Source organism: Solidesulfovibrio carbinoliphilus subsp. oakridgensis, assembly GCF_000177215.2.
Taxonomy (GTDB): domain Bacteria; phylum Desulfobacterota; class Desulfovibrionia; order Desulfovibrionales; family Desulfovibrionaceae; genus Solidesulfovibrio; species Solidesulfovibrio carbinoliphilus.
The window spans coordinates 569,625-625,157 of the sequence record NZ_CM001368.1 but is presented as its reverse complement, the minus strand read 5'-3'; the positions used below and the strand labels follow the sequence as shown (position 1 = coordinate 625,157).

Genomic DNA, 55,533 nt, shown 5'->3' with positions numbered 1-55,533 from the left:
AAAGCTTCTCAATGACGTCCTTGGAGGTGACGTCGTCGCAGACCATATACCGTTTCTGGTCCTTGGTCTCGAACGCCAGGCAGATGGTTTCGGTCTTGGGGTACTGGAACACGCCCGTGGTCCGGCCGGTCAGGGCCACGCTCTCGGCGGCCTGGGCCGGGACGACGCCCAAAAAAACAAAAAGGGCCAGGGCCTGGAAAAGACTTCGCATCAAATAAACCTCCTGACGCGCCACGGCGGCGGGCCGTCACCGGGGGGAAGGGTCGGAGTTGCCGGCGCCTGAGGCCCCGCCCAATAGGGTCATGCCCCAAAGGGCCAGGGCAACGGCCGCCACGTAATAAAGCACGTCCTGGCCGAGCAGCCAGGCCAGGACCGTGCGGGCCGCCGCGTCCGGCCGGACGAACACCCAGCGCACCACGGCATCGGGCACGAAGTTGCCAAGGGGCCAGTCGAGCCACAGGCCCTCCCGGATGGCCACGAAAAGCTTCATGCCGAGCAGGATGTAAAGCGCCGCCAGGCTGGCCCAGAGGCAGCCCCGGCCAAGGACGTCTCGTCGGGTTGTCATGAAACCGCCCGTTTTCCGTCCGCAGATGCGCGGTGGCAAGCGTTATACTGGGGGCAGGGCGGACTGTAAACGTTCCGCAAGCTCTTTCTTGCCGGCACCGGGGCCGCCTTGGCGCGCGGCCCATGGGGGACCGCCCCCTCTCAGCCGTCCCCCCGGGAGGCGAGATAGTCCAGGGCCTGCCGGCAGTCGGTAAAGCGCGGGGCCTTGGCCGTGACGCCGAACCGGTCGAGGATCCTGGCGAAATTTTCCGAAAGCCCGCACACGGCCACCGGACGGCCGGCCTCGCGGCAGTCTTCGGCCGCCTGCAGCAAAAGATCCAGGCCCGCCCCGTTGATCGATGCGTCGGGGCTGAAGGCGAAGAGGAACTTGCTTGCCCCGTCGGCCTCCTTCACGGCCCGGATCAGGTACGGTTCGGTTTCGCCGGACAGGCTGCCCCGGATGGCGATGACGCCGATCTCCCCTTCCCGCTCCACGCTGATGTCGCCGAAGCGGCCGTCCGTGGCCTCCCTGAGATCGAGCCGGGCCGTGGCCCGGCCCAGGGCCGCCTCCAGGGCCTCGCGGCGGATGGGCTTGTCGATGAAATCCGTGGCGCGCAAGGCCAGGGCGGCGAGCGCCAGCTCGGTATCCCCGTGCCCGGTGATGACGATGACCTCGGTCTCCGGCCGCTGCTCCTTGATGGCCGCCAGGACCGCCAGGCCGTTCATGCCCGGCATCTTGATGTCGGTCAGGACGATCGGCGGCTTCTGGGCGGCGAAAACCGCCAGCCCTTCCTCGCCGCTGGCCGCGGTCAGCACCGGATGGCCGTAGGCGCCGAGGTAGAGCTCGAACATCATGAGGGTTGGCCGTTCGTCGTCGATCACCAAAATCGTGCGCATGCCGTACTCCCGAGGGTCCTGATCATGGTCTTTGAGGTGTCGTGGACGCCACGTCAAGCCCCCGGCCGGTCCGCGAGGGCCGCCGGAAAGGTCAGGCGAAAGACGCTGCCGCCGCCGGGAGCGTCGCCAACCTCGATATTTCCACCATAATCCTTGATGATTCCATAGGTTATGGCGAGCCCCAGCCCCATACCCCGTCCGGTGGCCTTGGTTGTGAAAAAGGGCTCGAAAATCTTGCGGCGCTCGCCCTCGGCGATGCCGCACCCGGTGTCGGCCACGTCCACGGCCACCCGCCCGCCCTCGGTCCGAGAACGGATGGCGATGCGACGCGGCCGATCCGGCGGATTCTGGCCCGGGTCGCCGGTCAGGGCATCCCGGGCGTTGACCACGAGATTGAAAAACACCTGCTCCAGACGGTTGGCGTGGGCCTTGATGGGGGCCACCGTTTCGAGGTCAAGGACCACCTCGATGTCTTGCAGGGCCAGTTCGTGGCCGATGATGGTAAAGACCCCTTTGATGGGCTCGTTTATGTCCACGTTCTCGGGCATAGGTTCGGATTTGCGGCCGAAATCCCGCAAGTGGCCGATGATGGCCGCGGCCCGGTCGACCTGCTCGCTGACCTGGCTCGTGACTGCGGCCAAATGGCCGGCCGGCGGTGGCAGCCCCTTTTCGGCCAGTAGCCGCAGGTAGTCGCTGCCCATCTTGATGGCGTTGAGCGGCTGGTTGAGTTCATGGGCGATACCGGCCGACATTTCGCCAAGCGTCTTCATCTTGCTCGCCTGGATGAGCTGGGCGTCTTTTTCCACCAGTTCGGTGATGTCCGTGGCCGAAAAGATGACCGCGTCCCGGCCCCGGTAGGCGATGCGGCAGGCGTGGAGGTTGACATAGAGGGGTTCGCCGCCCTTTTTCACATGCCGCAGCTTGGGGAAAAACACCCGGCCCGGCCCGTCGCGGTCGCGGAGGTAGTCGGCCACGCCCCGGGAGTCGGTTTCCAGGTCGCCGACGAACCGGCCGGCCAATTCCTTGCGGGCGTAGCCGTAGACGTCCTCGGCCTGGGAATTGGCGTCCAGGATGCGCCCGGTGGCCGCGTCGGCCACGAAGACCGGGTCCGGATTGCTGTCGAAAAGCGAGCGGTATTTTTCCTCGGACTCCCGGAGCCGCCGCCGGTACAGCCGGATGCTCCAGATCATGTTGCCAAACGATTCGGCCAGTTGGGCCACTTCGTCGCCGCCGCCGCCCTTGCGGTAGAAGCGGCACTCCCGGCAGGTGGGGGTGTTGGCCTGCTGGTTTTCCGGCCCGATGTCGGTCCGGCTCTGGTCGAAGTGCCAGCAGGGCAGGTCCGTGTCGGCGTAGGCCGGACAGTCCTTGGGCGCGGTGTCGCGCAGGCCGAGCAGGGACGATGGGGCCTCGAGGCTGCCCCGGCTGACCGCGTCCGCGGCCTGGGTCAGGCGCGAGATGGGCCGGGCCACGGCGTTGGACAGACGAAGGACAATGAGGAACATGACCACGGTCACGGCTGCGATAAAGCCCAGGAAGGTGGTGCGAAGGGTTCCGACCAGGGAGTCGATGTGTTTTTTGGACAGGCCCACATGGACCGCGCCCAGGGTGGAGATGCCCTCGCGCACGGGCACGGCGATGTCGATGGCCTGGTTCCCCTCGAAATCGACCAGCCGGATGCTGTATTCCTGGTTCTCGCCCAGGGGATTGACCCGGAGGAGGGCCTTGGGGAACGGCCGGATGAAGTTGTTGGCCAGGATGTGGTTGTCGGTGTCCTCGATGAAGATGTAGGACACGAGAATCCGGCGTTCCCCGAGCTGGGCCGCGTCGAAGGCCAAGCTGACCAGATTGGCCCGGTTCTTGTCCAGAATAAACCCGCCCGCCCGCTCGGCGATGCTCTGGCCGATGGCCACGCCCCGCTGTTCGAGCTCCCGGTTGAGGCTCGTGACCAGGATCCAGCGGGCGAGCAGCGCGATGACGGCGCTGACCAGAAGCACAACGGCCATGGCGCCGCCGAACATCTTGAGCTTGAGGCTGATGTGGCGTTTGACGAACATGAGGCTCACTGCCCCGGTCCGACCGGCGGACCCGGGTCCGGCCCGTCCGCTTCCCGGCGAACGGCATCGGTTCCTGCCCGGGCGGCCAGTGCGTCCCGGATGCGGCCCCAGTCCGTGACCATGTGGAATTCTCCGTGGTCGAGGCGCGTGAAATAGACCCGCTCCAGGCCCTGGTGGCGGGTCTTGTCGAAACTGACGGGACTGGCGATGCCGACATCGAAATCGGCAATGGCCTCCACGGCGTCGAGAAAGCGTTCCCGAGTCAGGTTCCGGCCGGCCCGACGCAGGCCCTCGACCAGGACCTTGGCGTTGATAAATCCTTCCAGTCCGACCAGATTGGGGCGCTCCCCGGGAAAATACCGGCCGAGCAACTCCGCGTACTCCGTGACCCCGGGCAGGACCGGACCGGACTCGGGGCGGCCCGGCAGCGGCACCACTTGCGAGACCAGAAGCGGCGTGTCGTCCCCGGGCCCGAGGAGGCGGGCGATCTCGTCGGCCCCGACAAAGGAGACGGCGTAGAAAAGCCCCTTGTAGCCCCGGGCCCGGGCCAGCCCGATGGCCTTGGCGCAGGGGCCGTAGGTGCCGATCATGACGATGGCTTTCGGCCCGGCTTCAAGGATGCGGCCCAGGCCCTCCTCCACGTCCATGGTGCCCCGGATGTAGGAGCCCCGGGCCACCGGGGCCAGGCCGTGGGAACGCAGCGCCATTTCCGTGCCCTTGAGGCCGTCGAAGCCGTAGGCGTCGTACTGGTAGAAGACGGCCACCCGGTCGATGCCGAGATCCCGGGCCATATGGTCCACGGCGGCGGCGGTCTCCTGGTAGTAGGAGGGCCGGATGTTGACGATGGAGCGTCGAAAGGGCGAGCGCAGGGCGTCGGCGCCGGTGAAGCTGCCGACCAGCGGCACCTTGGCCTCTTCCAGGAGCGGGATGATCTTGACCGTGGTCGGCGTGCCTACATAGCTAAAGAGGCAAAAGACCCGGTCCTCGACGATCAGCTGCTGGGTGTTGGCCACGCACCGGGGCGGGTCGTAGCCGTCGTCCAGGGCCAGGACCGTGATCCGTCGGCCGGCCACCCCGCCGGCGTCATTTATCGCGTTGATATAGGCCAGGGCCCCGAAAAGCGTCTGCTTGCCGAGATAGCTGGCGTGGCCGGTCAGGGGCAGGGAGGAGCCGACGAGCACGGCGTCGTCGGTGACGCCGGGCACGCCCGCCTCCTCGGCTTCCGGAGCCGGCTCGCCGGAACAGGCCGCCAGCAGGCTGGCCAGGAGTACGGCCGCCACGACGGAAAAAACGGAAATGCGCGCACGAGAGGTGACCATGGCGGGGAAATACCAGATCAGGCCCGGCGGTCAACCGGGGTCGCGGGGCATCGGCCCGACCGTGCACCCGGTCCCGGGCACGGCCACGCGCCGGGATCGGGAACACCGGCGGCCGGAAGGCCGTGGCAGCGGCCTTCCGGACAGACCGGCGGGGACTAACCGAACGTGCGAAGCGGCCGGAACACTTTGGCCAGGAAGGCCTTGCGGCTCAAGGGACGCGGCCCGGCATCGCCGAACTGGAGATACTTGTAATAGGCGCTCGGCGGCTGCGGGCACAGGAAGATGGCCCGCACGGAATCGGCGTCCACGAGTTCGGCCTTCGGATGGACGGGTTTGAGCTTGGCCAGCCGTTCGCGGGCCATGGACAGCATCTCGTCGCGATCCCCGAAGTTCATGGTGCCGGTCGGGCAGGTCTTGACGCACGACGGGAGCATGCCGGACTGGACCCGGTCGTTGCACATGTCGCACTTGTACATGAGCTTGGTGGCCGGATCGACCCGGGGGATATCGTAGGGACAGGCCTGGCGGACCGCCTCGGCATTGAGCTGCTTGCTCTTGTCCGTGAAGACCACGGCCCCGGTCTCAGGATCCTGGATAATAGCGTCGACCACCTCGGAATCGCCGACCATCTTGCAGGGCGCGTCCAGGCAATGGCGGCACTGGTCCGGGAAAAAGAGCCAATGGAACTTCCCGTCCACAGTGGTTTCGGTAAAGCGCACGACTTTGAGCGTCTGCCAGGACAGGTCGGGCGGGTTCTGGTGGGAGCCGGTATTTTCCGTGGGTTCCACGGGTTTGTTCTTCCACTGCTTGCAGGCCACCTGACAGCCCCGGCAGCCGGTGCAGCGCGACAGGTCGATAAAAAACGTCTTTCCGTTCATGGCGGCATTTCTCCTGGTGACTGCTTCCAAAAGTCGGGGCGACTTCCGGAAACGGGGCCGGAACAGGGGGCCTGTCCCGGCCATCGCTTCGTGCGGATCCGCGCGCCGGGCCCGTTTCGGGGCCCGGCGCACGGCTCGCGTGGCCGTTGGCTAGGCCTTTTTCACGTTGACCATGAAGGCCTTGGTCTCGGGGATGCCCGTGTTGGGATCGCCGACCGACGGGCACAGGATGTTGGCCGAATCGCCGCCGTTTTTCGGCCAGGTCCAGCCGTAGTGCCAGGGGATGCCCACCTGGTGGACGGTCTGGCCGAGCACGGTGAAGGGCTTGATCCGCTCGGTGACGATGGCCTTGGCCCAAAGCGACCCGCGGGTGCTTTCCATGATGACCTTGTCGCCGTTTTTGATGCCGCGCATGGCCGCGAGCTCCTGGCTCATCTCGCAGAACATCTGCGGTTCGGCCTCGAGGAGCCAGGGGGAATTGCGGGTCATGACGCCCGTCTGCCAGTGCTCGGTCACCCTGTAGGTGGAACACACGAACGGGTAGCGCGGATCGCAGACGGCGTGCACCTCGGTCGGACCGGTAAAGGTCAGGGCCGTGGGGTTGTTGAGCTGCTTGGAGAACGGGTGGGCCCCGATCGGGCACTCGAGCGGCTCGTAGTATTCCGGCAGGGGGCCGTCGTTTCGACCCGGGCCGAAGATCTGGCCCATGCCGTCGGTGGTCATGATAAAGGGATACTTGCCCTTCTCCACATCGGCCATGGGCGGCCAGGGGCCGTCCGGCACGTCGCCCACCCACTTGCCGTCCTTCCATTCGATGACGGCCTTTTGCGGCTGGTACGGCTTGCCCTGGGGATCGACCGAAGCCCGGTTGTAGAGGATGCGGCGGTTGACCGGCCAGGCCCAGGACCAGCCCGGATAGAGGCCGATGTTGGCCTGCATCGGGGTCTGGGTCTTGTCGCGCCGGGCGGCCATGTTCTTGTCGGTATAGGACCCGCAGTAGACCCAGGTCCCGGAACTGGTGGACCCGTCGGTCTGGAGCAGGGCAAAGCCCGGCACCGGGTCGCCGGCCCTAAACGTCTTCTCCTCGTCGCCGACCTTGAGGGTCTTATCCTGGAGGAAGAAGCCGTTTATCCGCTTGGCCACCTTGTGGGGGTCAAAGACGTGGTTGGTGGCCACGTCCCAGTTGAGGTTTTTGATGGGATCGGGGAAGGCCCCACCCTCTTTGGCGTAGAGTTCACGAATCTTTTCGAACAGTTCATAGATCATGTCGCCGTCGGGCTTGCTGTCCCCGGTCGGCTTCTGGGCGGCGTAGCGCCACTGCATCCAGCGGCCGGAGTTCGAAATCGAGCCTTCCTTCTCAAAGGACACGGCGCACGGCAGGAAAAAGACCTCGGTCTTGACCTTTTTGGGGTCAAGGCCGGGCCCTTTCCAGAAGGAGCCGGTCTCGGTCTCGAACATGTTGACCGTGACCATCCAGTCGAGCTTGGTCATGGCCTCGCGGGTCTTGTTGGCATTGGCCGTGCTGGCGGCCGGGTTCTGGCCCCAGGCGAAGAAGCCCTTGAAGGCACCCTTGTGCATGACGTCGAACATGGACAGCCAGGAATAATCCTTGCCCGGCTCGAGCTTGGGCAGGTAGGCGTAGCCCGTTTCCAGATCCTGCTCGGGATAGAGGGACTTGATGAAGCTGGCCATGTATTTGGGCCGGTTGCCCCACCAGTTGATGCTTTGGGGCTCCTTGGTCACGGGCGTGGTTTTTTCCACGTATTCCTTGAGGGTGGTGAAGCTCGCCACCGGCGTCGGAAGATACCCGGGCAGGATGTGGTAGAGCAGGCCCTGGTCCGTGGAACCCTGGACGTTGGCTTCGCCGCGCAGGGCGTTGATGCCGCCGCCGGCCACGCCCATGTTGCCCAAAAGGAGCTGGACGATGGACATGGCCCGGATGTTCTGCACGCCGACCGTGTGCTGGGTCTGGCCCATGGCGTAGAGCATGGTGCCGGATTTCTCGGGTTTGCCCGTGGCGGCGTAGGTCTGGTAGACGGTCTGCAGGTCGGCCACCGGCGTGCCGGTGATGTCCGACACCGTCTTCATGTCGTAGCGCTCATAGTGCTGGCGCAAGAGCTGGAACACGCACCGGGGGTCCTTGAGGGTCAGATCCTTCTTGATGCGGCCGGCACTGTCCTTGGCGAAGTTCCAGGCACTTTTGTCGTAGATCTGCTTCTCCGCGTCAAATCCGGAGAAAAAACCTTCCTTGAAGGCATACTTGTCGCCGAGGATGAACGAGGCGTTGGTGTAGTTGGCGACGTAATCCCTGAAATAGAGATTGTTGGCCAGGATATAGCGGATCATGCCGCCCAAAAAGGCGATGTCCGAGCCGGACCGCAGCCGGGCGAACACGTCGGCATGGGCCGAGGTGCGCGTGTAGCGCGGGTCGACGTGGATGATCTTCCCGCCCTTGTCCTTGGCCCGAAGGGCCCATTTGAACGAGATGGGATGGTTCTCGGCGGCATTGCTGCCCATGATCAAAATGCAATCCGAATTCGCGATGTCGATCCAGTGGTTCGTCATCGCGCCGCGTCCGAACGACTCTGCCAGAGCCGCTACAGTGGCGCTGTGTCAGATACGGGCCTGGTGCTCGATGTAGGTAAGCCCCATGGCCCGGAGCATGGCCTGGTAGATCCAGCACTCCTCGTTGTCCAGGGCAGCCGAGCCGACCGAGGCCAGGTTCTCGCACCGGTTGACGGTGCGGCCCTTGGAATCCTTGGTGACAAAGCCCGCGTCCCGGGTTTCCTTGACGCGGCGCGCGATGCGGTCGAGAGCGAAATCCCAGCTCTTTTCCTCCCAGTTCTCGCTGTAGGGGGCCCGGTACAGGACCTTGGTGATGCGGCGGTCATTGGTGCCGAGCTGGTAGTGGGACGCGCCCTTGGGGCAAAGCGACCCTTCGCTGATCGGATGGTCGGGATCGCCCTCGATGTTGACCACCCTGCCCTGCCCATCCTTGTCGGTGCTGGCAATGAGCCCGCATCCGACCGAGCAGTAACAGCACACCGACGTGGTCTGCTTGGTGAATTTCAGTTTCGGCGCCTGGGCCTGGGCCTGGGCCTTTGCCTGGCGCAGGTCGAAGCCGAGGCCGCCGAAAGCGGCCACGGCCGTCGAGGCGCCCGCGATTTTGAGGAACTCACGCCGGTTCCATTCCATGATCCGTCTCCTTGCCGCTTGGCGTTGCTGCTTTCCCGGTCCCCGGCGGGGTATCGGGTTCGACCGTATGTTCTTATGTTATTTTTAACATAAGTTAAAAATAACATAGACTTCGAAGCACAGAGTCACCTTTTATCTAAAAAACGGGTGCCAAGGGGTCAAAGAAAAATCAATTAGTCAAGATCTGGCACAACCGCGCAAACTTTTTCAAGCAAAATAGGCAGGATATCATCCTCACGGTGATTGTAGCGGAATTCCAGCTCCTTGAGATAGAGCGGGAATTTGCGGGCCGTCACCCCATGGAACCGGACCAGGCGCTCTCGGGCGTACGGCCAGAACCCCTCCCGGCGCGGTTCCACGGCCGGCACCCGGCCCGCCACCTCCACGATCCGCCGGGCAAGCAGGTCCGAACCGCAGGTCACGAGGGTCTGGTAGCGCTGGTAGCGGTCGGAATAGACGATGGCCCCGAGCCGCGACAGGGGCAGCGAAAAACGGAGATTGAAATGGAGCAGGTCGCCTGGCGTCATGTCGGGCAGGTAGTCGACGAAGACCGTCCCTTCGCGCTCCAGGATGCCGAAGACCGGAACCGCGGCCAGGGGCGCGTCGGCGGGTTTGGGACGCAGGACGCCGCCGGCGAAGCCGAGCTCCCGGCCGAGCGGGCCGCCAAGGACGGCCAGGCCGTCGAGACTGTCGGCCAGGATGGCCAGCCGGGTGACGGTGGCGGCCTTGTAGGCGGTATTGTAGGCCACGGCCAGGGCCGCAGCCATGGCGTGGGCCGTCTCCTTGGCCGCGAAAAGGGTGAGGAGCCGCAGCCACTGGCGTGGGGACAGCCCGGCCAGACCGGCGAACCGGCCGGTCAGGGCGTGGTAGGTGTAGCGGCAGCCGGCGCAGCGCAGCCGCCCCTGGGCCAGCACATACGCCTTTGCATGGGCGCAACGCGGACACCGGGGCCGGCCGGCCGGCCAGCAGAACCGTTCGATGAGACGGCGGGCGCTTTCGTCGCTTTTGGCATGCCGCTCCAGGTCCAGGGTCATGGCCGTTGCGGCCGCCTCAGCCGCCGATGGCCGACATGTTCCTGGCTTCGGGAACCGCGCCGGGGTTTAGGACCTCGTAGCCGAGGGGCTTGGTGCGAAGGGCCAGGGCGATGACCTCCCGGACCTTGCGCAGGCCGAGTTTCGGATTGCGAAGGAGCGGCCGCAGCCGGTATTCCCGGTCGGAAAAAAGGCAGGTGCGCAGCTTCCCGTCCGAGGTGATACGCAGCCGGTTGCAGGCATCGCAGAAGTGTTCGCTCAAGGGGGAGATGACGCCGAAGCGGCCAAGGCCCCCGGCGATGCGGTACATCCTGGCCGGCCCCCCCGCGATGTGGCCGTTTTCCTCGGGCACAAGCTCGGCCGCCCGCACGGCCAGGGACAGGACGTCCTTGGCGGCGATGTAGTTTTCCGGCTTCCACAGGTTGCCGTCGCCAACGGGCATGAACTCGATGAACCGGACGTCCAGGGGAGCGTCCGTGGCGAGTCGGACAAAGGCGGGAATTTCGTCGGTGTTGACGCCGCGCAGGGCGACCGCGTTGATCTTGACCCGAAGCCCGGCCGCAAGGCTCTCGTCAATGGCCCGGCGTACGAGGTCCAGGCGGTCGCAGCCCGTGATGCGGGCGTATTTCTCCCGGTCCAGGGTGTCGCAGGAAATATTGACCGCGGTCACGCCGAGCTCGGCCAGGAGGGCGGGCTTGCCGGCGAGAAGGGTGGCGTTGGTGGTCAGGCGCAGGTCCATTTCCGGAAACCGGCGGCGGATCGACTCCACCAGCACCATGACGTCCTTGCGGGCAAAGGGCTCCCCACCGGTCAGGCGGACCTTGCTGATGCCCATTTCCCGGCCGAGCGACACCAGGTCGAGCAGCTCCTCGTAGCGCAGGATGTCGTTGTGGGGGATAAACGAGATCCGGTCCTTGGGCCGGCAGTACAGGCAGGAAAGGTTGCAGCGGTCGGTGACCGACAGGCGCAGGTAGCTGACTTCCCGGCCTCGGCCGTCGCGAAGGGCTTCTTTTGCCACAGTCATATTCGGGCCTCCATGCCACGGGCCCGGGTCAGGTCCGGCGGCGAATTGACGTTGAAAAACGCCCGCGCCGCAGCCGGATCGGCCTTGGAGTACTCGATGTGCCAGCGCAGGTCTTCGGTAAAGATGGCGGAAAGCCGCCGCTCCCCTTCCCGCAGGCGCCGCCGCAGAAGCGGCGCGCTTGCCGGGTCGTAGATCGCGACCAGGGATTCGATGAACCCGGTCTCGACGATGCGGAAGGTGGTCATAAGGGCCGTGGCCGGCCGGGCCCGCCAGGCGTCCACCAGGCGCGTGAGCGTGGCCTCGTCCAGAAACGGCAGGTCGCAGGACACGACCAGGCAGGGCCGCCCCACCGCTTCCAACACGGTCAACACGCCGCCGGCCGGCCCGAGATCCGGGGTCTCGTCCGGCAGCCAGGGAACGTTCAAGCCAAAAACCGCTGGATCGCGGCCGGAGACGAACAGTTCCCCGGTCACCTCTCCCAGGACATCGGCCACCCGGCACAGCATGGGCTGCCCGAAAAACGTGAGCCAGGCCTTGTCCCGGCCCATGCGGCTGGACTTGCCGCCGGCCAGGATCACGCCAAGAGGCGTTTGCAGGCTCGCGCTCACGCGGTGACCCTGCCGGCAGTATCGGTAAAGACCGTGAACCGGGCCTCCGCGTCCCGGGCGAAGCCGACCAGGGTCACGCCCGCGGCCACGGCCGCGTCATAGGCCGCGCCGGTCACGGCCGAGCGGCTGACCACCATGCGGATGCCGGCCCGAAGGGCCTTCTCCATCATGGACGCCGTCACCCGGCACGACAGGAAAAGGATAAGCTCCGGCGGGAGAAACGCCTGGAGAAGGCCCTGGCCGGCCAGCCTGTCCAGGCAGTTGTGGCGGCCGATGTCCTCGGCCGTGGCCACAAACGTGTCGGTCCACCCGTCGTAGAGCGCCGCCCGGTGAAAGCAGCCGGTCCCGTCCCACAGGCCCGGCGCGGCGATGAACCGGGTGACGAGGCCAAGAAGCGCGGCGGCGGACACGGGACGCGGCAGGGCCGGATTGGCCTCGCCCCGCTTGTCCGGAAAAACGTCCAGATCGAAGGAGAAGCCGTTGGCCCGGGCAACGGCCGGCACCCGGCCATCCCCCAGCATTTCGAGCAGGGCGTGGCCGAGGACCAGCGGCGTGGCGTCAAACGGTGCGGCGAGAAGCTCTTTTTCCCCGATCCCGGCCACCCGCAACCGGACCCGGATCTCGGTGGCCACGTCGTCGCCGATGTCGGCAAACCGGCCATCCTTGAAGCGGCGGCAGGGAATCTTCCGCAGCAGAGGCCGGAGCAGCGGCGCGTCCATGTCAAAATCCCCAGGCCGAAAGCACCGGCCGGCCATACCCCTGCCCCTTGGCCGCCAGATCCAGGGTCAGGGATTCGAGGTCGTCGAGGGCCGGCAGGCTCGGCCGGTCGAGTTCCCGGAAATCGACGGTCTTGATGTAGCTTTTGCAACGCAGGCAGACGTGCACGGCATAGCCCGGCTCGTCCGGAGCGGTGAAGACCTCAAGCTTCGTGTGGTCCTCTTCGCCGCAATAGGGGCACATGAGCCGCTTGGCCCGGTATTCGAGCTGGCAGAAGGAACAGGAAAGGTGCCTGGCCCCGACCTTGTCGACGAGGCGGGCCATGTAGGGCGGACTGGCGCAGACCGGACACTGGCCGAAATTCCAGACCCGGTCCTTTGGAAGGTGGGCGTAGGCGGCCTCGGCAATGGCCGAAAGCTGCGGGGTCAGCGCCGCCTGAACCAGGAAGCCGAGCAGGCGCGGGGCCTGGGGCGTCGCTTGGCCAAAGGCGGCGAAAAAGGCGTCGTCCCCGGCCAGGTGGCGGGAAAAGGCGGTGCGCACGTCCGGCTCCCCGGCGGCCAGGGCCGCGTCGATGACGGCCATGGCTTCGGCCAGGTGGGGCTCGCTGGCCCTGACCAGCCGGGAGAGGGCGGCGAAAAGGGCCTCGGCCCGGGCCGCGTCCACGGGAAAGGCTTCCCGGGAGAGCAAGGGCGCGCCGCGCAGGACCCGCTCGATGTCCGCGACCATGTCGGCGGTGATATCGGGCGTTTCCCCGGCCCGGGCCGCGAGCTGGGCCCGGGAGGTGTCGGCGACGAGGCGGAGCATGGCGGCCGGCAGGACCGGCCGGCCGGACATGGCGGCGAGCTTTTTCTCCAGAAGGCGGCTGGCCTTCGGGGCGTCAAAGGGCATGGGATCTCCTTGGCGGCCCGGGCGGACATGGAAAAAATGCCCGGGCCGTGGTGACAGTATGGTGACGCGGCCGGCAATGGCAAGAGGCGGCTGCCCCGGAAAGGCCGCCGGGACCCCGGTCTTGACGCCGGACGGCATTGTCCGCACAGTTTGGCCGGTCAAAAACGCGGCTTGGCGGCCACGGTTCGCGGGACCCGCCCCGTGGACGCCGGAAAGGGCCGGCCTGGGCGGGGTCACCGGCCTCTTTGGCCCCGCCCGGCCGGACCAACGCGCCGGTGCGCGTCACCCCGCCGAGGGAGGCTTTTGGCATGAACTGGCTGACGCCGCTTTTTTTCTCCCCTTCCACCCTCCAGGCCGTCGTGGTTCTCGGGCTCACCGTCACGGTGGGCCTTGGCATCGGCCATATCCGCATTGGCGGCATCCGGCTCGGCGTTGGCGGCGTGCTTTTCAGCGGCCTGGCCGCCGGCCATATGGGCCTTGCCGTCGAGCGCCACGTCCTGGACTTCGCCCGGGAGTTCGGACTGATCCTTTTCGTTTACACCATCGGCATGCAGGTCGGGCCGGGATTCGTCGATTCCCTGCGCCGCCGGGGACTGCGACTCAATGCCATGGCCGCCCTGATCGTCCTCTCCGGTGCCGGCCTGGCCGCCGCCTTCCACCTGTGGGGCGGCCTGTCCCTGGCCACGGCCGTAGGGCTGTTAAGCGGCGCGACCACCAACACGCCCTCCCTGGCCGCCGCCTCCCAGGCCTTCCAGGAAGCGGCCCCGGCCCTTGGCGAGACAACCACGGCCCAGGCCGGCCTTGGCTACGCCGTGGCCTATCCCTTCGGCATTTTCGGCATCATCCTCGTCATGCTGGTTTTGCGCGCGCTTTTTCGCATCGACCCGGCCCGGGAACTGCGCCAGTTCGAGGAACAGCTGGCGCACCACGCCCCTCCCCTGGCCGCCATGACCATCGAGGTCACGGTCCCGGACGTCTTCGGTCTGCCGATCGCCCGGATTCCCGGCATGAAGAACGCCGGCGTGGTGGTTTCACGGATCATGGTCCAAGGAGAGACCCGGCCGGCCACGGACAACACCCTGCTCGCTCCGGGCATGTTGCTCCACGCCGTGGGCCGGCAGGATGCCCTGGATGCGCTGTGCCGACGGATCGGCAGCAAGAGCGCCACGGATCTGCCAAGCCTTCCCGGTCCCCTGGAGGTGCGCCGGCTCTACGTCACCCGGTCCGGCGTCATCGGCAGGACCGTACCCGAGCTCGGCCTGCTCCAGGCCCACGAGGTGCGGGTGACGCGCATCCGGCGCTCGGGAACGGAATTCACGCCCGGCCCCGATATTCCGCTCCACTTCGGCGATTTGCTCCGTTGCGTCGGCGTCCCGGCCCAGCTTGCCGTGGTGGAAAAGCTGGTCGGCAATTCGGCCCGGGATCTGGCCCATCCCCACGTGTTGCCCCTTTTTCTGGGCATCGTTCTCGGGGCCATTCTCGGCAGCCTGCCCGTGCCGGTGCCGGGGCTGCCGACCGGGGTCAAGCTCGGCGTGGCCGGCGGGCCGCTTCTGGTGTCGATCGTGCTGTCGCGGCTGCACCATTTCGGCGGGCTGGTCTGGTATATGCCGGAAAGCGCCAACCTCATCCTGCGCGAGGTCGGCATCTGCCTTTTTCTCGCCTGCGTCGGGCTGGCCGCCGGGGACCGGTTCCTGCCTGCCGTGCTGTCGGGGCAGGGCCTTAACTGGCTTCTGGCCGGAGCCGCCATCACCTTCCTGCCGCTTCTGGCCGCCGGCGTTTTCGGCCGTATCGTCCTTGGCTGCAACTACGCCTCCACCTGCGGCCTGCTGGCCGGCAGCATGACCGATCCGCCCGCCCTGGCCTTTGCCACGCAGATGCTTGGCAGCGACGCCCCGGCCTCGGTCTACGCCACGGTCTATCCGCTGACCATGATCCTTCGCATCATCGCGGGCCAGGTGCTGGTATTGGCGCTGTACCCGGGTTAGGAACGGGCAGCGCCGGAAGATTTCGAACGCTGTCTCCAAAAAGAAACAGCGGGTCGCCCTTGTCCTTTCGGACAGATGCAACCCGCTGAAATTTTTATGGTACCGGGAGGGGGACTCGAACCCCCAAGGCCTTGCGACCGGCGGATTTTGAGTCCGCTGCGTCTACCAATTCCGCCATCCCGGCATGAATCCTGAGATTTATCCTATGGACCGCCAGGGTGTCAACCAGGTAACGGCTTGTCCCACGCCTCCGGAACTGGTAGCCCTCCCCAGCCCCACAGGCGCAAGGAGTCTCCCATGATCCCGCTCGGCCCCCTGGTCAACGGCGCGGCCATCGTCGTTGGCGGCCTGCTCGGCCTGACGCTCCACGGCCGCTTTCCCGACCGCGTGCGCGTCATCATGTTCCAGGCCCTTGGCCTCTCGATCCTTTTGATCGGCCTCAAGATGGCGCTTTCCATGGACGCCCCCCTGCTCGTCGTGATCAGCATGTTGGCCGGGGCCGTGGCCGGCGAGGCCATCGACATCGAGCGGTGGATGGCCCGGGCCGGCGACCGCCTCAAAGCCAGGCTCCGCTCGGAAAACGCCCTTTTCACCGACGGCCTGGTCACGGCCTCGGTCATCTTCTGCACCGGCACCATGGCCATCCTCGGCTCCTTTGACGAAGCCCTTCGCGGCGACCACACCATCCTTTTCACCAAATCCCTGCTCGACGGCTCGGTGGCCCTGATCCTGGCCACCACCTACGGGGCGGGCGTGCTCCTGTCCTTCGTGCCGGTCGCCCTCTACGAAGCCCTGCTCGTCTTCCTCGGGACCGTGGCCCACGGCTATTTCACCCCGGACCGGCTGACCGAACTGACGGCCGTTGGCGGCCTTCTCATCGTGGCCATTGGCATCAACATGCTCGGGCTTTTGAAAATCAAGGTGTCAAACCTGCTGCCAGCCATGGTCGTGGCCGTGGTCCTGGCTCCGTATTTCCGCTAACGCCCTTTTTCTCCCGGCTTTCTTTACGCAGGGAGTGATTTGCCGTACCAGGGACCGGCCATGCACGAACTCGCCATCGTCCAAAGCCTGCTCGCCATCATTGAAGAAGAAATGGCCAAGCAGGAAAACAAGCGGCTGCTTACCGTCAAGGTCAAACACGGCCGGCTGTCGGCCGTGGTGCCCGAAGCCCTGGAAATGGGCTTCGAAACCATGACCATGGACACGGCCATCGCCGGGGCCAAACTCGTCCTGGAGGAGACCCCGGTCGTCCTTCGCTGCCGGGCCTGCGGCCGGGAGTTCACGCCCGAGGTCCCCTCGGCCGCCTTCGCCCCCTGCCCGGCCTGCGGCGAGGAGCTCGGCCACACCGTCCTCTCCGGCCGCGAACTCTACATCGAATACCTCGAACTCGAATAGCGGAGGCTTGCCATGCAGATTCCCGTGGTACGCAACATCCTGGAGGCCAACGCCCGCATCGCCGCCGACCTCAAAACGTTTTTCGCGGACAAGGGCATCCTGGTCTTAAACCTCATGAGCTCGCCCGGCGCGGGCAAGACCACGTTGCTCGAGCGGACCCTGACCGACCTCGCCCCGGAGCTCAAGATGGCCGTGGTCGAAGGCGACCTGCAAACCGACAACGATGCCCGCCGCGTGGCCGCGACCGGGGCGCAGGCCGTGCAGATCAACACCGAGGGCGGCTGCCACCTGACCAGTTCGCAAGTCCAGGAGGCGGTCAAAAGCCTCGCCCTGGACGGCCTGGACATCCTTTTTATCGAGAACGTCGGAAATCTCGTCTGCCCGGCCGAGTTCGACGTGGGCGAGGACCTGAAGATCGCGCTTTTAAGCGTGGCCGAGGGCGACGACAAGCCCGAGAAATATCCGCTTCTCTTCCACATCTCCGCCGCCCTGGTCTTGAACAAGGTGGACCTCCTCCCCTACGTGGATTTCGACCTGGACCGGGCCAGCCGCCATGCCCGGGTCCTGAACGAATGCATCAGCATCTTTCCGGTCTCGGCCCGGACCCGGGAAGGCCTCGACGACTGGTACGACTGGCTGCGGACCCGGGTACGCGAAAAAAAGACGCGACAAGCGTAATCCGGCCCCGCCAGAGGTCGCCCGCCCGGAAAAGTCCGCCCCAAGGAACGACGCGCCGCGCACCGCCGTTGTCCCTTGGGGCGGGCTTTTTCATTGGAACTGCCTGTCCGTTTCCCGCCGCCGGCAGGCCCGGCCGGAAGCCTGTCCTTCTCGCGAGCCATCTGTTTTATTTTCTGAAAGATTCAAACACTTCTGGCGCCTCCTTGGCGGGCCGCCACAGCCATTTTCTGATTTTTTATTTTATTTCAGGATATTAACGACAAAAACGCCGTTTCTCCCCTCTGGCATGACATTTGTAACGTCTTCCCCCATTCCAATTCGCGCACAGGGAGAAGGTCATGGACGCGCTTTTTCGCAAGCTCATTTTGGCCCTTACGGCCGCCTGCCTGATTCTGGCCGCTTCGGCCGGCTGGGTCATGGCCCAGAATTTCTCGGCCGGGTCCTTCAATTTCGAGCCCCGGTTCAGCGCCTTCGGCGCCACCAACCCCCGCGTCAATTCCATCTTCACCTACGGCGGGGCGTTCAACTACTATGTCTTCGACAACGTGGCCGTAGAAGCTGAAGGCATGGGCGTGTACATGGACCAGAACAAGCGCTTCGAAACGCCCCTTGGCATCGGTTCCAAGGCTTCGCCCGCCAGCGGCATCGGCGCCAACTTCAACACCCGTTGGCACTTCGTGGCCACGTCCCAGGCCACGATGTTTCTCGGCGCCGGTTTCGGCGGCCTGTGGGCCGACACCAAGATCCCTTACAACGGCTTCGAGAACAATCTGACCGAAAACGGCGAAGTGGGCGCCACCTACGCCCTGACCCAGCAGCTGAGCCTCAAGGGTTCGGTCAAATATTGGCACATCGGGCAGTTCAGCAACCAGGGCATCAACGCCTTCGGCGGCACCCTGGGCCTGAACGTCTCCTTCTAGCCCCGCCTGCCCGCCGCCAACGGAAGCCCCAATGCACCTGCGTCCAACCGGCCGGCCGCCCTGTGGCGGCCGGTTTTCGTTTGTTCCTTGGGCTCTTTTCTTTTCGGGCCGAGGTCCCTATAGTGCGGGCCAGACCGGCCGACAGGGTGGGACATGAGCAAGATACTGGATCAGGACGAGGTCGATGCGCTGCTTCGGGGCCTTTCCGGCGGCGAGATCGAAGCGGAAACCGACATCCTGGAGGACGACTCCGGGGTCGTGGTTTTCGACCTGTCCAACCAGGACCGGATCATCCGCGGCCGGATGCCGGTCCTTGAGATCATAAACGACCGCTTCGCCCGCCTTGCCTCCAACGCCATGGCCAACGCCATGCGCAAGCGCGCCGACGTCAACCCCATTTCCATCGACATGTCCAAGTTCGGGGACTTCATGCGCTCGCTGCCCGTCCCCACCTCGATCAATATCTTCAAGCTCGACCCCCTTCGCGGCAACGCCATCCTGGTGGTGGACTCGAGGCTCGTCTTCGCCATGGTGGAGAGCTTTTTCGGCGGGGCCGGGTCCCAGCCCAAGATCGAGGGCCGGGACTTCACCCCCATCGAGCAGGCCATCATCAACCGGGTGGTGCGCATCGCGCTTGAGAACATGGAAGAGTCCTGGCAGCCGGTCCACGAGGTCCACATCGAGCTGGTGCGCAGCGAGGTGAACCCCCAGTTCGCGGCCATCGTGCCGCCAAGCGACGTGGTGGTGGTGGTCACCTTCGAGGTCGAGCTCGAAAACGCCATCGGTTCGCTCATCGTCTGCCTGCCCTACGCCACCATCGAGCCGATCCGCTCCAAGCTCTACGCCTCCTTCCAGACCGAACGCCTGGAAGTGGACCACGCCTGGATCGCCCGGTTCAAGGAACGGCTCATGGAGACGCCGGTGGAGCTGCTCGTGCGCTTCGGCCGGTCCCAGATCACGGGCCGCCAGCTCCTTTCCCTCAAGCCCGGCGACATCATCATGCTCGACAACGACGTGGACGCCCTGCTCGACGCCGAGATCCAGGGCGTGCGGAAATTTCGGGGCATCCCGGGCCTGGTCAAGTCCAACAAGGCCTTCCAGATCGTCAAGGAAGAGGAAATCCACTTCGAATAGCCGGCCTTCCGGCAACAGGAACGCGCCCGCCCACCCGTCGCCGCGCCGTTTTCAGGCAATGATGGAATCCCTCTTTCCCGCCGGCCTGCCAGGCCGCCCCGCACCCCGTCCTTCTTCGTCCGCTCCCCGCCGCGCCCTGCGGCGCTTCCTTCCCGCAAGAACACGCAGCAGCAAAAAAACGGCACAGTGACCATGGTCAACATCCGTGTGCCGTGGTAGGGGCCACAACGTGGAATCCAAGCTTGCCATCCCCATCCTGGCCCAGCCAGACGACACCACCTGCGGGCCGACCTGCCTGCACGCCATCTACCGCTTCTACGGCGATGCCCTGCCGCTCGACACCCTGATCCGCGAGGTGAAGACCCTGCCCGCCGGAGGCACGCTCGCCGCCCATATCGGCAGCCACGCCCTGGCCCGGGGCTATGCCGCCAAGCTCTACACCTTCGACCTGACCGTCTTCGACATCACCTGGTTTGCCGAGGAATCGACCGATCTGGCCCAGAAGCTCACCCGCCAGCTGCGCTACAAGAGATCCGCGCGTATCCGGTCGGCCACCAAGGCCTATCTGCATTTCCTGGAGCTTGGCGGCAAGATCCGCTTCGTGGACCTGACCGCGAGCTTCATCCGGGGCATCCTCAAACGCGACCGGCCCATCCTGGCCGGCCTGTCCGCGACCTACCTCTACCGCACCGCCCGCGAACGCGACGACGGCGGCAAGCTCGTTTTCGACGACCTGCGCGGCGACCCGTCCGGCCATTTCGTCGTCATAAACGGGTACAACATGGAGCGGCGCACCACCCACATCGCGGACCCGCTCCTGCCAAATCCCATCAGCGCGAGCCAATACTACGAAGTGACGCTCAACCACCTCGTGTGCGCCGTCATGCTCGGCATCGTCACCTGCGACGCCAACCTGCTCGTGCTCTCTCCCCGCAAAAAAGGCCGATCCCCGGATCGGCAAAGGAGCCTCTAAGCGTGTCCGTTTTGGTGGTCATCGAAAACCCGGAAGACTGTTCCCTGGTTTTTTCCGGCGTGGAACCCATCGCGGCCCGGGCCTACCTCACCGACGAGACCTTCACCGGCCTTCGCGGCGTCAAGATCATCAACATCTGCCGGTCCTACCGCTACCAGTCCATGGGCTACTACGTCTCGCTTCTGGCCGAGGCCCGGGGACACAAGCCCGTCCCCTCCATCACGGCCATCCAGGACATGAAGTCCGTGGGCATCATCCGGCTGGCCTCCGACGAACTCGCCGACGTCCTGGCCCGGGCCATGGCCGACCGGCAGCCCGAAAAAACGAGCTTCTCCGTCTATTTCGGCAAGACCCCGCAAAAAGGTTTGGAGCAGCTGGCCTCGCGACTTTTCAAGCTCTTTCCGACCCCGTTCCTGCGGGCCGACTGCACCTTCCAAAACGGCTGGCAGCTGCAAAACGTCTCGCCCTTGGCCGTCAAGGACATCCCCGGCACGGAACGCGACTTCGCGGAAGCCGTTTCCACGGAATACTTTGCCGGCAAAAAGCTGATCATCCCCAAACGACCTGTGTCGCGCTACGATCTGGCCATCCTCCACGACCCCGAGGAGGCGCGGCCTCCTTCGGACGGGAGGGCCATCAAGCGCTTCGTCAAGGCGGCCGAGACCCTCGGCGTCGGCGTCGAGCTCATCACCCGCGAAGACTCCAACCGCCTGTCGGAATTCGACGCGCTTTTCATCCGCGAAACCACCAACGTCGACCACCACACCTACCGCATGGCCCGAAAGGCCGTGGCCGAAGGACTCATCGTCATCGACGACCCGGAGTCGATCCTGCGCTGCTCGAACAAGGTCTACCTGGCCGAGCTGCTGGCCCGCCACAAGATCCCGGCCCCCAAGACCGTCATCGCCCACTGCAAGAGCATCGACCACATCCTGGAGGAACTCTCCCTGCCCTGCGTGCTCAAGCAGCCCGACAGCGCCTTTTCCCAGGGCGTGGTGCTGGTGCGCGAATCCGACGCCCTCCTGACCGAAGCCAGGAAGCTTCTGGCCAAATCCGACCTGGTCATCGCCCAGGAATACCTGCCCTCGGATTTCGACTGGCGCATCGGCATCCTTGACAGGCGGCCGCTTTTCGCCTGCAAGTACTTCATGGCCGCCGGGCACTGGCAGATCCTGCGCAAGGGCGCGAGCGGCAAGGACATCTACGGCCGGGTCGAAACCTTGCCCGTGGGCAAGGCGCCGAGAAAAGTCATCGCCACGGCCCTCAAGGCCGCGTCCGCCATCGGCGACGGACTCTACGGCGTGGATCTCAAGCAGGTGGGCAACAAGGTCTATGTCATCGAGGTCAACGACAACCCCAACATCGACGCCGGATTCGAGGACGAGGTGCTCCAGGACGAACTCTACCTCCGCGTTGTGGAAGTCTTCCTCAAACGCATCGAACGCCGCAAAACCGGGAGCCTGAACGTATGAGCCGGGTAAGACCTCTTTTTTCCGCTTTTGGCATTGAAATCGAATACATGATCGTCGACCGGGAGACGCTGGCCGTCCTGCCCGTGGCCGACCGGCTGCTCGCCGCCGCCGCCGGCCGGGAAGGGGCGGCGGACGTGGACATGGGCAAGCTCACCTGGTCAAACGAGCTGGTCAACCATGTGCTCGAGATGAAGGTCAGCCAGCCGGCCCCGAGCCTCTCGGGCCTGGCCGCCACCTTTGCCGCGCACGTGGCCAAGGCGGATACCCTGCTTGCGCCCTTTGGCGGCCGGCTCATGCCGACAGGCGCCCATCCCCTCATGGACCCGCCGGCCGAAACCGTGCTCTGGCCCCATGAGCACGGCGAAATCTACCGGACCTTCGACGCCATCTTCGACTGCAAGGGGCATGGCTGGTCGAACCTGCAAAGCATGCACGTAAACCTGCCTTTTCGCGGGGACGAGGAGTTCGGCCGGCTCCATGCCGCCATCCGGGTCCTTTTGCCGATCATGCCGGCCCTGGCCGCCTCCACGCCGATTCTTGACGGCAAATTCACGGGCTTTCTCGACGCCCGCATGGATCGGTACTCCCACAACGCCGACCGGGTGCCCTCGGTCATGGGCGCGGTCATCCCGGAAGCGGTCTTTTCCGAACAGGAATACCGCGACCGGATCCTCGCCCCCCTGTACCGCGACATCGCTCCCATGGACCCGCAAGGCGTGCTTCAGGACGAGTTTCTCAATGCCCGGGGGGCCATCGCCCGGTTCGACCGGTCCACCATCGAGATCCGGGTCCTCGACACCCAGGAATGTCCGGCCGCGGACCTGGCCCTGGCCGGAGTGGTGGTGGCGGCGCTCAAGGGCCTAGTCGAGGAGCGGTGGTCCACCTTTGAGGAACAAAAGGCCTGGGACACCCGGGAGCTGGCCGACATCCTCGCCATGACCACCAAAAACGCCGGCCGCACGCCCGTGCCCCCGAAGTACGCCCGGCTGTTCGGGGTCTACGCGCCGTCGAACATCCCGGCCCGCGTCATCTGGCGGCGGCTGGCCTTAAGTTCCCTGCCGGACATGGACTTCGACCCGGACTGGGAAAAATCGCTTGCCGTCATGGTCGACCAGTCGAGCCTGGCCCGGCGAATCCTGGCGGCCGTGGACAGCGACTACCGCCCCCGGACCATCCGGCAGGTCTACGGCCGGTTGTGCGACTGCCTGGCCGGAAACGAGCCCTTCCATGTCGGCCTCACCGGCGCTCCTTATTACCTGTGAGCACGGCGGGAACGACGTCCCGCCGCCCTATGCCCGGCTTTTTACGCCGTGGCGGGACCTGCTCGCCTCGCACCGGGGCTTTGACGCCGGGGCCCTGGAAACGGCCCGGGGGTTCGCCACGGCGACCGGTGCCCCGCTTTTCGCCAGCACCACGACCCGACTGGTGGTCGACCTCAACCGCTCGGTCGGCCGTCCCGGGCTCTTCTCGGAAATCACCCGCCCCCTGCCCGCCCGGATGCGGGAGGCGATCCTGGCCGCCCACTACCACCCGCACCGGCAGGCCGTGGCCGCGGCCGTGGCCGACCTGCTCGAGTCCGGCCGGCCGGTCCTGCACATCGCCAGCCACAGCTTCACCCCTTGCCTGGCCGGCGTGACCCGCCACTGCGACGCGGGCTTTCTCTACGATCCCAAGCGCTCGGCAGAAAGGGATTTTTGCGGCAAATGGATGCAGGAGCTCGCCTGCCTGGATCCGGACCTGATCCTGCGGCGCAACTCCCCCTACCGGGGCGTGGCCGACGGCTTGGCCACCGCCCTTCGCCGGCGATTCGGCGAACGCTACCTGGGCATCGAGCTGGAAGTGAGCCAGCGGTTCGCCCTGGCCGGCCCGGAGGCGCTGTCGAGCGTGAACGAACACCTCGTCCTGGCCCTGCTGCGGGCCCTCGGCCGGGACACGCCCTGCCGCGCGCCCTGAAAGCGGCCGGCCCCTCTTGACGCGACGTGGCCGGAATGGTTTGTTTGCCACCCTATGGCCACGCCCGACCCGTCCCTGCCCCTCCAGCCGGCCGTCCGGCTCAACAGCGCCCGGCTTCGCACCTGGCAGGCCCTTTTCGTGTCCCCGTCCCGGTCGGACATCCTCTGGTCCGACGTGAAAGCGCTCATCCACGCCCTGGGCGGCCAGGAAATCCACCACCACCAGAAGACCACCGGCTCCCGGGTTCGTTTCCTCCTTGGCGGGGTGAAGGGCTTTTTCCACCGCCCGCATCCCGGCACCGTGCTGCACAAGGGGTGCGTGGCCGATGTCCGGGAGTTCCTCATCCGGGCCAAAGCCGCCGCCTGACCGGCAGCCCAAGGACGCCGCACCCATGGAAACACACGCCTGCTATCTGACGTACAAGGGATACTGCCTGGAGTGCCAGGACGAAGGCGGCCTGCTCCACGGCCGCATCGCCGGCATCCGCGACATGGTGACCTTCCACGGCCAAACGCCGCCGGAGCTCCAGCGGGCCTTCGAAGAGGCGGTGGACGATTACCTCGCCGTCTGCGGCGAGGCCTGCCTAGTCCCGGACACGGCCGGGGCCTGACCACCCGCAACGGCCTTCTCTCCGTTGAGGCCGCAAGAAGCTATCACTCCGTTATCGCCCGGATAACACGGCACGGGTTGCCCGCCGCAAACACGCCTTCTGGAATATCTCGTGTGACAACGCTTCCGGCGCCGATCACTGTCCTTGAGCCAATCCGTATACCGGGCAAGAGAAGCGCTCCGCCACCTACCCAGACATCCGATCCAATTGCTACCGGCTTGCCGAACTCTTCTCGGCGACGTAACGCAGCATTGAAAGGATGCAGGGGGGTGTATATATGGACCCCCGGTCCGAAAAGTGTGAAGCTGCCGACACGGATCGGGCATACGTCAAGCACGATGCAATTGAAGTTGAAGTAAACCCGTTCGCCCAATTCAATATTGGTCCCATAGTCGCAAAAAAACGGAGGCTGAATCGATGCCGTATCTCCACCGCAGGGAAGTAATTCAACAAGAATACGTCTCCGTCCTTCTGGTTGACCCTCCCGCATTTCGTTAAGCCGCTGACAAAGATCCCGGGCCCGTTCACGAGCCGCGATCAGCGCAGCATCCAGGGGATCGTAGAGCTCGCCGGAAAGCATCTTCTCCCGTTCCGACTTCATAAAATGCTCTTTGCAATGTATCCGTCTGTAGGCAACGTGCTCCTTTGGGCCAGGAGCCCCGTCTCCCTGGCCCGGAGACGTCGTCCTACTTCCTCAATTCCTTGTAATAGTTGATTAAGCCGTTGGTCGAGCAGTCGTGGGACGTGACGGGCGTCCCGTCCTCCAGCTCCTTAAGGATCGTGCCGGCCAGGACCTTGCCCAGTTCCACGCCCATCTGGTCGTAGGAATTGATGTCCCAGATGGTGCCCTGGGTGAAAATCTTATGCTCGTAGAGGGCGATGAGCGTGCCGAGCGTCTTCGGATCGAGCCTTTCGTAGAGAAAGGAGTTGGTGGGCCGGTTGCCGGAAAAGGACTTGGCCCGGGCAAGGAGCTCCAGCCGGTCTTCGGCCAGGCCCTGGCCGGCCAGTTCGGCCCTGGCCTCCTCCACGGTCTTGCCCTTCATGAGGGCTTCGGTCTGGGCGAAGAAGTTTGAGAGCAGCATGTCCTGGTGGCGACCGAGCGGGTTTTGGCTGCGCACGGCGGCCAGGAAGTCGCAGGGGATGAGCTTGGTGCCCTGGTGGATGAGCTGGTAAAAGGCGTGCTGGCCGTTGGTGCCGGGCTCGCCCCAGATGACCGGGCCGGTGGAATAGGGAACGAACCGGCCGTCGGTGGCCACGGACTTGCCGTTGCTCTCCATGTCGCCCTGCTGGAAATAGGCGGCGAACCGGGTCAGGTACTGGTCATAGGGCAAAATGGCCTGGGTCTGGGCACCGAAGAAGTTGTTGTACCAGATGCCGAGAAGCCCCATGATGATGGGAATGTTTTGTTCTAGAGGTGCGGTGCGGAAATGCTCGTCCGCCACATGCCCCCCTTCGAGCAGGGCCTCGAAGTGGTCGAACCCCACAGCCAGGGCGATGGACAGGCCGATGGCCGACCACAGGGAATAGCGCCCCCCGACCCAGTCCCAGAAGGCGAACATGTTGGCCGTGTCGATGCCGAATTTGGCGACTTCCCCGGCGTTGGTCGAAAGGGCCACGAAGTGTTTGGCCACGGCGGCCTCGTCCCCGGCCGCGGCCAGGAACCAGTCCCGGGCCGTGTGGGCGTTGGCCATGGTCTCCAGGGTGGTGAAGGTCTTGGAGGCGATGACGAAAAGCGTGGTCTCGGGCGACACCCGCTTGAAGGTCTCGGCCAGGTGGGTGCCGTCGACGTTCGAGACGAAATGCGGGGTGATGCCGGGCACGGCATAATGGGCCAGGGCCAGGGTGGCCATCTGGGGCCCGAGGTCCGAGCCGCCGATGCCGATGTTGACCACGTCCGTGATCTTCTTGCCGCTATACCCGGTCCAGGCCCCGGAGTGGATGCGGCCGCAGAAATCGCGCATCTGGGCCAGGACCCGGTTGACCTCGGGCATGACGTCCCGGCCGTCGACCAGGATCGGCCGGTTGGACCGGTTGCGCAGGGCCACGTGGAGCACGGCCCGGTCCTCGGTCCGGTTTATTTTCGCGCCCGAAAACATGGCGTCGCGCCGGGCCTCGACCTTGGCCTGCCGGGCCAGGTCGAACAGCAGGCCCATGGTCTCTTCCGTCACCCGGTTTTTCGAATAGTCGAAAAGGATGTCCCCCAGGCGCAGGGAGAATTTGCCGAACCGGCCGGGATCGGCGGCGAACAGGTCGCGCATGGGCCGGTCCCTGGCCGCCTCGAAGTGCCCGGCCAGGGCCGCGTGGGCGGGAAGCTCGGTCAAAAGGGCCATGGTGTGCTCTCCTTTGGCATCCGGCAGCCGCCTGCAACGGCGGCTGCCGGGACACGCGGCGATTGTTGCGCCGGCCATCCCATCGCCTGGAACGCGGCCGGTCGGGGACAAGGCGACCCTATACCACAACCTTGCCCCAGTCCTCCACAAAATGCCGGCTGGCCCGGCAACGTCAAAAAAACCGGGCCGGCCTCTTCGCCTGGGGCCGCCTCAGGCAGGATCGCCGGGCGCGGCCACCGGAGCGGCCAGTTCGAGCACGGCCCTGGCGTAGCCCTGGCGCAGGGCCTCCATGTAGGCCGCGTCGATGGGTCCTTTCCAGGTGGTGACTTCGGAAAAACGCTTGGGGATTTTCGTGCCCATGGGATCGTAGCCGGTGGCGATCTTAAGCCGCCACCGGGCCCGGCGGGCCTTTTCGCTGGCCGCGTCCAGGCCCGCCGCCAGTTCGCCGTAGCCAAGGCATGTGAGCAGATCGGCCACGATCTCCGGCTTGTAGACCTCCCGGGCAAAGAGACAGGACACCAGACAGGTCAGCAGCACCCGCTCCCGCTCGTCGGTCACGAGGAATTTGACCACCGCGTCCACGTCCTGTTCCTTGTGCTTCTGGTCGTAGGAATAGGCCCCGGTATCCAGGTGCGAGTGCCGGAACGAGACGGTCTGGGAGGCGAAATAGGTTTCCCCCGTGGCGTAGCCGGCCATCTCCTGGCCGATGACGCAGGCGAAGTCCTCGCCGCCGTAGCGCGCGGCCGCGACGAGGGCCCCCTGGCCGAGGAGCGCATAGAATTCGTTGGCCTTGTGCCCCAAGAGCCAGATGGCCCGCTTGAGGGCCCCAGGCTCGCCGAAAGCCAGCTTCACCTCGGTCTCCCGTTCGGAAATGAGCCCCTTTTGGGTGGCCTCCACAGCCCAGGCCAGGGCCACGCCGGCCGAGATGATGTCCAGCCCCTGCCGGTCGGCCATGTCGTTTATGGCCAGGACCTCGGTCGGGTCCGTGACCCCAAGCATGGGGCCGGCCGCGAAGTTGGGCTCATGGTCGTAGGCCACCTGGTGGATGGCGAACCGGTGGGAGGTGGAAAACATCTCGCGCACCATGCCGACGTGGATGCAGCCGACCGGGCAGCCGGCGCAGGCGGCATTGTGCATGAGGAGCTTTTCGGCAAAGGCCTCGCCGGAAATCTTGTCGGCCTCGGGATCGGTCGTGGCGGCCAGGTTGCGCCAGGGCAGGGATTTGAGCTCATTGAGCGGCAACACGTTAGCCGGGGTGCCGAGGTTGTGGTACTTCTCCATCATGCCCGACGCAGTGACCTTGTCGTGGATGTCCTTGAAAAGCTTGGGATAGCTCTTGTCCTCGGGCAAGGGCAGGTCGCCGTCGCCCATGATGACCACGGCCTTGCAGTTTTTCGCCCCCATGACGGCCCCGGCTCCCAGCCGGCCGAAATGGCGGTAGGTGTCCACGTTGATGCAGGCGTAGGCCGAGCCGTTTTCCCCGGCCGGGCCGATGCGCATAATGCTGCGATGGCCGGACGCGCCTTCCGCGATTTTGCGCAACAGCTTGCCCGTGGTGAAGACATCAGCCCCGGAGAGGTAATGGACATCGATCAGCTCGATGCGCCGCGAGGCCACGACCAGGGTGGACAGGCGCTTGGCCTTGCCGGTCAGGACCAGGGCGTCGTAGCCGGCGAAGCGCAGGGCCAGGGCCGAGCGGCCGCCGGCGTGGGATTCGGCGAAGTTCTGGTTGTAGGGCGACTTGAAGCCGCACACGGTCTTGCTCATGAGCGGGAAATAGCCGGTCAGTGGGCCGATGGCGAAAATGAGCGGCTGGCCCGGATCGAAGGCCGGGGCCGTGGGCAGGCCGTATTTTTCGTAGAGGAGCGCGGCCAGTCCCGAGCCGCCGATGGCGTCCAGGCGTCCGGGCACAAGGACCAGGTCGCCCCGCTCCCGGGTCAGATCATAGACGAGGACACGAAAGACGTCGTTATTTGGCGACATGGCAGCTCTCCAGGCAGGGCGCGACAGCCTCGGCCTCGACCAGTTCCAGGCAGTCGTGGGGGCAGTATTTCACGCACTGGCCGCAGTGGATACAGACATAGGGGTTTTGGGCCACGTCCAGGGCGATGGCGTCCACGGGGCAGGCTGCGGCGCACTTGCCGCACTGGATGCACAGGGATTTCTTGAGGGTCACCCCGCCGCCGGACTTGCGCTGGGAAATGGCCCCGGTCGGGCAGGCGGCGGCGCAGGGGGCGGGGTCGCAGGCCAGACAGAGGATGGCCTGGAACCCGCTCGACACGCCGCCGGTCGAGCGGATGCGGATGCCGGCCGTGTTCCAGGACAGGCTCTTGTAGACCAGCCGGGCGCAGGCCAGGGAACAGGAATGGCAACCGATGCACCGTTCCATGCGCACGGCGCGATGGATTTTCATAAAAAGCTCCAAACGACCTTAAGGCCGGAAAAGACATAGGGGTTTCACAGGAGGTTCGCTATCCCATACTGGCAAACCCCACGCGCCGGGTCAACCGCCGGACAAGGGCGATTGGGCTTTGCGAGGGAAATTTCAAGGGATTCCTTGACCGGTCCGGCGATTTTGCCTATAGACCATTCTCCCAACGGGGGCGTAGCTCATCTGGGAGAGCGATGCGTTCGCAACGCATAGGTAGTGGGTTCAAGTCCCATCGCCTCCACCAAGAAAATCAGGGCCTTGCGGTTTCACAATCGCAAGGCCCATTTTTCTTTGCCCCGCCCCAAGCCCGCGCCCTGCCAGCCCCCGCCTTCCCTTCCACGTCCTTGCCGGGAAAATCCGCCCCCCGCCGTTGCCCCGGACCGGGAATTGGGGCACACTGTCCATAAATCCTTGCAAGGAGCGCCGCTTGCCCCCATCCGCCCGCGAACTCCTCTCCCGGCTGGCCCCGGACTTTCCCGTCCGCCACGCCGGCGAGATTTTTACCGACACCACCCAGTTCATGCGCATCGGCTACGGCGACGTCATCCGCCTGGCCGACCGCAACTTCCTGGTGCTGCGCGACGAGGCGGAACGCCGGTTTGGCCTCGAGGATCCCAAATACTGGGTCAAGCGGTGCCGGTGCCTGGAGACGGGCGGCCGCAATCTTTTAAAGCTCGTCTTCCACGAGAGCTTTCCCATGACCATCGGCTCCATGGTCGTCACCTGCACCCGCAGCCCGCGCAAGGAATCCCGCATCCTCGACCTCGTGCGCGGCGACGACCGGTTCATGCAGGGCGAAACCGTGCCGGACACGGAGGACAATCCCGTGCGCATCCTGGACGTGGTGGCGGGCAAGCGGCTGGATGAGAAGATCGAGGCCCTGGAGATGCCCCACCGGGACTATTTCCACGACCTTTTCCCGGACATCCTGGACCGGTTCATCGAGGCCTGCGAAGCCATCGGCTGGCTCCACGAACGCAACGAAAAACACGGCGACATCCGACGCGACCACCTCTACGTGCGCTACGACACGGGCCGCTATTGCTGGATCGATTTCGATTACACCTTCGATTTCCAGGAAAGCCCTTTTGGCCTCGACCTTTTCGGCCTTGGCAACATCATCCAGTTTCTCGTGGGCATGGGCCAGCACACCCTGCAATCCGTGCCCCCGGACCAGCGGGCGGACCTGTCTTCGGCCGACTGCTCCATCATGTTCCCCAACCGGATCGTCAACCTCAAAAAGCTCTTTCCCTATATCCCCGAGGCCTTAAACAACGTCCTCATGCGATTTTCCCTCGAGGCAAACGTGTTTTACGATGCCACCACGGACCTTGTCCGCGACCTGCATCAAGCCAGAGAAGCCCTTGGCGGATGACCGCCGCTTGCGACAGTCCAGGCAACCGCCAGGCCTGTCTGCCGGAGACGCCATGAATACCGAAAAGATCCTGATCGCTTTCGACGGCTCGGAAAATTCCCTGCGGGCCGTTGCCTACACCGCCGCCATGACCGGGGGCGGCCCGGAACACCGCATCACGGTGGCCGCCATCGAGCGGCCGCCGGACCGCGACATGTACGCGGACGACGCAAGCTGGAAAGCCGAATGCGCCCGACGCGTCGAGGCCATGCACAAGGCGTTGGAAGACGCCCGGACCGGGCTCGTCGAGGCGGGCCTGCCCGGCGATTGGGTGGAGACGCGGTTTGTGGAGAGCTGCCGGTCGCCCCTTCGCGAGGCGACCGAGTGCAGCATCGGCACGAGCATCGCGCTCGAAATCCTGCGCCTGGCCGAGGAAGGCGGGTTCGGCACGGTGGTGGTCGGCCGGCGGGGGATGTCCCGACAGGAGGAGTTTCTCTTTGGCAGCGTCTCGACCAAAATCATCCAGGCGGCCAAGGGGCTGGCCGTGTGGGTGGTGGCCTGAGGCGCAAAAACGCCGTCAAGCGCCGCCCGTCAGCCGCACGGCCATGTCCAGGGCGGCGGCCAGGCTGCCGGTCCCGGCCTTGCCCGTGCCGACCAAGTCGAAGGCCGTGCCGTGGCCGACCGAGGTCCGCACAAAGGGCAGGCCCAGGGTCACGTTCACGGTTGCGTCAAAGTGCAGCATCTTGAGCGGTGGCAGGCCCTGGTCGTGGTACATGGCCAGGATGGCGGAAAATTCGCCCTTGGCCGCCCGGTAAAAGACCGTGTCCGCCGGCAGCGGCCCGACCGCCGCCACGCCGGCGGCCACGGCCGCGGCCACGGCCGGCCGCACCACTTCCTCGTCTTCGCTTCCTAAAAGCCCCCCCTCCCCGGCATGGGGATTGAGCCCGCACACGGCAATGGGCCTGTCCGACACCCCGAGCCGGCGCACATGGTCCCAGGTGAGGGACAGGCACCGGGCCACCCGGTCGTAGGTCACAAGCGAGGGCACCTTGGCCAGGGGCGGATGGGTGGTGACAAGGCTCACCCGCAGGACCGGCCCGCCGAGGTGCATGCACACCCCGCCCCGCCCCACCCCGGACCGCTCGGCCAGAAATTCGGTGTGCCCCGGAAAGGCGAAGCCGGCGGCATTGAGCGCGGCCTTGGACAAGGGACCGGTGACAAGGCCCCAGTCGGCATGGCGGGCGAGGAGCGTTGCGGCGTACTCCAGGCTTTCGCCGGCAGAAAGGCCGCCGGCCGGGGTCTCCCGGCCGGGCGTCACGGGCAGGCCGGCCAGACGCGGCGGCGTCAGGAGAAAGACACCCGGGGCGGCGCCTTCCAGGGCATCGGGGTCGGATGCGTCGAGCGGCGTCCAGAAGGGGGGAAGGTGCAGCCGGTCGCAGTGCCAGGCCAGGGCCGCTTTGGGGCCGACCAGGCCGATGCGCAGGCCCGGATAGTTTATTTCCGTCAGAAGCCGGCAGGCCAGTTCCGGGCCGAGGCCGTTAGAGTCGCCGAGGGTGAGGAGGAGTGGTTTGGCGGTCATGAAGAAATCCTGTCGTTGGGCCGGGGTGGCCTGCTCGGCGACCGGACGGCGCATATTTGAAGAATACGCCGACCGGGCGCCGAGCAGGCCACCCCGGCCTTGTTCGAAACGACCATGCGCGGCCGCTTTTTTCGAGACCGAGGAGCGGTCACTGAGAAGCGCCAGAATAGGGAAATAGGGAGCTTCGGGCAACCGCATGTGCGGTCACAGGCTCCTCGGAACAAAGAAAAGGAGATAAACCCACAACGGGGAAAGGTGCAACTGCTCCCCCTTCCGGGGGGTCCGGGGGGGATGATCCCCCCCGGTGGAGGAGGGTCTGGGAGGAGGCAAAGCCTCCTCCCAGTTCCTACTCCGGCGTAAAAGCCACGGCGGCCAGGGGCGGCAGGGTCAGGGGCAGGTAATAGGGCCAGCCGCCGAAGGTGGTGGGCTTGGCCATGACGCCGCCGCCGTTGCCGGTATTGGTGCCGCCGAAGAGCTCGGAATCGGAGTTGTAGATCTCGCGCCAGTAGCCGGGGACACGGCAGCCCACGGCGTAGTCCTCGCGCACGATGGGCGTAAAGTTGAAGTTCCACAGGATCTGCGACCCGTCCGGAGCCTTACGCAGGAAGGTGATGACCGAGGAGGCGTAATCCGACAGGTCCACCCACTCGAATCCCGTCCACTCGTTGTCGCTGGCGTGCATGGCCGGAAAGGACTTGTGCAGGGCGTTCAAGGCCCGCACCAGCTCCATGGCCCCCTGGTGGCTCGGGAATTCCGTCAGCACCCAGTCGAGTTCCTCGCGGGCGTTCCATTCCTTCCACTGGCCGAACTCGCAGCCCATGAAAAGAAGCTTTTTGCCGGGGTGGGCCCACATATAGGAGAGAAAAAGCCGCAGGTTGGCCATCTGCTGCCATTGGTCGCCCGGCATCTTGCCGATAAGGGACCCCTTGCCGTGGGTGACCTCGTCGTGGGAGAGCGGCAGAATGAAATTCTCGTGGAAGGCGTAGAGCATGGAAAAGGTCAGCTGATTCTGGTGGTAGGAACGGTGGACCGGATTTTTCGCGAAATAGTCGAGGGTGTCGTTCATCCAGCCCATGTTCCACTTGAAGGTGAACCCGAGGCCCCCGGTGTAGACCGGCCGGGACACCCCGGCCCAGGAGGTGGACTCCTCGGCGATCATGGCCGCGCCCGGGAAGTGCTCGTGGACCACGACATTCAGGTCGCGCAGGAACTCGATGGCATCGATGTTTTCCTTGCCCCCGTATTTGTTGGGAATCCACTCCCCCTCCTCCCGGGAGTAGTCGAGATAGAGCATGCTGGCCACGGCGTCGATGCGAAGCCCGTCGATGTGAAATTCCTTCAGCCAATAGAGGGCGTTGGCGAAAAGGAAGTTTCGCACCTCGTGGCGGCCGAAATTGAAGATGTAGGTGCCCCAGTCCGGGTGCTCGCCCTGGCGCGGGTCCTCGTGCTCGTAAAGGCCCGTGCCGTCGAAGCGGCCCAGGCACCAGTCGTCCTTGGGAAAATGGCCCGGCACCCAGTCGAGAATGACGCCGAGGCCGTTCTGGTGGCAGACGTCGACCAGATGACGCAAATCTTCGGGCGTGCCGAAGCGCGAGGTCGGGGCGAAGTAGTGGCCGGTCTGGTAGCCCCAGGACTCGTCCAGGGGGTGCTCGGCCAGGGGCATGAACTCGATATGGGTGAAACCGAGGTCGCGCACGTAGGGCACGAGGGTTTCGGCCAGGTCGCGGTAGGAATAGAACGAGCCGTAGTCCTTGGTCTTCCAGCGCCAGGAGCCGGGATGGACCTCGTAGATGGAGATGGCGTCGTCAAGGGGCAGGCCTTTTTCCCGGCGCGTGTCCATCCAGGCCGCGTCGTTCCAGGCATAGTCGTCGAGGGTCCAGCTCCGTGAGGCCACACCCGGCCGCATCTCGGCGAAAAGGGCGAACGGGTCGGTTTTGAGGACCGTGTGGCCGTCTTTCCGGGTGACCGCGAACTTGTACAGTTCCCCCTTGGCGAATCCGGGCAGGTAGCCGGCCCATACGCCCGAGGCGGCTACCGGGAAGAGCGGACAGGCGTCCGCATCCCAGCCGTTGAAATCCCCGACCACGGACACGGCCCGGGCGTTGGGGGCCCAGACGGCGAAGCGGTAGCCCGGCCCTTCGGGGCCGTCGTGGGGATGGGCCCCGAGGACCCGGTAGAGGTCCCAGTGCTTTCCCTGGCCAAAGAGGTAGATGTCGAGTTCGCCGATGGCCACGGGCAGCGACGGCGAGATTTTGGTGGCGGATGGGCTCATGGGGACTCCTTACAGGCTGCCGAAAACGGCAGGGCTCCATGATGCAGGCGCGAAAGCGCGAAACGGAGCCGGTTGGACCGCGATTGCGTTGCCTTTGGGCCGGCGGGCCATGCACAGGCGCGCATGACCCGCATCCATCTTTCCGGCGGCGCGGCAGACGCAGACGCGGTAGTTTTTCCCTGGAGCTACGGCTCCCCCGAATGGTCGGGGATGCGGCCCTAGATGTCCGCCCCGAGCTCCCGGTAAAGGCTTATGTAGTTCTTGGCCGCCTTTTCCCAGGAATAGTCCGCCCGCATGGCCCGGATGACCATACCGCGCCATTCCTCGGGCCGCGACCACATGTCCAGGGCGTCGAGCACGGCCCGGTAGAAGAGGTCCGGGTCCGGGTCGTTGAAGGTGAATCCCGTGGCCTCGGGATCGGGCCAGGGCACAATGGTGTCGCGCAGGCCGCCCACGGCCGTGGCCACGGGAGGGGTGCCGAAGCGCAGGGCGTACATCTGGGTCAGGCCGCAGGGCTCGTAGCGCGACGGCATGAGGAAGATGTCCGAGCCGGCCTGGATGCGATGGGCCAGATCCTCGGTGTAGCCGATGCGCACCACGAGCTTGCCGGGATAGTTCTCCATCATGTCGAGGAGTACGGCCTCGTACTCGAGGCTTCCCTCGCCAAGGACCACCACGGCCACGTCTTTTTCCATGAGCCGGGCCATGATGTCGATCAGAAGATCGATGCCCTTCTGGTCGCGGATGCGGCCGATAAAGCCCAGGATCGGACGCTTTAAAAACCGCCGGTCAATCCCGAGCTCGGCCACGAGGTTTCGCTTGCAGATGTCTTTTCCGGCCAGGTCGTCCGGGCTGTAGGTGCTTGGCAGGTAGCGGTCGTTAATGGGGTCCCAGACGGTGTAGTCCGCGCCGTTCAGGATGCCGCGCAGCTTCGAGGCCCGCTTCGAGAGGATGCCTTCCAGGCCGCTGCCGTACTGGGGATAGAGAATTTCCAGGGCATAGGTGGGGCTGACCGTAGTGATGATGTCGGAATAGGCGAGCCCGGCCTTGAGCAGGTTGAAGTCGCCCCAGAATTCCGCGCCGTCGATGTTCCAGGCCTCCCGGGGCAGGCCCGAATCCCAGAAAAGCCGCGAGGCGAACCGGCCCTGGAAGGCCAGGTTGTGGATGGTCATGATGGTCTTGGTGTTGCGCCAAAACGGCGCGCCCGGGCGCAGGAACTGGAGATAGGCCGGCACCAAAGCCGCCTGCCAGTCGTGGGCGTGGACGATGGCCGGGGCCCCGTCCAGCCGGCTGGCCCAGGCCATGGTGGCCCGGCAGAAGAAGATGAACCGCTCGCAGTTGTCGAAATAGTCGCCGTCGTGGGTGTTGTAGTAGAAGCGTCGGTCGAAGTATTCCCCGCGTTGCACAAAATAGACCGGCACGTCGTCGCAGGTGGCGGTGTAGATGTCGGCCGTGATCGGGGCCCAGGGATAGCCGACGCGGCACTTGGAATAGATGAGGCGGAGCTGGTGGTCGCCGGTATTGAGGCGGCCGTAATAGGGCGCGATCAGGGCGACATTGACGCCCTGGCGCTTGAGTTCCTTGGGCAACGCGCCCATGACGTCCCCCAGACCGCCGGTCTTGGAGAACGGGTACATTTCCGAAGCGACAAAGAGGACCTTGTGATGAAACTTCATCGCACTCCTCGGCCTGGGCGATTGCTGTCCGAAGCGGTGGAAGACGGCGCCTGCGGGATGGCCACGCCGGTGGCGTTTCCAACCGGCCCTCCCCTGGCGGGACGCTTGTCAAAGGCCTTGTCCATGGTGAATGATCCCCTGCTCCGGCCGGGCGGGCCGCGATGCGCCTTGGGGCCGCATCAAGGTATCGCCCGATCTAGCGCGGATTTATCCTTTTGAACAGTATCGTGTAATCTTTCAGGATGCGTTCGTGGTCGAAACACAGGGGCTCCGGCCACTGTCCGACCGGGAAGATGCCGATATCCTTGGCGTCGTCGCCGGCCGCCAGTTCGTCGGAATCCACGGCCTGGGCCAGATAGACCATGCTTATGGTGTGTTGCCGGGGATCACGCGACGGATCGGAATAGACGCCGAGCAGACCCGTCAGTTCGACGGTCAGCCCGGTTTCCTCCTTGGCTTCGCGGATGGCCGCCATCTCGGCCTGTTCACCATAGTCCACGAAACCGCCGGGCAGGGCCCAGCCGAAAGGCTCGTTTAAGCGTTTGACCAGAACCACGCCGCGTCCCGGGATGTGGATGAGCGTGTCCACGGTGGGCACCGGATTTTTGTAGTGGACGATGGGGTGGCCGCAGTTGGGACAGGGTTTTACAAGGGCCATGGTGTCGGCTCCGGGACGGGCCTGGGACGCGTTTGCTCCGGTCGTCGGGCGCTTGCCCGGCCGGCAGCAGAGAAACGGCCTCAAGCGTTTATAAAAATACGTCTTTTCTTAACCGAGAGGGTACGCCAAATGGAGTTCCCTGACAAGATCGTTTTGGAACATGGTGGGGCACTTGGCGATTTTCTTCTGGCGTGGCCTGCTTTTATCTCGGTCAGCCGACACTTTTCCAACCGGCCCGTCCACTTCGCGGCGCCGTCGTCCCACCGGCACTGGCTTTCCCCCCTGGGCACGCCTTGTCCGCCGGATATCCTCCGGGGGCTGGGCGCCCGGTTCGAGGGCGAAACGTGGCCCGAAGCCCTGGCCGGCACGCTGGTAGTGCGCCCGGGCCTCGGCCTGCGGCCGGACCTGCCGGATTGGACGAACTTCTGGTTTCTGCCCGGCCTCGCCCCCGGCCGGGACGATCCGCCGACGACCCTTTACCGCGAGGCCCTGGCCGTGCGGGACATCCCTTTTGCCACGGATTCCCCCCTGGCCTTCCGCGCCCTGTTCGGCGGCCACGCGCCCACGGGCAACACGGTACTTCTCTTTCCCGGTGCCGGTCACCGGGACAAGGCCTGGCCGCTGCCTCGGTTCGAACGGCTGGCGGAGGTGTTGCGGGACTACGGCCTGCGGCCCGTGTTCGTCATGGGGCCGGCGGAGCTGGAACGGGACATGCGCCCGGCAAACGGGGAAATGCTTGCGCCTGGGGATCTGGTGGAATTGTCCGAAGCCATCCGGTCGGCCCGGTTCGTGGTCGGTCCGGACTGCGGCCCCCTGCATCTGGCCGGCCTCTCCGGCGTGCCGGGCCTGGCCCTTTTCGGGCCGACCTCCCCCTGCCAGTGGGCTCCCGCCGGGCTGGAAGTCGTCACGGCCGGCCTGCCCTGCTCACCGTGCACGGCCGTGACGGCCGGCGACTTCGCTCCGGACTGCCCCCGGCCGCTGCCATGTCTGGAAGGGATCACGGTGGAAATGGCCCTCGACCGGCTAGGCCGGGCCGGCCTCGTACCCGGCCGCCCGTAACGTCGCCACGGCAACCGCCCCATCCCGGAAAAGCACCAGCCGTCGCCCCCCGAGGAGGCCGATGACGGTGGAAGCCTGGCCGCCGCTTGGCCTCGGCCCTTCGGTCACCAGGCCGTCGGCCGCCGAGACCACGGCCGGGTCCAGATCCTCCGCCCTGGCCGCCGGCGGCTTGCCGCTCACATTGGCGCTGGTGGCGACGATGGCCCCGCCGGCCAGACGGCACAGCGCCGCGGCCGTTGGATGCGGCGTCCAGCGCACCGACACCCGGCCCTGCCCGTCCTTGACCAGCCCGGGCAGTTCCTCGCGGCACGGCACCACCAGCGACAGTGGTCCCGGCCAGAACCGGCCGGCCAAGGCCCGGAAATCCTCCCCGAGCGGTCCGTCCAGAAACCCGTCCGGCACGATGCGCTCCAGGTGCGCCAGCTCCCCGACCAGAAGCGGCAACGGCTTGGTCGCCGGCCGGGCCTTTATCGCCACGATCCGGGCCAGGGCTCCGGCATGGGTCGCCAGGGCCCCCAGGGCGAAAAACGTCTCGGTCGGATAGACCAGGCAGCCGCCTTGCGAAAGGACCCGCGCCGCCGTGGCGAGGGAGAACAAATGCATGAGGAATGCCTCCGGCGGCCGGGGGGATCATCCCCCCGGCCCCCTGGATGGGGAATGGATGGTTGGACTTTTCACAGGGGTTTCCGTAGTGGCCGGAAGAAAACTAGCATCATCTCAGCAAAGGGAAAAGGACCGCCATGGCATTCGACCTGCGCCGCCTCACGCCGCCGCCCCTGCCTTCGCCCGGCCCGGGATTCCTGGCCGAAATTTTGCGCGCCCTGCCCCTTTGGGCCCTGACCTCCGAGCAAAAGGAGTTGCGCCTGTCGCTGTGCGGCCTGCTCATCGGCCAGGGAAATCCCGCCTGCCTGGCCGCCGCCCAGGCACTGCTCGCCCTGGCCTTCCAGGAAGACCCCTTTGACGCGGCCAGCACCGCCCTGCTCGAAAGCGTCGAGGCCAGCCACCCCTTTCTTCCGCCCCGGGCCGTGGCCGTCCTCCGGCTGGTCCGGACCGCGCCGGCCCCGGCCGCGTCCCCGGAAGCGGACGTTTCCTTCGAAGCCATACGCGCCAGCGGCGACATCGAGCTCGTCGTCCGCTACCTGGAGATCGCGGCCAGGGACAGGCACCACGCCCTGGCCCGGCTGGCCCCGGCCTTTGCCGCGCTCTGCCGCCTGCCGGACGCCGACACGGCCGCGCGCCTCCTCGCCGCCTTCGCCCCGCACCTGCCGCCGCCGCTTTTCGCCCGGCTGTCGGCCGAACTGGCCTGCCTGCGCCTGCCGCCGGCAGACGCCCTGGACCGGATCCGCGCCCTCGACGGCGAGGCCTGGGGCCTCTTTGCGGCCATCGCCGCCTCCCACTGCCTGGAACGGCTCGGCGACCGCGACGGAGCCTTGGCCGCCTGCCTCGCCGCCCGAACCTCCCTCCCCCACCACGTCAACCTGACCCTTCGTGCCTGCGAACTGTCCCGGCCGCTCCCGATCCCGCCCGCGCCCGGGCCAAACGAGGCGGCGGTCTGCCTCTATTCCATGAACAAGGCCGAACTCTTTCGCGAGTGTCTGGCCCATCTCGCCGCCACGGACCTCGGCCACAGCCTTGTCGCGGTCCTGGACAACGGCTCCACGGACCACACCGCCGAGGTGGTGGCCCAGGCGGCCGGGCGCTTCCCGGAAGGTCGCTTCCTGTCCGTGCGCCTGCCCGTCAACGTGGGCGCGCCCGGGGCCCGCAACTGGCTCCTGTCCCTGCCCGAAGTCAAAGCCCATCGCCACGTCGCCTTTCTGGACGACGACGCCTTCCCGGAACACGACTGGCTGGCCCGGCTCCTCGAAACCGCCCGCAACCATCCCACGGCCGGCACCGTCGGCTGCGCCATCGTGGACAAGGGCGCCCCGCGCGACCACCAGTCCGCCGACTTCAACCTCTTTCCCCCGGAACTCGGCACGCCGAGCCTGCCCGAAACCAAGGAACGGCTGTTTATCTGCGAACCCTGCCGGGGGGCCCCGGATTTCGGCCTTTACGCCTACACCCGCGCCTGTCTGTCCGTCTCGGGCTGCTGTCATCTGCTCCCGCACCGCACCATCGAGACCGTCGGCGGGTTCGACATCCGCTACAACCCCACCCAGTTCGACGACCTCGACCGCGACATCCGCTCGTTTCTGGCCGGGGCCCCCTGCGTCTATGACGGCACGGTCCGGGTCGGCCACAAGCAGGGCTCAAGCCTGGCCCTGGCCGAAACCCCGGCCCAGGTGGCCCATATCGTCGGCAACAAGATCAAGCTCGAATACGGCGTGTCCGACGCCGACGCCGACCGGCTGTGGCGGGAGAATTTGGAGCTGCTCGGGCGGGAATTGCTGGAAAAGGACAAGGCGCTGGCAGAGGTCGCAAGGGAAAAGATGCCTCCGGCGGCCGGGAGGGGATGATCCCCTCCCGGACCCTCCTCACTCGGGATTTGGACAGATGGAAGCGACGGCGGAGGCGGGCGGGCCTGCGGCGCCACCCCGACCACGACCACCCGCCACCCGCTTACCTATCCCCCTTCCAGGGGGTCCGGGGGGGATGATCCCCCCCGGCGCCGGAGGCATCTTCCTCTTCCCCTTCCGCTACTTCTGCTCCCACTCGCCGGCCAGCCGGGCCAGCTCGGCCGGAGGCAGGCTCGGGGTGTCGTAGCGGCCGGCGGCGTGGCGCTGGCGGAAGCCTTCGTAGAGGATGACGGCGGCGGCCACGGAGACGTTGAGGCTTTGCACCATGCCCTGCATGGGGATATAGAGCGCGCCGTCGACATGCGGCGCGAGGTCCTCGTCCACGCCCCGGTGCTCGTTGCCGAGGATGATGGCCACCTTGCCGGTCAGGTCCCAGTCCTGGAGGGGCCGGGCGGTTTCGCTGCAAAGGGTGGCCACCAGGGTATAGCCCTGGCCCTTGAGGCTTGCGGCCAGGGAGGCGGCGTCGGGATGCCGGATGGTCTCGACCCATTTCTTGGCCGAGCCCGAGGATTTCTTGCCGAGGGCCGGGAAGGCCGTGTCGGTATAGAGCAGGTGGACCCGATGGATGCCGAACGCGTCGCAGCTTCGTAAGATGGCCGACACGTTGTGCGGATCATGGATGTTGTTTATGACCAGGGTCAGATCGGTCTGGCGTCTGGACAGGACGTCGCGGATGCGGCCGACCCGTCGTTCGGTGATGCAAGTTCGCATGGCCGTGGCACATAGGCCAAAGCCCGTCCCGGCGCAAGGCCGAAGGAGAATACGTATGGGCAAGATGACCGCCCCGGCCGTGGCCGCGGCCAAGGGGACGCGCAGGATCACGGTCCTGACCGCCTACGACTATGCCGCCGCCCGGCTGGCCGAAGCCGCCGGCATCGACGTGCTTTTGGTCGGCGACTCCCTGGCCATGGTGGTCCTTGGCCACGAGGACACGTTGTCCGTGACCATGGAGGAGATGCTCCACCATGTGCGGGCCGTGGCCCGGGGGGCCGAAAAGGCGCTGGTCGTGGCCGACATGCCGTTTCTGTCCTACCAGGTTTCCGTGGCCGAGGCCGTGGCCAATGCCGGGCGGTTTCTGAAGGAAGGCCGGGCCGGCGCGGTCAAGCTCGAAGGCGGACGCGAGGTGGTGCCGCAGGTCCGGGCCATTGTGGCGGCCGGCATTCCGGTCCTCGGCCATGTGGGCCTGACCCCGCAGCACGTGGCGGCCCTGGGCGGCTTCCGGGTCCAGTCCAAGACGGCCGAGGCGGCGGCAAAGCTTTTGGAAGACGCCCTGGCCCTGGCCGAGGCCGGATGTTTCGGCGTGGTGCTCGAGTGCATCCCCGGGCCCGTGGCCGCAAGGGTGACCCGGGCCCTGCCCGTGCCGACCATCGGCATCGGGGCCGGGCCGGACTGCGACGGACAGGTGCTGGTCTTTCACGACGTGCTTGGCCTCTACGACCGGCTGCGCCCGAGGTTCGTCAAGCAATACGCCGAACTGGGGCAACAGGCGGTCGAGGCGTTGACGCAGTATGCCGATGCGGTTAGAAACTTGGATTTTCCGGGACCGGAGCACACGTTTCCCATGGATCCAGAGGCCCTGGCCGCGTTTCTCGCCCTGGCCGCGACCGGCACAGCCGACGCGGATACCCCGGAAAGTTCCAACATCTGAGCCCGCCGCTTCACGCGTTACGGCCTTCCTCATGAGCGGTGCATGAAAAACAAGCAATACGACGACGACGTCCGGGAATTCATTGCCCTGCAAAACGGGATTTTCCTGGTCGTCAGCAACGACGCCCTGTTCAACAAGAACCTTCGGGGCACATTGCTGCGCCATCTGACGATCAAGGATGAATGCGTCACCAACGTCTTCACCATCGAAACCCTGCACAAGGAAATCAAGCTCCAGCGCTCGAAAGGCCACAAGCTCCTGATCTTCATTGAACGGGAACTCAACGGCCGGAATACCTCCGACCTCATCCGCTATCTCAAGACCGACTACAACAACGAACTGTTCGTCGTGGTTCTGACCACGGAAGTGGAACGGGACAAGCTGGTGCTCCTCCACGAGCTTGGCGCGGACAACATCATCACCAAGCCCATTTCCCCGGACACGCTGATCGAAAAGATCGCCTTCACGGTCAAGCCGCGCGGCCAGATCGGCGAGCTCATGGACAAGGGCCGCCAGTTCCTTGACACCGGCAATCCGCTCGAGGCCGCCAGGACCGCCAAGCAGGTCCTGGAGATGAAGCCCAACAGCCCCTCGGGACTCCTGCTCATGGGCGACGCCCTGCGCGGCATGGGCAAGCGGGAGGAGGCCTTGCGCGCCTACACCCAGGCCGAGAAAGGGGCCAGGCTGTTCCTGGATCCGCTCAAAAAGATCGCCTCCCTGCACCACGAGGAAGGCAACACCGCCGAAGAGATCAAGTTCCTCGAACGGCTCGACAAGCTCTCTCCGCTCAATGTGGACCGCAAGGTCGACATTGGCACGGGGTATATCAAGCTCGGAGACGTGGACAAGGCCAAGGCCGCCTTTGACCAGGCCGTCAGGATCGCCACCAAGGAGGCTCTCGACGCCGTCAGCCGGGTCACCCAGTCCATCGCCGCCCGGTGCATGGAATCCGCGCCCGAACTGTCCGAGCAGTACCTGCGGCAAACCTTGAATACCCGCAAGAACATGCTCGACCGGTCGGACATCGAGACGTTCAACCGGCTGGGACTTATGCTGCGCCGCCAGGGCAAATGGCAGGAAGCCATCATCGAATATAGAAAGGCGCTTAAGATCTCTCCGGATGACGGGGGACTTTTCTACAACATCGCCATGGCCTTCACCGAGGGCCGGCAGTATATCGAGGCCTACCAGTACCTGGACCGCTCCCTGACCCTCAACCCCGATCTGTGGCGCACGGGCGAGGCCGTCTGCTACAACATCGCTACGGTCTTTCGCCGCTACGGCAAAAAAGATCCGGCCATCGACTACCTCAAAAAAGCCCTGGAACTCAATCCCGACTACACCAAGGCCAAGGCTCTGCTGGAGGAGATCGGCAACGGAAGCTGATATCCGGGCGCAAGCCCTTGCCGGCGCGGCCGGCTGGGCGCGTCGCGTTCCCCTGTTGCCGTAAAGCTCCGCCTTCTGACTTCAACCGGCTGCCACGCCAAAGCTGCATCCTTCATGCTCACCTACCCCAGAATCGATCCCGTGGCCGTGAGCCTCGGCCCCCTGCACGTGCGTTGGTACGGCCTCATGTACCTGATCGGCTTTTGCGCGGCCTGGATCCTTGGCCGCTTGCGGGCCGGACGGCCGGGCTCGGGCTGGACGGGCTTGCAAGTCGACGACCTGGTCACCTATTCGGTCCTCGGCGTGGTGGTCGGCGGCCGGGTCGGGTATGTCCTTTTCTACGACCTGCCGGGCCTGCTCGCCGATCCGCTGTCCGTTTTCATGGTCTGGCAGGGCGGGATGTCCTTTCACGGCGGCTTTCTCGGCATGCTCGCGGTCTTTTGGTACCTGGGGAAAAAGACCGGCAAGGGATTCTGGGGCGTGGCCGATTTCACCGCGCCCCTCATCGCGCCCGGCATCCTGGCCGGCCGGATCGGCAATTTCATCAACGGCGAGCTGTGGGGAAAGGTGTCCGACGTGCCCTGGGCCATGGTCTTTCCCGATCCCAGGGCCGGGCTCCAGCCGCGCCACCCGTCCCAGCTGTACGAGGCGGGCCTGGAAGGCCTGGCTCTCTTTCTCCTCGTGTGGTTCTATTCCGCCAGGCCGCGCAAGACCGGGGCCGTGTCGGGCATGTTTTGCCTCTGGTATGGCATCTTCCGGTTCAGCCTGGAATTCGTGCGCCTGCCCGACCCCCAGCTCGGCTACCTGGCCTTCGGCTGGTTGACCATGGGCCAGATCCTGAGCGTTCCGGTCATGGCCATGGGCGTCTGGCTGCTGTGGTTGCGCACGGTCCCGGCCCCGGCCGGCCGGCCTATTCCCGGTGGAGCGGAATGAGCACGAACTCGCCGCACAGTTCCTCGGCCTGGGTCTCCGGCCACACGGCCACATAGGTCTTGCCGCGCGCCTGCTCGACCGGCGCCGTGGCCGGCGAAGGCGCGTGGCGCTTGCAATAGCCCCATTCCCCGGTGAGCATCTCCTCGGGCGGACAGTACCGGTGTTCGGCCGGGATGGGGCCTTTCCAGTACCGGCACATCCTGCATTTCTGCTTCATGACCTCTGCCTGACCATTACCGGGCAGCCTTGACAGGCAGCCCCGGCACCTTGATTTCATAGACATTGGGCCAGCGTTTGCCCGTCACCCAGATCCGGCCCGTCGCCGGATCATAGGCTATGCCGTTTAAGACGTTGTCGAGGTCGGCCGCGGTTACGCCCGGACGAAGCGAAGCGCAATCCACCCAGGCCAGGACCCGGCCCGAAGCCGGATCGATGACCGCGATGCGGGAATCGCCCCAGACATTGGCCCAGATGGTCCCGGCCACGGCCTCGAGTTCGTTTAAAAGGGGCACCGGCGCGCCGTCGTCGGTGACGGCCACCTCGCCCCGCGCCGTCATGTCCTTGGGATCGTAGAAGACGAGCCGGTCGGACCCGTCGCTGACCACGAGCGCCCCGTCCAGGCTGCAAGCGCCCCAGCCCTCGGTCGGCAACGGCAGTTCCCCGGCCGGCCGGAGATCGGACGGCTCGGCAACAAGGACCCGCCGCTCCCGCCAGGTGAGTTGGTAGAGCCGGCCGCCGACCAGGGCCAGACCTTCGCCGAAATATTGCGTCGCCAGCGCCCGCCTGGCCAGGACCCGGCCGGTGGCCGGATCGACCCGGCGCAGGGACGAGCGGCCGTAGAGGCCCGTGCTTTCGTAGAAAACGTCCTTGTGAAAGAGCAGGCCCTGGGTGAAGGCGGCGGCATCGTGGGGCAGGGCGGCCACACGCTCGGCCGCGAGGACCGGGGCCCCGGCCCGGGCCGAAGCAGGCGCGCACCACACCGCCGCCAGGAGGGCCCAGGCGACGAAAACCCGTTTCAAGCCAAACCTTGCCATGCCCTTCCCGCCCTTCGGACGCATCCCGGCCAAAGGCCCTATTTTGGGTCAGACCGATTATTTTCCATTATCTCAATTTGTTACCATATCCAGGCCGGCGTTGCAAGAAAGGCGAGGCCACGAAAAAGGCGCCACATCTTTACCCGCCGCGCCCTTCGTGCCAGAAGTGTCCCATGAAAGACATCCTGCTTTTTCTGGCCATCGTCGTCGCCTGGTTCGCCATCGTCCGTTTCGTCTTCCCGAGGCTCGGCATCCGGGGCTGAGGCGTGGACACGGGGTGCGGTCCGCACCCCCGCGACTCCGGCCGTTCCCCGGATGCGGCCGACTCCGGCGACAGGGACGCGAAACCCCCTAAAAACTGATCTTGAGGCCCAGGTTGCCGCCGAGGCCATCGAATCCTTTGTCGGCAATCGAGCCCAGGTGTTCGTAGCGGCCGGCGGCTTTCAGGCTGACGGTCTTGCTGAGGGGCACCGAGCCGCCAAGCTCGGGCCCTTTGTCGCGCACCTTGTCCCTTTCCGTGGGCAGGGCCTTGTCGTCAACCACCCCGCCCCCGCCGACGCCCAGGGAAGGGGCCTCCGCAGTCGGACGCACGGATTGCCGGCGGGCCATGCTGTCGCTGACATAGGGATCGACCCTGCGACCGCCGGTCCGGGCCGTGTCGTCCTTTCGAGGACTGACGGGTGCGCCGATGCCGCCCCGAGGCTCCATGGGGGTCTTGCCCGTGGCTTTTTCCTGGGCCGGGGCCGTGCCGACGTGGAGGAGCAGGGCTCCGGTTGCGGCCATAAGGGCGAGTGTGCGCTTCATGCCACCCTCCGAAGGGCGCTCCGGCCGGCGGGCCGGGGTCAGTGCATCAGGGACTTGGCGCCGACGGTCTTTCGCGTCGTCGCCGCCTGGGCCGGTTGCTCGCGTTCGAGGATCACGGCCGTGCCGTAGCAGGAAAAATACCGCGATCCGTCCGGGTGGAAGGCCACGTTCTCCTGGTAGCCGATGATGGCGTCGGCCCCGATGTCCAGGGCGCTGGCGGTCAGGCCGTAGAAGGCGCATTCGGAGTCGAATCCCCGGCCGCTGACCAGGCCGAGCACCTTGCGGATCTTGCGCCCGTCGAGCACGGGTGTGGTCACCACCGGAAACTTGCCGGAAAAAAAGAGCTCCTTGGCGTTCTTGAGCCGCGCGCCCTTCTTGAGCTCCTCGTGGCGTCCCCGCGCTTTCTTGTCGCCCCCGGTGAAAAATGAAAGCATGCCATCCTCCTTTGTGTGCCCGCCGGCCGGACTGCCGGCGGCGTCCCCCGCTCCTGGCTTTTTTCTCTTAGCAAGGAGCCTGCCAAGAATTTTATCAAATTATTTCAAGATATTTAGGATACAGCAGCCGGCCTCGTCAAAATAACGACAGTCCGGGTCCCTTCCCTGGCGCCCTGGCAGGGGAGTCGGATCGTATCCGATTCCCGTTCCGCCTCCTGGGGCGGGCCGCACGCGATCGGGCCGGGACGTCGGCCTGACCGCGACGGGCAGGCTGGCGTACCGCCCACAGCGGGGGGCCACGTGGTTTGATCGACGGGATCGGCCGGGGGACCGTCCAGGACGGTCGGGAACGCGGGCGGGGAAAAAGCGGGCTTGCGACCAAGGGATTTCACGTTCGTTGCGGTCACGGCAACGGGTGGAGAAATCCTGGAGACGGTTGAAGGTGGCTCCCGGGGCAACCGTCGCCTGTCCGGCCGCCTGCCTTCGGGCTGCCCTGCCCATGAAAAAGCCGGACCCGAAGGCCCGGCCGCAAAAGAGCGCCAGAGGGGGCGCGGCTCAGCCGGCCTTGTCCAGGTAGCGGCGCACGGCGGGATTGGGCCGGACACTCGTGCGGTAGCCGGAAAGGCGCTGGTTCTCCTGCTTGGCCCGTTGCAGATCGTCTTGCAGGTCGGCGTGGAGACGCCTGGCTTCGGTCGTCAGCTGGCCTTGCAGGTTCTTGAGCTTCAAAAGCTTGTCCCGAAGCTGGCCAATGCTCTCCGGGTCGGCGGAACGCCACGCCATTTCCAGCAGCCGGCCACGGTCCTTGGCCAGGAGTTCAGCCTCCTCGATTTCGCCCGCAAGGAGGCAATGGAGTTCGCGTTCACCAGCAACCAAAGCCGCTTCGAGATATTCAAGCTTGTCGGACATGGCGTTATTCCTTGTCGTTTTCCCGGAAGCTCTCCTGCAACTCGGCAATGACGGTCTTCCAGCGGGTCATGGCCGGAACGAACTCGTATTCGAGCAGGTCGGCAAGCAGGATCCAGTCCTCGTTTTCGAGCACTTCCACCATCTCGGAGAAGAGATTGGAGATCTCGTCCGCCGAGGCGTCAAAGGCCGCCGTGCCCTTGGCCACGGACTCGCCGCGCAGCACGCCGATCATGTTGAGGAAGTCCCGGGTGACGTCCATCAGGTCCTGGTAGACTTCCAGGGCCTCGGCATCGTCGGCCTGGCGGAAAAGTTCGGCCACGCGCCGCGCGCCCTGGTCCATCAAGAGGACCACCTTGTTGAGCTCGACGGTGATGTCGAGGGCCATGTCGGCCACGGGCACGCTTTTCACCTCGACGGACTTGATCTCGTCGATCTCGATGTCCTCGGCCTGGTGCGGGTAGATTTCCGAAAAGCTTTCGTTGTTGACGAACACGTCGGTCACGACGCGTCCCTCGAGCTCGCCCCCGCCCATGATCTGGAGCAGGATTTCCTCGAGGTTTTGAAACTGGTTGATGTCCATGCCGGTTTCCCGGCCGTCCACGCTTATCATGTCGCGCCTCCCTCTGGAGTTGTTGTCGGAGGGGAAAGGATTTCCATTCCCACCCCTCGTTATTCAACAACCATGCCAAAGGTCAGGAACGGTCGAGACAGGCGGCCAGGGCGGCGACGCAGGCGGCGTAACGGCGGATGCGGCCAAGGAGGGCCGGCAGGTCCGGGGAGGCCTGCTGGGCCTCGTGCATCCAAAGGCGGCCAAGGACGCCGAGGTATGGCGAGCCTGTCCAAAGGCCCCGAATCCGCTCCCAGGTGGCCAGGAAACGGGCTTTCATGGCCTGGTTGCGGGCCGCGAGCCCGGCCTGCCCTTCGAGCAGGCGCAGGAGTTCGGCGGACTGGCCAAGGAGCGTGGCCAGTGCTTGCCGTGTGTCCCCAGGGAGCGGCGGCAAGGCCGGCAGGCCGGAATCCGGCTCGCCAAACGGCTTTTCGTCAAGGAATTGACGAAGGACCCGGCGCAGGACCCGCAGCCAGACCGCCCGGGCCTCGGCGTCGTGGCCGGAAAGCGAAACCATGTCCATGAAGCCCGACGTGTCAAAGGCCGACAGCCAGGCCCGGGCCCCGGGATAGGCCCCGGCCGCAAACCGGCCCGTGTCGCAAAATTCGCTGACGACCCGGGACACGGTCTCCGGCCCGATGGCCGAGAGGCAGGCGTTGCCGATGGGACAGGCCACGCCAAAGGCGCAGGGATGGCAGGCCATGTCCGGCTCCAGGCACAGGCACCCTTCCCGATAGGGACCGGTGTCAAAGGGCTGGGCCGTGGCCAGGAAGATGGAAACCGACGGGACGTCCAGGCCGGCGGCCAGATGGAGGGTGCCGGTGTCGTTGGTCACGAGGAGCCGCAGCCGGCACAGGACCGCCGCCAGCCCCGGCAGGTCCGTGGCCCCGATCAGGTCCACGGCCGGGGCCGGGCAGGCTTGCCGGTAGCTCGCGGCCAGCCCGGTCTCGCCCGGACCGCCTAAAAGGACCGGCACGGCCCGGTACCGTTCCCAGAGCATCTCCCCGACCTGGCCAAAGGCAGCCACGGGCCACTGCCTGGCCGCGGCGCTGGCCCCGAGCTGAAAGCCCACGAAAAAGGCGGCGTCCGGCGGCGCGCCGGCAGCGAGGCGTTCCCCGGCCGCCTGAAGCGCCGCCGCCTCGGGCCGGCGCAGGGCAAACCGGCCCGGCCCGTTGCCGACGCCGGCCGCCTTGCGGAAAAGATCCACGACATTGAAGGGACTGAGCCCCCGGTTGGCCGAGGAGGCCTCGAGAAAGGTGGCCCAGGGCGAGGATTCGTGACGAAACCCGAAAGGATCGAGGCTGAACCCGAGCACGTCCTCGCCGCAAAGCCGCCGGGCGAGCAGGCGCGCGGCCAGGGCCGGGGTCAGGTTGACCACGGCCTCGGGCGCGAAATCCCGGACCACCCGGTCGACGAATCCATCGACAGCCGCCAAGGCCTCGGGCCAGTTCCCCTCCAGGCCGGCCAGCATCCGGGCCCCGGGCAGGGGCAGGATCAGGGAGGCCTCGGGCAGCAGGGCCGCGGCCCCGGCAAAATTTTCCAGGCAGGCCACTGCAACCTCGTGGCCGGCGCCGGCCAGTTCGGCCAGGGTGGGCTGCGATTGCAGCAGATCGCCAAACCGGGTCAAATTTTGTAACACGATCCTCATGGCCGCTCCATGACGGCAACCTGCGTTCGGCTGCAATTTTTTCAAACATCCGCATGACTTGTTGGCCTGCCTCGGACATGGTACCAAGAGCTCGGAGCATACGGGCGGCCCCGCCGCCCCGAGATCCCCATGAGCATCCCCCTCGAAGACACCGACCTGACCGCCAAAGCCCTGGAACTGGAACGTTTCCTTCCCCATGGCCGACAGACGGACTTTCGTCGGCTGGTGGACGACCTGCTGGCGTCGCGGGCCTGCTTCGACCGGGAAAAGGCCGATCTGGTCGCCGAGGTCCGCCTCCACGCCGCCGAGTCCCTGCGCCTGCGCGAGCGCCTGCGCCGACAGGCCGGCCAGATGGAGCGGCTCCAGGACATCTTTCGGGCCAACGATCAGGCTTTTTGCACCTTCCGGGCCGCCCTCACCCTGTCACGGCAGTTGCGCCATCTGTCCGACCTGCCGGACATCCTGGACCGGCTGGCCCGGGCCATGGGCGTGCCCGCCCTCGCCTGCCTGCTCTCCCGCGAGGATTTCGAGGCCTACGTGCCGGCGGCCTATCCCTGCCCGTCCCAAACGGCCCTGGTTGCGGCCCTTCGTTCCCTGCCCCGCGCCCCCGCCAGTGAACGGACGGTCCACGTCGGCCCTGTGGCCGCCCTGGCCGATCCGGGCTTCTTCTTCCCGCCGGCCCTTTTCGCCGCCTGCCCCGAGCTTTCGGATGGTTCGTGCTTCATCGCGCCGCTGCACGACAAATACCGGCCCGACCGGCGCATCGGGGCCCTGGCCCTGGCCGATCCGGACCCCGGCCGCTACACGGCCGAGAAGGGCACGGATTTTCTCGAGCATTTCTGCGAGGTTTTGGCTGGCGATCTGCTGCACGTCAAGATCCACGAAGAACTCTCCCGCCAGCGAGACTCCGACGAACTGACCGGCATCCCCAACCGAGCCTCCCTGCGCCGCAACGCACCCTCGCTCCTGTCCCTGGCCGAACGCAGGGGCAGCCCGGCCGCGCTTCTTTTTTGCGACCTCGACCGGTTCAAGGCCGTCAACGACCTCTTTGGCCATGAAAAAGGCGACGCGGTGCTGTGCGACGTGGCCCGGGCCATGGCCGGCCGGATCCGGGCCTACGACATGCTGGCCCGGCTCGGCGGCGACGAGTTCGTGGTGCTGATGCCCGATGCCGGGAACCACGAGGCGGCCGTCATGGCCAAACGGCTGCGGGCCTGCGTGGCCCAGGTGGCCCGGGACCGGGAACTTTCCGGCGCCCCCGGCCTGTCCGTCTCCATCGGCGTGGCCATGCACGTGCCGGGCCAGTCCATCGACGATCTGATCCGCCGGGCCGACGAGGCCATGTACGCCGACAAACGCGCCGAGAACGGCGCGTAACTTCCCTCCGGAGCCCACACCATGCGCCACGCCCGCCTCCTCCGCCTCCTCCTGGCCCTTGCCGCGGCCTGCCTCACGGCCCATCCCGGACCCGCTGCCGCCGCCTCGCGCGCCCCGGCCCTGCTTGCGGCCATGACGCTTGAGGAAAAAGTCGGCCAGGTCTTCATGGTCTGGTTCGAAGGCCCGGACGTCTCGCCCGAGACCGCCGCCCTCATCCGGGACCGCCGCCTTGGCGGCGTCATCCTCTACGCCAATGCCGGCAACATCGAGACCCCGGCCCAGGTGGCCCGCCTGACCGCGGCGCTCCAAGCCACGGCGGCGGACACGCCGCAAGGGCTTGGCCTGCTTGTCGGCGTGGACCAGGAAGGCGGCCCGGTGGCCAGGCTGCGCCGGGGATTTACCGTCTTTCCGAGCCAGATGGCCCAGGCGGCGGCCGGCCGGGCCGACCTCGTCCGGCAGGCCGCCGCCGCCACGGGCCGGGAGCTTCTGGCCGTCGGCATCAACACCGATTTCGCGCCGGTCGCCGACGTCAACGTCAACCCGGCCAACCCCGTGATCGGCATCCGTTCCTTCGGGGCCAACCCGGCCGACGTGGCCCGCTTCACGGCCGCGGCCACGGCCGGGTACGCAAGCGTGGGGGCCATATGCACGCCCAAGCATTTCCCCGGGCACGGGGACACGGCCGTGGACTCCCATGTCGGCCTCCCCCGGGTGGACCACGACGCCGCCACCCTCTCCCGGGTCGATTTCCCGCCGTTCCGGGCGGCCTTTGCGGCCGGTGCCCCGGCGGTCATGACCGCCCATGTCCTGACCCCGGACCTGGAGCCGGACAACCTTCCCGCCACGCTGTCCCGGCGGATGCTCTCCGGCGTCCTGCGGGGCCGGCTCGGGTTCGACGGGGTGATCTTCACCGATTCGCTTGGCATGGGGGCCGTGGCCGCCACCTACGGCACGGCCGAAGCCGCGGTCATGGCCCTGGCCGCCGGGGCCGACGTCCTGCTTGTCGGCGCGGACGCCGGGCGTCCGGCGTCCGAGCGCCTGGAGGCCATGGACCGGGTGCTGCTCGCGGTCCGGACCGGCCGGGTGCCCGTAAATCGTCTGGACGCGGCGGTCCTTCGCGTGTTGCGCTTAAAGGAGCGGTTCGGGCTTTTGCGCGCCGCCGCCCTGGACACCCCGGCCACGGACCTCCAAGACCGGCTGGCCACGCCGGCCGGCGCCGCCCTGGCCCGGCGCATCGCGGCCCGGGCCCTGACCGCTTTCGGACCGACCGCCCCGGCCCTGCCCCTCACCGCCGATGCCGGCACCCTGATCGTGCGCCCACGACTCGGCCGGGAGGCCACCGACACCGAGGCCGAAGCCGGCCTTGCCGCCTTAAACGGCCCGCAAACGCTTTTTCTCCCCGCCGATCCCGATGCCGGGGCCATTGCCGATGCCGTGGGCAAAGCCCGGGACGCCCGCCGCGTGGTGCTTCTGGTCACCGACGCCCGAAACAGGGAAGGCCAACGCCGTCTGGCCAGTGCCCTGGCCGGGGAAGAACCCCAGCGGCTGGTCCTGGTCGCGGCCGAGTCGCCCTACGACCTGCCGCTCCTGCCGCCGGCCGGAGCGAGGCTCGCCACCTACGGCGAGACCCCGGCCGGCCTCGACGCTCTCTGGAAAGCCCTTCTGGCGCCGTACCGCTTCAGCGGACGGTCTCCGGCGGGCCGGCTCGCCGGTTCCGAAACGTTGCCCTGAAAAACGCCGCGCGCCGCCCTTCCCGTAAGGATCGCTTCCGCAAAGGGCATCGATGCATTGACGTTGCCTGATGATTAGTTTCCAATGGCGAAAAACGAATTGGAGCGATGACATGAACGACAGGAATCTTCCGCCCTCTCCCGGCCTTCTCTGTCTCGCCCTGGGCATCCTTTGCGGCATTTGCATCATCGTCTCCAGTCTGCTCGGCAACATTCTCGTCGGCATCGCCCTGGCCGTCGCGGCCTGCGGCGTCGCATGGCTCGCCGCCCGGCGCATCAACGGCCCTGTCCGCGAACTGTTCTTCGGATTCCAAAAGATGAACGTCGACCACCGGGCCTATCTTCTGGACGACGTGCTGTCCTGGAAGGCGCTCGGGCCGCTCGGCGAACAGGCAAGCGAAGTCCTGGCCTTCAACATGCAGCGCCGGGAATACTATCGCAGCGCCATCCTGGCCGTGGGCACGCCGTTTTTGATCTGCAACAAGAGCGGGGTCATCACCCATGCCAGCCAGGCCCTGGCCGCCCTGCTGCGCAAAAACGAAAGCGCCATCATCGGCAAGACGGTCAGCCAGGCCTTCTACAACAAGGACGGCACCTCGGTGACGGAGAAGGTCCTGGCCGACGGCGTGAGCCAACTGGCCGAACGGGATCTCACCCTGTGGGACGGCCGCACCCTCTCCTGCCAGTTTTCCGTGGACTGCTTTCGCGGCATCAAGGGCGACGTCCTCGGGGCGGTGACCTGCCTGGCCGACCTGTCCACGGTGCGCGAACAGCAGCGGCAGATCGAAGACGGGCAGGCCGCCCTCCGAAACCTCGGTGGCGACATCAACGAACTGGCCCAACGCGTGGCCTCGGCCTCGGAGGAACTGTCGGCCTCCTCCGACGAACAGGCCCGCGGCGCCGAGCAGCAGAAACAGCAGTCCGCAGCCGTGGCCACGGCCATGGAAGAGATGGCGGCGACCGTCATGGAAGTGGCCAGGAACGCGGGCCAGACTTCCGAAGCCGCAACCGGAGCCAACCACGCCGCCGAGGCCGGGGCCACCGATGTCCGCGAGGCGGTTGTCGGCATCACGGCCGTGGCCGAATCAACGGGCAAACTCGGCCAGGTGCTGGCGGCCCTGGACGGACAGGCCGGGGAGATCGGCCGCATCATCGGCGTCATCAACGACATCGCCGACCAGACCAACCTCTTGGCCTTAAATGCCGCCATCGAGGCGGCCCGGGCCGGCGAGGCGGGACGGGGATTCGCCGTGGTCGCCGACGAAGTCCGGAAGCTGGCCGAAAAGACCATGACCGCCACCAAGGAAGTGGAGAACTCCATCCACCAGATCCAGGACGGTTCCCGACACGCCGTGGCCTCCATGCACGAAACCGAAACCCGGGTGGCCGACAGCACCGAAGCCACCCGCAAGGCCGGCCAGGCGCTCGAACGCATCATGACGCGCATCCACGAGGTGACGGGGCAGGTGACCCAGATCGCCACGGCCGCCGAGCAGCAGTCGGCGGCCGCCGAAGAGATCAACCGCAACATCGAGGTCATCGCCCGCGTGGCCAACGAAGCCGACGAAGGGGCCGTCCAGACCGCCCAGGCCACCCGGGAACTGGCCGAACTGGCCCAGTCCCTGCTCGGCCTGGCCGGCACCTTCGCCGACCGGCACGAACAGGACGTGAAGCTGCGCACCTCCCAGGCGAACATGAAGGGCATCTTGCCCAAACTCATGCAGGAATGCATCCACGACCACTTCGGCGCCGCGGTCTATGAAGGCATGCAGCAGGAAATGGGCTACCCGACCTTCCTGCCCACCCAGAACTATCCGGACCAGGTCTTGCGGCAGATGGCCGAGATCGTGGCCGAAAAGACCGGCACTTCGATTCCGGAAGTCTTCCTGGCTCTTGGCCGCTTTACCATCAAAGGGTTCCACAAGCACTACCCCCACTCCTTCAAAGTGAAAAATCTCAAGGACTTCTACCTGACGATGAACGACACCCACGCCCGGCTGACCAAGGACATGCCCGGCCTGCAGCCGCCCCGGTTCACCTACGAGGACAAGGGGGACAGGCTCGTCATGACCTACCACTCCACGCGCGGCTATCCGGAATACTTCGAAGGCATCCTGCGCGGCGCGGCCGAGTATTTCAGGGAACCGGCCGCCATCACCGTCTCCTCCGTGGACAGGCAGACGGCCAGGGCGGAAATCGTCTTCCAGGCCCTGGCCGGCGGACGGCCCAAAGCCCTTGGCGCCTGATCGACAAAGGACCCGGCAGGGACGCGGCCGGCAGGCAGGCGAGGCGTGGCCGTGCCCCTGACCGTCGCCTGGTACGGTTTCGACGACCCGGCCTACGCCTGCGCCCGGCTGCGCGTGCTGGAACCGGCCAACGCCCTTGGCCCTGCGGTGCGGCTCCTGGCCGGGGCCGTGCCCCACGGACCCGGCCACCGGGTCCGCACCGACATCCTGGACGCGGCCGACTTGCTGCTCATCCAGCGGTATTTCCCGAGCCCGGCCACGGCCCCGGTCCTGGAGGCCGTTTTCGCCTCGGGAAAGCCGGTGGTCTACGACACCGACGACGACTGGACCGCCGTCCCGCCGGACCACCCCTTCGCCCCCCGCATGGCCGGGATCCTGCCCCACATCCTGGAGACCGCCCGCCGGGCCGACTGCGTCACGGTCAGTACAACGGTCCTGGCCGCAGTGTTTCGTCCCCTCAATCCCCGGGTGCGGGTGGTGCGAAACTTCCTGCCCGACGCCTTGTGGCGGCCGGTCCCGCCGCCGGACCGGCCTGTCGTGGCCGTGGGCCTGGCCGGGACGCCCTCCCACGGGCCGGACCTGGCCCCGCTGGCGTCCGCCTTGTCGGGTCTGGCAGGCACCCTGGGCGAGC

The 55,533-nt window shown here is 66.2% G+C and carries 52 protein-coding genes and 2 tRNA genes (2 of these 54 running past the window's edge); 24 read left to right on the top strand and 30 right to left on the bottom strand.

The annotated features are described in order from the left end of the window. From DFW101_RS02685 to DFW101_RS02625, 12 genes are all read right to left on the bottom strand, one after another. Positions 1–211, bottom strand: the 5' portion of a protein-coding gene (locus tag DFW101_RS02685) for a hypothetical protein (RefSeq protein ID WP_009179993.1). Its footprint begins 107 nt before the window's first position; the window shows 211 of its 318 coding nt (coding positions 1–211); it begins with the start codon at positions 209–211; the stop codon falls past the left edge of the window. A gap of 36 nt (positions 212–247) precedes the next feature. Next, on the bottom strand, positions 248–565 hold the full coding sequence (locus DFW101_RS02680) for a hypothetical protein (RefSeq protein ID WP_009179992.1): 318 nt from the start codon (positions 563–565) through the stop codon (positions 248–250). Between the two features lie 140 nt (positions 566–705). Further along, positions 706–1,440 carry a response regulator gene (locus tag DFW101_RS02675; protein ID WP_009179991.1) on the bottom strand — a complete coding sequence of 245 codons (735 nt, stop codon included), beginning with the start codon at positions 1,438–1,440 and terminating at the stop codon, positions 706–708. Positions 1,441–1,493: 53 nt separating this feature from the next. Beyond that, positions 1,494–3,494 carry an ATP-binding protein gene (locus tag DFW101_RS02670; RefSeq protein WP_009179990.1) on the bottom strand — a complete coding sequence of 667 codons (2,001 nt, stop codon included), beginning with the start codon at positions 3,492–3,494 and terminating at the stop codon, positions 1,494–1,496. A gap of 5 nt (positions 3,495–3,499) precedes the next feature. Then, positions 3,500–4,813: an ABC transporter substrate-binding protein gene (locus DFW101_RS02665; protein WP_009179989.1), complete on the bottom strand. Its 1,314-nt coding sequence runs from the start codon at positions 4,811–4,813 to the stop codon at positions 3,500–3,502. Between the two features lie 155 nt (positions 4,814–4,968). Beyond that, entirely contained in the window at positions 4,969–5,691 is a 723-nt protein-coding gene (locus tag DFW101_RS02660; RefSeq protein ID WP_009179988.1) for a 4Fe-4S dicluster domain-containing protein, read from the bottom strand. A gap of 150 nt (positions 5,692–5,841) precedes the next feature. Continuing rightward, entirely contained in the window at positions 5,842–8,886 is a 3,045-nt protein-coding gene (gene fdnG / locus DFW101_RS02655; RefSeq protein ID WP_009179987.1) for a formate dehydrogenase-N subunit alpha, read from the bottom strand. Between the two features lie 173 nt (positions 8,887–9,059). Beyond that, positions 9,060–9,920, bottom strand: a complete 861-nt coding sequence (locus DFW101_RS02645) for a transposase (protein WP_009179986.1) — start codon at positions 9,918–9,920, stop codon at positions 9,060–9,062. 16 nt (positions 9,921–9,936) lie between these two features. Next, the gene (gene moaA, locus DFW101_RS02640) at positions 9,937–10,941 is read right to left on the bottom strand and encodes a GTP 3',8-cyclase MoaA (RefSeq protein ID WP_009179985.1); all 1,005 of its coding nucleotides are present in this window, start codon (positions 10,939–10,941) and stop codon (positions 9,937–9,939) included. Further along, positions 10,938–11,549, bottom strand: coding sequence for a molybdenum cofactor guanylyltransferase (gene mobA / locus DFW101_RS02635; protein ID WP_009179984.1), 612 nt, complete (start codon positions 11,547–11,549; stop codon positions 10,938–10,940). The genes moaA and mobA overlap by 4 nt, the downstream gene beginning before the upstream one ends. Continuing rightward, entirely contained in the window at positions 11,546–12,268 is a 723-nt protein-coding gene (locus tag DFW101_RS02630; RefSeq protein WP_009179983.1) for a formate dehydrogenase accessory sulfurtransferase FdhD, read from the bottom strand. Before DFW101_RS02630 ends, mobA begins: the two co-directional genes overlap by 4 nt. 1 nt (position 12,269) lies before the next feature. Continuing rightward, positions 12,270–13,154, bottom strand: a complete 885-nt coding sequence (locus DFW101_RS02625; RefSeq protein ID WP_009179982.1) for a formate dehydrogenase accessory protein FdhE — start codon at positions 13,152–13,154, stop codon at positions 12,270–12,272. 308 nt (positions 13,155–13,462) lie between these two features. Between DFW101_RS02625 and DFW101_RS02620 the strand changes: the two genes are divergently transcribed. Then, the gene (locus DFW101_RS02620) at positions 13,463–15,139 is read left to right on the top strand and encodes a putative transporter (RefSeq protein ID WP_009179981.1); all 1,677 of its coding nucleotides are present in this window, start codon (positions 13,463–13,465) and stop codon (positions 15,137–15,139) included. A gap of 97 nt (positions 15,140–15,236) precedes the next feature. Here DFW101_RS02620 and DFW101_RS02615 read toward each other — a convergent pair. Further along, positions 15,237–15,323: transfer RNA gene (locus DFW101_RS02615), tRNA-Leu, on the bottom strand. A gap of 113 nt (positions 15,324–15,436) precedes the next feature. Here DFW101_RS02615 and DFW101_RS02610 point away from each other — a divergent pair. From DFW101_RS02610 to DFW101_RS02560, 11 genes are all read left to right on the top strand, one after another. Then, complete coding sequence (locus DFW101_RS02610; RefSeq protein WP_009179980.1) at positions 15,437–16,120, top strand: DUF554 domain-containing protein; 684 nt, start codon at positions 15,437–15,439, stop codon at positions 16,118–16,120. A gap of 60 nt (positions 16,121–16,180) precedes the next feature. Beyond that, entirely contained in the window at positions 16,181–16,534 is a 354-nt protein-coding gene (locus DFW101_RS02605) for a hydrogenase maturation nickel metallochaperone HypA/HybF (protein ID WP_009179979.1), read from the top strand. Positions 16,535–16,546: 12 nt separating this feature from the next. Next, a complete protein-coding gene (gene hypB, locus DFW101_RS02600; RefSeq protein WP_009179978.1) occupies positions 16,547–17,212 on the top strand; it encodes a hydrogenase nickel incorporation protein HypB in 666 nt (221 codons plus the stop codon). A 338-nt stretch (positions 17,213–17,550) separates the two neighbouring features. Beyond that, on the top strand, positions 17,551–18,132 hold the full coding sequence (locus DFW101_RS02595; protein WP_009179977.1) for an outer membrane beta-barrel protein: 582 nt from the start codon (positions 17,551–17,553) through the stop codon (positions 18,130–18,132). 153 nt (positions 18,133–18,285) lie between these two features. Next, positions 18,286–19,266 carry a flagellar motor switch protein FliM gene (fliM, locus tag DFW101_RS02590; RefSeq protein WP_009107756.1) on the top strand — a complete coding sequence of 327 codons (981 nt, stop codon included), beginning with the start codon at positions 18,286–18,288 and terminating at the stop codon, positions 19,264–19,266. 229 nt (positions 19,267–19,495) lie between these two features. Next, complete coding sequence (locus tag DFW101_RS02585) at positions 19,496–20,239, top strand: C39 family peptidase (RefSeq protein ID WP_009179976.1); 744 nt, start codon at positions 19,496–19,498, stop codon at positions 20,237–20,239. A 2-nt stretch (positions 20,240–20,241) separates the two neighbouring features. After that, positions 20,242–21,711 (top strand): RimK family protein, encoded by a 1,470-nt coding sequence (locus DFW101_RS02580; RefSeq protein ID WP_009179975.1) that lies wholly within the window; start codon positions 20,242–20,244, stop codon positions 21,709–21,711. Continuing rightward, a complete protein-coding gene (locus tag DFW101_RS02575; protein WP_009179974.1) occupies positions 21,708–22,973 on the top strand; it encodes a carboxylate-amine ligase in 1,266 nt (421 codons plus the stop codon). Before DFW101_RS02580 ends, DFW101_RS02575 begins: the two co-directional genes overlap by 4 nt. Next, positions 22,939–23,664 (top strand): N-formylglutamate amidohydrolase, encoded by a 726-nt coding sequence (locus DFW101_RS02570; RefSeq protein ID WP_009179973.1) that lies wholly within the window; start codon positions 22,939–22,941, stop codon positions 23,662–23,664. Before DFW101_RS02575 ends, DFW101_RS02570 begins: the two co-directional genes overlap by 35 nt. Positions 23,665–23,718: 54 nt before the next feature. Continuing rightward, a complete protein-coding gene (locus DFW101_RS02565) occupies positions 23,719–24,030 on the top strand; it encodes a hypothetical protein (protein ID WP_009179972.1) in 312 nt (103 codons plus the stop codon). A 25-nt stretch (positions 24,031–24,055) separates the two neighbouring features. Continuing rightward, positions 24,056–24,274 (top strand): hypothetical protein, encoded by a 219-nt coding sequence (locus DFW101_RS02560; protein WP_009179971.1) that lies wholly within the window; start codon positions 24,056–24,058, stop codon positions 24,272–24,274. A gap of 43 nt (positions 24,275–24,317) precedes the next feature. On the opposite strand, the gene DFW101_RS18860 is transcribed toward DFW101_RS02560, so the two are convergent. From DFW101_RS18860 to DFW101_RS02545, 4 genes are all read right to left on the bottom strand, one after another. After that, complete coding sequence (locus DFW101_RS18860; RefSeq protein ID WP_009179970.1) at positions 24,318–24,875, bottom strand: sugar O-acetyltransferase; 558 nt, start codon at positions 24,873–24,875, stop codon at positions 24,318–24,320. 85 nt (positions 24,876–24,960) lie between these two features. Further along, positions 24,961–26,604, bottom strand: coding sequence for a glucose-6-phosphate isomerase (gene pgi / locus DFW101_RS02555; protein ID WP_009179969.1), 1,644 nt, complete (start codon positions 26,602–26,604; stop codon positions 24,961–24,963). A gap of 210 nt (positions 26,605–26,814) precedes the next feature. Beyond that, the gene (locus DFW101_RS02550) at positions 26,815–28,587 is read right to left on the bottom strand and encodes an aldehyde ferredoxin oxidoreductase N-terminal domain-containing protein (protein WP_009179968.1); all 1,773 of its coding nucleotides are present in this window, start codon (positions 28,585–28,587) and stop codon (positions 26,815–26,817) included. Then, positions 28,574–29,017, bottom strand: a complete 444-nt coding sequence (locus DFW101_RS02545) for a 4Fe-4S binding protein (protein WP_009179967.1) — start codon at positions 29,015–29,017, stop codon at positions 28,574–28,576. Before DFW101_RS02545 ends, DFW101_RS02550 begins: the two co-directional genes overlap by 14 nt. Positions 29,018–29,203: 186 nt before the next feature. Between DFW101_RS02545 and DFW101_RS02540 the strand changes: the two genes are divergently transcribed. From DFW101_RS02540 to DFW101_RS02530, 3 genes are all read left to right on the top strand, one after another. Continuing rightward, positions 29,204–29,279: transfer RNA gene (locus tag DFW101_RS02540), tRNA-Ala, on the top strand. Positions 29,280–29,462: 183 nt separating this feature from the next. Continuing rightward, a complete protein-coding gene (locus DFW101_RS02535; RefSeq protein WP_009179966.1) occupies positions 29,463–30,410 on the top strand; it encodes a serine/threonine protein kinase in 948 nt (315 codons plus the stop codon). Between the two features lie 52 nt (positions 30,411–30,462). After that, positions 30,463–30,951, top strand: coding sequence for a universal stress protein (locus tag DFW101_RS02530; protein WP_009179965.1), 489 nt, complete (start codon positions 30,463–30,465; stop codon positions 30,949–30,951). A 15-nt stretch (positions 30,952–30,966) separates the two neighbouring features. Here DFW101_RS02530 and pdxA read toward each other — a convergent pair whose 3' ends face one another. From pdxA to DFW101_RS02510, 4 genes are all read right to left on the bottom strand, one after another. After that, positions 30,967–31,968: a 4-hydroxythreonine-4-phosphate dehydrogenase PdxA gene (pdxA, locus tag DFW101_RS02525; RefSeq protein WP_009179964.1), complete on the bottom strand. Its 1,002-nt coding sequence runs from the start codon at positions 31,966–31,968 to the stop codon at positions 30,967–30,969. A 346-nt stretch (positions 31,969–32,314) separates the two neighbouring features. Continuing rightward, on the bottom strand, positions 32,315–34,240 hold the full coding sequence (glgB, locus tag DFW101_RS02520) for a 1,4-alpha-glucan branching protein GlgB (protein WP_009179963.1): 1,926 nt from the start codon (positions 34,238–34,240) through the stop codon (positions 32,315–32,317). A gap of 218 nt (positions 34,241–34,458) precedes the next feature. After that, on the bottom strand, positions 34,459–35,916 hold the full coding sequence (glgA, locus tag DFW101_RS02515) for a glycogen synthase GlgA (RefSeq protein WP_009179962.1): 1,458 nt from the start codon (positions 35,914–35,916) through the stop codon (positions 34,459–34,461). 196 nt (positions 35,917–36,112) lie between these two features. Beyond that, positions 36,113–36,574 carry an NUDIX domain-containing protein gene (locus tag DFW101_RS02510; RefSeq protein WP_009179961.1) on the bottom strand — a complete coding sequence of 154 codons (462 nt, stop codon included), beginning with the start codon at positions 36,572–36,574 and terminating at the stop codon, positions 36,113–36,115. A gap of 129 nt (positions 36,575–36,703) precedes the next feature. Here DFW101_RS02510 and DFW101_RS02505 point away from each other — a divergent pair, with 129 nt between their 5' ends. Continuing rightward, positions 36,704–37,633, top strand: a complete 930-nt coding sequence (locus DFW101_RS02505) for a glycosyltransferase family 9 protein (protein WP_009179960.1) — start codon at positions 36,704–36,706, stop codon at positions 37,631–37,633. Here DFW101_RS02505 and DFW101_RS02500 read toward each other — a convergent pair. Beyond that, positions 37,598–38,236, bottom strand: a complete 639-nt coding sequence (locus tag DFW101_RS02500; protein ID WP_009179959.1) for an L-threonylcarbamoyladenylate synthase — start codon at positions 38,234–38,236, stop codon at positions 37,598–37,600. The genes DFW101_RS02505 and DFW101_RS02500 overlap by 36 nt on opposite strands. Before the next feature lie 137 nt (positions 38,237–38,373). On the opposite strand from DFW101_RS02500, the gene DFW101_RS02495 reads away from it, so the two are divergent. Then, a complete protein-coding gene (locus tag DFW101_RS02495; protein ID WP_009179958.1) occupies positions 38,374–40,089 on the top strand; it encodes a glycosyltransferase family 2 protein in 1,716 nt (571 codons plus the stop codon). 180 nt (positions 40,090–40,269) lie between these two features. Here DFW101_RS02495 and DFW101_RS02490 read toward each other — a convergent pair whose 3' ends face one another. Next, the gene (locus DFW101_RS02490; RefSeq protein ID WP_009179957.1) at positions 40,270–40,860 is read right to left on the bottom strand and encodes a TrmH family RNA methyltransferase; all 591 of its coding nucleotides are present in this window, start codon (positions 40,858–40,860) and stop codon (positions 40,270–40,272) included. 55 nt (positions 40,861–40,915) lie between these two features. Between DFW101_RS02490 and panB the strand changes: the two genes are divergently transcribed. The 3 genes from panB (at position 40,916) to lgt (ending at position 44,116) form a co-directional block, all read left to right on the top strand. After that, the gene (gene panB / locus DFW101_RS02485) at positions 40,916–41,797 is read left to right on the top strand and encodes a 3-methyl-2-oxobutanoate hydroxymethyltransferase (RefSeq protein WP_009179956.1); all 882 of its coding nucleotides are present in this window, start codon (positions 40,916–40,918) and stop codon (positions 41,795–41,797) included. Between the two features lie 42 nt (positions 41,798–41,839). Next, the gene (locus DFW101_RS02480; protein ID WP_009179955.1) at positions 41,840–43,183 is read left to right on the top strand and encodes a tetratricopeptide repeat protein; all 1,344 of its coding nucleotides are present in this window, start codon (positions 41,840–41,842) and stop codon (positions 43,181–43,183) included. Between the two features lie 114 nt (positions 43,184–43,297). After that, positions 43,298–44,116, top strand: coding sequence for a prolipoprotein diacylglyceryl transferase (lgt, locus tag DFW101_RS02475; protein WP_009179954.1), 819 nt, complete (start codon positions 43,298–43,300; stop codon positions 44,114–44,116). Here the strand turns inward: lgt and DFW101_RS02470 are convergent. The 7 genes from DFW101_RS02470 to DFW101_RS02440 form a co-directional block, all read right to left on the bottom strand. Continuing rightward, a complete protein-coding gene (locus DFW101_RS02470) occupies positions 44,094–44,333 on the bottom strand; it encodes a hypothetical protein (RefSeq protein WP_009179953.1) in 240 nt (79 codons plus the stop codon). The genes lgt and DFW101_RS02470 overlap by 23 nt on opposite strands. A 16-nt stretch (positions 44,334–44,349) precedes the next feature. After that, positions 44,350–45,150: a glutaminyl-peptide cyclotransferase gene (locus DFW101_RS02465; protein WP_009179952.1), complete on the bottom strand. Its 801-nt coding sequence runs from the start codon at positions 45,148–45,150 to the stop codon at positions 44,350–44,352. 351 nt (positions 45,151–45,501) lie between these two features. Next, a complete protein-coding gene (locus DFW101_RS02460; protein WP_009179951.1) occupies positions 45,502–45,954 on the bottom strand; it encodes a hypothetical protein in 453 nt (150 codons plus the stop codon). Positions 45,955–45,992: 38 nt separating this feature from the next. Then, positions 45,993–46,388 (bottom strand): hypothetical protein, encoded by a 396-nt coding sequence (locus DFW101_RS02455; RefSeq protein ID WP_009179950.1) that lies wholly within the window; start codon positions 46,386–46,388, stop codon positions 45,993–45,995. Between the two features lie 555 nt (positions 46,389–46,943). Beyond that, complete coding sequence (locus DFW101_RS02450; protein WP_009179949.1) at positions 46,944–47,294, bottom strand: hypothetical protein; 351 nt, start codon at positions 47,292–47,294, stop codon at positions 46,944–46,946. Positions 47,295–47,298: 4 nt separating this feature from the next. Then, positions 47,299–47,904: a DUF8043 domain-containing protein gene (locus DFW101_RS02445; RefSeq protein WP_009179948.1), complete on the bottom strand. Its 606-nt coding sequence runs from the start codon at positions 47,902–47,904 to the stop codon at positions 47,299–47,301. Positions 47,905–47,986: 82 nt separating this feature from the next. Further along, entirely contained in the window at positions 47,987–49,549 is a 1,563-nt protein-coding gene (locus DFW101_RS02440; RefSeq protein WP_009179947.1) for a glycosyltransferase family 9 protein, read from the bottom strand. Between the two features lie 129 nt (positions 49,550–49,678). On the opposite strand from DFW101_RS02440, the gene DFW101_RS02435 reads away from it, so the two are divergent. The 4 genes from DFW101_RS02435 to DFW101_RS02420 form a co-directional block, all read left to right on the top strand. After that, entirely contained in the window at positions 49,679–50,926 is a 1,248-nt protein-coding gene (locus DFW101_RS02435) for a GGDEF domain-containing protein (RefSeq protein ID WP_009179946.1), read from the top strand. A gap of 21 nt (positions 50,927–50,947) precedes the next feature. Then, the gene (gene nagZ / locus DFW101_RS02430) at positions 50,948–52,657 is read left to right on the top strand and encodes a beta-N-acetylhexosaminidase (RefSeq protein ID WP_009179945.1); all 1,710 of its coding nucleotides are present in this window, start codon (positions 50,948–50,950) and stop codon (positions 52,655–52,657) included. A gap of 112 nt (positions 52,658–52,769) precedes the next feature. Then, positions 52,770–54,902, top strand: coding sequence for a methyl-accepting chemotaxis protein (locus DFW101_RS02425; protein WP_009179944.1), 2,133 nt, complete (start codon positions 52,770–52,772; stop codon positions 54,900–54,902). A 51-nt stretch (positions 54,903–54,953) separates the two neighbouring features. Then, positions 54,954–55,533, top strand: partial view of a glycosyltransferase family protein gene (locus tag DFW101_RS02420; RefSeq protein ID WP_009179943.1) — the 5' portion only. Its footprint extends 452 nt past the window's final position; the window shows 580 of its 1,032 coding nt (coding positions 1–580); it begins with the start codon at positions 54,954–54,956; its stop codon lies off the right edge, out of view.

Excerpts from the sequence above, each read along its gene's own strand:
- DFW101_RS02680 (WP_009179992.1), bottom strand. The coding sequence starts at position 565 with ATGACAACCCGACGAGACGTCCTTGGCCGGGGCTGCCTCTGGGCCAGC.
- DFW101_RS02675 (WP_009179991.1), bottom strand. The coding sequence starts at position 1,440 with ATGCGCACGATTTTGGTGATCGACGACGAACGGCCAACCCTCATGATG.
- DFW101_RS02670 (WP_009179990.1), bottom strand. The coding sequence starts at position 3,494 with ATGTTCGTCAAACGCCACATCAGCCTCAAGCTCAAGATGTTCGGCGGC.
- DFW101_RS02665 (WP_009179989.1), bottom strand. The coding sequence starts at position 4,813 with ATGGTCACCTCTCGTGCGCGCATTTCCGTTTTTTCCGTCGTGGCGGCC.
- DFW101_RS02660 (WP_009179988.1), bottom strand. The coding sequence starts at position 5,691 with ATGAACGGAAAGACGTTTTTTATCGACCTGTCGCGCTGCACCGGCTGC.
- DFW101_RS02645 (WP_009179986.1), bottom strand. The coding sequence starts at position 9,920 with ATGACCCTGGACCTGGAGCGGCATGCCAAAAGCGACGAAAGCGCCCGC.
- moaA (WP_009179985.1), bottom strand. The coding sequence starts at position 10,941 with ATGACTGTGGCAAAAGAAGCCCTTCGCGACGGCCGAGGCCGGGAAGTC.
- DFW101_RS02630 (WP_009179983.1), bottom strand. The coding sequence starts at position 12,268 with ATGGACGCGCCGCTGCTCCGGCCTCTGCTGCGGAAGATTCCCTGCCGC.
- DFW101_RS02625 (WP_009179982.1), bottom strand. The coding sequence starts at position 13,154 with ATGCCCTTTGACGCCCCGAAGGCCAGCCGCCTTCTGGAGAAAAAGCTC.
- DFW101_RS02620 (WP_009179981.1), top strand. The coding sequence starts at position 13,463 with ATGAACTGGCTGACGCCGCTTTTTTTCTCCCCTTCCACCCTCCAGGCC.
- DFW101_RS02610 (WP_009179980.1), top strand. The coding sequence starts at position 15,437 with ATGATCCCGCTCGGCCCCCTGGTCAACGGCGCGGCCATCGTCGTTGGC.
- DFW101_RS02605 (WP_009179979.1), top strand. The coding sequence starts at position 16,181 with ATGCACGAACTCGCCATCGTCCAAAGCCTGCTCGCCATCATTGAAGAA.
- hypB (WP_009179978.1), top strand. The coding sequence starts at position 16,547 with ATGCAGATTCCCGTGGTACGCAACATCCTGGAGGCCAACGCCCGCATC.
- DFW101_RS02595 (WP_009179977.1), top strand. The coding sequence starts at position 17,551 with ATGGACGCGCTTTTTCGCAAGCTCATTTTGGCCCTTACGGCCGCCTGC.
- fliM (WP_009107756.1), top strand. The coding sequence starts at position 18,286 with ATGAGCAAGATACTGGATCAGGACGAGGTCGATGCGCTGCTTCGGGGC.
- DFW101_RS02575 (WP_009179974.1), top strand. The coding sequence starts at position 21,708 with ATGAGCCGGGTAAGACCTCTTTTTTCCGCTTTTGGCATTGAAATCGAA.
- DFW101_RS02570 (WP_009179973.1), top strand. The coding sequence starts at position 22,939 with ATGTCGGCCTCACCGGCGCTCCTTATTACCTGTGAGCACGGCGGGAAC.
- DFW101_RS02565 (WP_009179972.1), top strand. The coding sequence starts at position 23,719 with ATGGCCACGCCCGACCCGTCCCTGCCCCTCCAGCCGGCCGTCCGGCTC.
- DFW101_RS02560 (WP_009179971.1), top strand. The coding sequence starts at position 24,056 with ATGGAAACACACGCCTGCTATCTGACGTACAAGGGATACTGCCTGGAG.
- DFW101_RS18860 (WP_009179970.1), bottom strand. The coding sequence starts at position 24,875 with ATGAAGTCGGAACGGGAGAAGATGCTTTCCGGCGAGCTCTACGATCCC.
- pgi (WP_009179969.1), bottom strand. The coding sequence starts at position 26,604 with ATGGCCCTTTTGACCGAGCTTCCCGCCCACGCGGCCCTGGCCGGGCAC.
- DFW101_RS02550 (WP_009179968.1), bottom strand. The coding sequence starts at position 28,587 with ATGTCGCCAAATAACGACGTCTTTCGTGTCCTCGTCTATGATCTGACC.
- DFW101_RS02545 (WP_009179967.1), bottom strand. The coding sequence starts at position 29,017 with ATGAAAATCCATCGCGCCGTGCGCATGGAACGGTGCATCGGTTGCCAT.
- DFW101_RS02530 (WP_009179965.1), top strand. The coding sequence starts at position 30,463 with ATGAATACCGAAAAGATCCTGATCGCTTTCGACGGCTCGGAAAATTCC.
- pdxA (WP_009179964.1), bottom strand. The coding sequence starts at position 31,968 with ATGACCGCCAAACCACTCCTCCTCACCCTCGGCGACTCTAACGGCCTC.
- glgB (WP_009179963.1), bottom strand. The coding sequence starts at position 34,240 with ATGAGCCCATCCGCCACCAAAATCTCGCCGTCGCTGCCCGTGGCCATC.
- glgA (WP_009179962.1), bottom strand. The coding sequence starts at position 35,916 with ATGAAGTTTCATCACAAGGTCCTCTTTGTCGCTTCGGAAATGTACCCG.
- DFW101_RS02510 (WP_009179961.1), bottom strand. The coding sequence starts at position 36,574 with ATGGCCCTTGTAAAACCCTGTCCCAACTGCGGCCACCCCATCGTCCAC.
- DFW101_RS02505 (WP_009179960.1), top strand. The coding sequence starts at position 36,704 with ATGGAGTTCCCTGACAAGATCGTTTTGGAACATGGTGGGGCACTTGGC.
- DFW101_RS02500 (WP_009179959.1), bottom strand. The coding sequence starts at position 38,236 with ATGCATTTGTTCTCCCTCGCCACGGCGGCGCGGGTCCTTTCGCAAGGC.
- DFW101_RS02495 (WP_009179958.1), top strand. The coding sequence starts at position 38,374 with ATGGCATTCGACCTGCGCCGCCTCACGCCGCCGCCCCTGCCTTCGCCC.
- DFW101_RS02490 (WP_009179957.1), bottom strand. The coding sequence starts at position 40,860 with ATGCGAACTTGCATCACCGAACGACGGGTCGGCCGCATCCGCGACGTC.
- panB (WP_009179956.1), top strand. The coding sequence starts at position 40,916 with ATGGGCAAGATGACCGCCCCGGCCGTGGCCGCGGCCAAGGGGACGCGC.
- DFW101_RS02480 (WP_009179955.1), top strand. The coding sequence starts at position 41,840 with ATGAAAAACAAGCAATACGACGACGACGTCCGGGAATTCATTGCCCTG.
- lgt (WP_009179954.1), top strand. The coding sequence starts at position 43,298 with ATGCTCACCTACCCCAGAATCGATCCCGTGGCCGTGAGCCTCGGCCCC.
- DFW101_RS02470 (WP_009179953.1), bottom strand. The coding sequence starts at position 44,333 with ATGAAGCAGAAATGCAGGATGTGCCGGTACTGGAAAGGCCCCATCCCG.
- DFW101_RS02465 (WP_009179952.1), bottom strand. The coding sequence starts at position 45,150 with ATGGCAAGGTTTGGCTTGAAACGGGTTTTCGTCGCCTGGGCCCTCCTG.
- DFW101_RS02460 (WP_009179951.1), bottom strand. The coding sequence starts at position 45,954 with ATGAAGCGCACACTCGCCCTTATGGCCGCAACCGGAGCCCTGCTCCTC.
- DFW101_RS02455 (WP_009179950.1), bottom strand. The coding sequence starts at position 46,388 with ATGCTTTCATTTTTCACCGGGGGCGACAAGAAAGCGCGGGGACGCCAC.
- DFW101_RS02450 (WP_009179949.1), bottom strand. The coding sequence starts at position 47,294 with ATGTCCGACAAGCTTGAATATCTCGAAGCGGCTTTGGTTGCTGGTGAA.
- DFW101_RS02445 (WP_009179948.1), bottom strand. The coding sequence starts at position 47,904 with ATGATAAGCGTGGACGGCCGGGAAACCGGCATGGACATCAACCAGTTT.
- DFW101_RS02440 (WP_009179947.1), bottom strand. The coding sequence starts at position 49,549 with ATGAGGATCGTGTTACAAAATTTGACCCGGTTTGGCGATCTGCTGCAA.
- DFW101_RS02435 (WP_009179946.1), top strand. The coding sequence starts at position 49,679 with ATGAGCATCCCCCTCGAAGACACCGACCTGACCGCCAAAGCCCTGGAA.
- nagZ (WP_009179945.1), top strand. The coding sequence starts at position 50,948 with ATGCGCCACGCCCGCCTCCTCCGCCTCCTCCTGGCCCTTGCCGCGGCC.
- DFW101_RS02425 (WP_009179944.1), top strand. The coding sequence starts at position 52,770 with ATGAACGACAGGAATCTTCCGCCCTCTCCCGGCCTTCTCTGTCTCGCC.